This window comes from Streptomyces sp. NPDC002886, assembly GCF_042888445.1.
In the GTDB taxonomy this organism is placed as follows: Bacteria; Actinomycetota; Actinomycetes; order Streptomycetales; family Streptomycetaceae; genus Streptomyces.
The window spans coordinates 1,083,950-1,139,229 of sequence record NZ_JBIAPV010000004.1 but is presented as its reverse complement, the minus strand read 5'-3'; the positions used below and the strand labels follow the sequence as shown (position 1 = coordinate 1,139,229).

Annotated in this window: 56 protein-coding genes (2 of these 56 running past the window's edge); 32 read left to right on the top strand and 24 right to left on the bottom strand. The window is 72.3% G+C overall.

The genetic code is table 11. The features are described 5' to 3' along the window. Positions 1-1,578 carry the 3' portion of an aminomethyl-transferring glycine dehydrogenase gene (gene gcvP / locus ACFYYB_RS23425; protein WP_389437193.1) on the top strand. The gene continues 1,308 nt to the left of window position 1, outside the view, so the window shows 1,578 of its 2,886 coding nt (coding positions 1,309-2,886); the start codon falls outside the window, past its left edge; it ends in the stop codon at positions 1,576-1,578. Positions 1,579-1,661: 83 nt separating this feature from the next. Here gcvP and ACFYYB_RS23420 read toward each other — a convergent pair whose 3' ends face one another. Both ACFYYB_RS23420 and ACFYYB_RS23415 read right to left on the bottom strand, forming a co-directional pair. Further along, on the bottom strand, positions 1,662-1,868 hold the full coding sequence (locus ACFYYB_RS23420) for a DUF5999 family protein (protein WP_327307846.1): 207 nt from the start codon (positions 1,866-1,868) through the stop codon (positions 1,662-1,664). Positions 1,869-2,140: 272 nt separating this feature from the next. Further along, entirely contained in the window at positions 2,141-2,761 is a 621-nt protein-coding gene (locus ACFYYB_RS23415) for a hypothetical protein (protein WP_389437192.1), read from the bottom strand. A 512-nt stretch (positions 2,762-3,273) separates the two neighbouring features. On the opposite strand from ACFYYB_RS23415, the gene ACFYYB_RS23410 reads away from it, so the two are divergent. Together ACFYYB_RS23410 and ACFYYB_RS23405 are read left to right on the top strand one after the other, a co-directional pair. Then, entirely contained in the window at positions 3,274-4,788 is a 1,515-nt protein-coding gene (locus tag ACFYYB_RS23410; protein WP_389437191.1) for a glutamate-cysteine ligase family protein, read from the top strand. Between the two features lie 245 nt (positions 4,789-5,033). Next, positions 5,034-5,777, top strand: coding sequence for a CPBP family intramembrane glutamic endopeptidase (locus tag ACFYYB_RS23405; RefSeq protein WP_389437248.1), 744 nt, complete (start codon positions 5,034-5,036; stop codon positions 5,775-5,777). Positions 5,778-5,840: 63 nt separating this feature from the next. Here ACFYYB_RS23405 and ACFYYB_RS23400 read toward each other — a convergent pair whose 3' ends face one another. After that, the gene (locus ACFYYB_RS23400) at positions 5,841-6,665 is read right to left on the bottom strand and encodes a PhzF family phenazine biosynthesis protein (RefSeq protein ID WP_389437190.1); all 825 of its coding nucleotides are present in this window, start codon (positions 6,663-6,665) and stop codon (positions 5,841-5,843) included. A gap of 63 nt (positions 6,666-6,728) precedes the next feature. Next, positions 6,729-6,974 carry a hypothetical protein gene (locus ACFYYB_RS23395; protein WP_389437189.1) on the bottom strand — a complete coding sequence of 82 codons (246 nt, stop codon included), beginning with the start codon at positions 6,972-6,974 and terminating at the stop codon, positions 6,729-6,731. Positions 6,975-7,142: 168 nt separating this feature from the next. On the opposite strand from ACFYYB_RS23395, the gene ACFYYB_RS23390 reads away from it, so the two are divergent. After that, positions 7,143-7,763: a PadR family transcriptional regulator gene (locus ACFYYB_RS23390; RefSeq protein ID WP_389437188.1), complete on the top strand. Its 621-nt coding sequence runs from the start codon at positions 7,143-7,145 to the stop codon at positions 7,761-7,763. A 127-nt stretch (positions 7,764-7,890) separates the two neighbouring features. Here ACFYYB_RS23390 and ACFYYB_RS23385 read toward each other — a convergent pair whose 3' ends face one another. Beyond that, positions 7,891-8,319 (bottom strand): SRPBCC family protein, encoded by a 429-nt coding sequence (locus tag ACFYYB_RS23385; RefSeq protein ID WP_327307851.1) that lies wholly within the window; start codon positions 8,317-8,319, stop codon positions 7,891-7,893. 192 nt (positions 8,320-8,511) lie between these two features. On the opposite strand from ACFYYB_RS23385, the gene ACFYYB_RS23380 reads away from it, so the two are divergent. Further along, complete coding sequence (locus ACFYYB_RS23380) at positions 8,512-9,477, top strand: DMT family transporter (RefSeq protein ID WP_389437187.1); 966 nt, start codon at positions 8,512-8,514, stop codon at positions 9,475-9,477. 165 nt (positions 9,478-9,642) lie between these two features. Next, entirely contained in the window at positions 9,643-10,653 is a 1,011-nt protein-coding gene (locus ACFYYB_RS23375; protein WP_389437186.1) for a DMT family transporter, read from the top strand. Here ACFYYB_RS23375 and ACFYYB_RS23370 read toward each other — a convergent pair. Next, positions 10,640-11,368 (bottom strand): pyridoxamine 5'-phosphate oxidase family protein, encoded by a 729-nt coding sequence (locus tag ACFYYB_RS23370; RefSeq protein ID WP_389437185.1) that lies wholly within the window; start codon positions 11,366-11,368, stop codon positions 10,640-10,642. The two genes, ACFYYB_RS23375 and ACFYYB_RS23370, sit on opposite strands and share 14 nt — an antisense overlap. 37 nt (positions 11,369-11,405) lie before the next feature. Here ACFYYB_RS23370 and ACFYYB_RS23365 point away from each other — a divergent pair, with 37 nt between their 5' ends. Beyond that, the gene (locus ACFYYB_RS23365) at positions 11,406-12,737 is read left to right on the top strand and encodes an aminotransferase class I/II-fold pyridoxal phosphate-dependent enzyme (protein WP_389437184.1); all 1,332 of its coding nucleotides are present in this window, start codon (positions 11,406-11,408) and stop codon (positions 12,735-12,737) included. A gap of 79 nt (positions 12,738-12,816) precedes the next feature. Here the strand turns inward: ACFYYB_RS23365 and ACFYYB_RS23360 are convergent, their stop codons facing one another. Beyond that, positions 12,817-13,812 (bottom strand): DMT family transporter, encoded by a 996-nt coding sequence (locus tag ACFYYB_RS23360; protein WP_389437183.1) that lies wholly within the window; start codon positions 13,810-13,812, stop codon positions 12,817-12,819. Between the two features lie 75 nt (positions 13,813-13,887). Here ACFYYB_RS23360 and ACFYYB_RS23355 point away from each other — a divergent pair, with 75 nt between their 5' ends. Beyond that, positions 13,888-14,829: a LysR substrate-binding domain-containing protein gene (locus ACFYYB_RS23355; protein WP_389437182.1), complete on the top strand. Its 942-nt coding sequence runs from the start codon at positions 13,888-13,890 to the stop codon at positions 14,827-14,829. Positions 14,830-14,853: 24 nt separating this feature from the next. Here the strand turns inward: ACFYYB_RS23355 and ACFYYB_RS23350 are convergent, their stop codons facing one another. Continuing rightward, positions 14,854-15,357 carry a pyridoxamine 5'-phosphate oxidase family protein gene (locus ACFYYB_RS23350; RefSeq protein WP_389437181.1) on the bottom strand — a complete coding sequence of 168 codons (504 nt, stop codon included), beginning with the start codon at positions 15,355-15,357 and terminating at the stop codon, positions 14,854-14,856. A gap of 76 nt (positions 15,358-15,433) precedes the next feature. Between ACFYYB_RS23350 and ACFYYB_RS23345 the strand changes: the two genes are divergently transcribed. Further along, positions 15,434-16,048, top strand: coding sequence for a cysteine hydrolase (locus tag ACFYYB_RS23345; protein ID WP_389437180.1), 615 nt, complete (start codon positions 15,434-15,436; stop codon positions 16,046-16,048). A gap of 67 nt (positions 16,049-16,115) precedes the next feature. After that, positions 16,116-16,367 (top strand): hypothetical protein, encoded by a 252-nt coding sequence (locus ACFYYB_RS23340; RefSeq protein WP_389437179.1) that lies wholly within the window; start codon positions 16,116-16,118, stop codon positions 16,365-16,367. Positions 16,368-16,400: 33 nt separating this feature from the next. Here the strand turns inward: ACFYYB_RS23340 and ACFYYB_RS23335 are convergent, their stop codons facing one another. Then, positions 16,401-16,877, bottom strand: coding sequence for a hypothetical protein (locus tag ACFYYB_RS23335; protein WP_389437178.1), 477 nt, complete (start codon positions 16,875-16,877; stop codon positions 16,401-16,403). After that, complete coding sequence (locus tag ACFYYB_RS23330; RefSeq protein WP_389437177.1) at positions 16,874-18,016, bottom strand: molybdopterin-dependent oxidoreductase; 1,143 nt, start codon at positions 18,014-18,016, stop codon at positions 16,874-16,876. The genes ACFYYB_RS23335 and ACFYYB_RS23330 overlap by 4 nt, the downstream gene beginning before the upstream one ends. Positions 18,017-18,213: 197 nt before the next feature. Between ACFYYB_RS23330 and ACFYYB_RS23325 the strand changes: the two genes are divergently transcribed. Further along, positions 18,214-18,603, top strand: coding sequence for a hypothetical protein (locus ACFYYB_RS23325; RefSeq protein WP_389437176.1), 390 nt, complete (start codon positions 18,214-18,216; stop codon positions 18,601-18,603). 192 nt (positions 18,604-18,795) lie between these two features. Here the strand turns inward: ACFYYB_RS23325 and ACFYYB_RS23320 are convergent, their stop codons facing one another. Both ACFYYB_RS23320 and ACFYYB_RS23315 read right to left on the bottom strand, forming a co-directional pair. Then, entirely contained in the window at positions 18,796-20,415 is a 1,620-nt protein-coding gene (locus tag ACFYYB_RS23320; protein WP_389437175.1) for a discoidin domain-containing protein, read from the bottom strand. Positions 20,416-20,609: 194 nt separating this feature from the next. Continuing rightward, complete coding sequence (locus tag ACFYYB_RS23315; protein WP_389437174.1) at positions 20,610-22,700, bottom strand: glycosyl hydrolase family 8; 2,091 nt, start codon at positions 22,698-22,700, stop codon at positions 20,610-20,612. 500 nt (positions 22,701-23,200) lie between these two features. Between ACFYYB_RS23315 and ACFYYB_RS23310 the strand changes: the two genes are divergently transcribed. The 8 genes from ACFYYB_RS23310 to ACFYYB_RS23275 all read left to right on the top strand — a co-directional run bounded on the left by ACFYYB_RS23310 (position 23,201) and on the right by ACFYYB_RS23275 (position 30,826). Beyond that, the gene (locus ACFYYB_RS23310; protein ID WP_389437173.1) at positions 23,201-24,676 is read left to right on the top strand and encodes a CehA/McbA family metallohydrolase; all 1,476 of its coding nucleotides are present in this window, start codon (positions 23,201-23,203) and stop codon (positions 24,674-24,676) included. Positions 24,677-24,759: 83 nt separating this feature from the next. Beyond that, positions 24,760-25,599: a HipA family kinase gene (locus ACFYYB_RS23305; protein WP_389437172.1), complete on the top strand. Its 840-nt coding sequence runs from the start codon at positions 24,760-24,762 to the stop codon at positions 25,597-25,599. Beyond that, a complete protein-coding gene (locus tag ACFYYB_RS23300) occupies positions 25,596-25,979 on the top strand; it encodes a DUF3037 domain-containing protein (RefSeq protein ID WP_389437171.1) in 384 nt (127 codons plus the stop codon). Before ACFYYB_RS23305 ends, ACFYYB_RS23300 begins: the two co-directional genes overlap by 4 nt. 143 nt (positions 25,980-26,122) lie before the next feature. Then, positions 26,123-26,884 (top strand): 3-oxoacyl-ACP reductase FabG, encoded by a 762-nt coding sequence (gene fabG, locus ACFYYB_RS23295; RefSeq protein ID WP_389437170.1) that lies wholly within the window; start codon positions 26,123-26,125, stop codon positions 26,882-26,884. Positions 26,885-26,904: 20 nt separating this feature from the next. Next, positions 26,905-27,666, top strand: coding sequence for an SDR family oxidoreductase (locus ACFYYB_RS23290; protein WP_389437169.1), 762 nt, complete (start codon positions 26,905-26,907; stop codon positions 27,664-27,666). A 152-nt stretch (positions 27,667-27,818) separates the two neighbouring features. Further along, positions 27,819-29,402 (top strand): ABC transporter substrate-binding protein, encoded by a 1,584-nt coding sequence (locus tag ACFYYB_RS23285; RefSeq protein ID WP_389437168.1) that lies wholly within the window; start codon positions 27,819-27,821, stop codon positions 29,400-29,402. Between the two features lie 149 nt (positions 29,403-29,551). Continuing rightward, positions 29,552-30,220: a uracil-DNA glycosylase gene (locus ACFYYB_RS23280; RefSeq protein WP_389437247.1), complete on the top strand. Its 669-nt coding sequence runs from the start codon at positions 29,552-29,554 to the stop codon at positions 30,218-30,220. A 96-nt stretch (positions 30,221-30,316) separates the two neighbouring features. After that, positions 30,317-30,826 (top strand): hypothetical protein, encoded by a 510-nt coding sequence (locus tag ACFYYB_RS23275; RefSeq protein ID WP_327307869.1) that lies wholly within the window; start codon positions 30,317-30,319, stop codon positions 30,824-30,826. A 27-nt stretch (positions 30,827-30,853) separates the two neighbouring features. On the opposite strand, the gene ACFYYB_RS23270 is transcribed toward ACFYYB_RS23275, so the two are convergent. Both ACFYYB_RS23270 and ACFYYB_RS23265 read right to left on the bottom strand, forming a co-directional pair. After that, positions 30,854-31,447 carry a hypothetical protein gene (locus tag ACFYYB_RS23270; RefSeq protein ID WP_389437167.1) on the bottom strand — a complete coding sequence of 198 codons (594 nt, stop codon included), beginning with the start codon at positions 31,445-31,447 and terminating at the stop codon, positions 30,854-30,856. Positions 31,448-31,519: 72 nt separating this feature from the next. Further along, the gene (locus ACFYYB_RS23265; RefSeq protein WP_389437166.1) at positions 31,520-32,044 is read right to left on the bottom strand and encodes a DinB family protein; all 525 of its coding nucleotides are present in this window, start codon (positions 32,042-32,044) and stop codon (positions 31,520-31,522) included. 83 nt (positions 32,045-32,127) lie between these two features. Here ACFYYB_RS23265 and ACFYYB_RS23260 point away from each other — a divergent pair, with 83 nt between their 5' ends. Beyond that, entirely contained in the window at positions 32,128-33,033 is a 906-nt protein-coding gene (locus ACFYYB_RS23260) for a Gfo/Idh/MocA family oxidoreductase (RefSeq protein ID WP_327307872.1), read from the top strand. On the opposite strand, the gene lnt is transcribed toward ACFYYB_RS23260, so the two are convergent. The 5 genes from lnt to ACFYYB_RS23235 all read right to left on the bottom strand — a co-directional run bounded on the left by lnt (position 32,957) and on the right by ACFYYB_RS23235 (position 37,132). Further along, positions 32,957-34,561: an apolipoprotein N-acyltransferase gene (gene lnt, locus ACFYYB_RS23255; protein WP_389437165.1), complete on the bottom strand. Its 1,605-nt coding sequence runs from the start codon at positions 34,559-34,561 to the stop codon at positions 32,957-32,959. The genes ACFYYB_RS23260 and lnt overlap by 77 nt on opposite strands. Positions 34,562-34,629: 68 nt before the next feature. Next, on the bottom strand, positions 34,630-35,109 hold the full coding sequence (locus ACFYYB_RS23250) for a nuclear transport factor 2 family protein (protein WP_389437164.1): 480 nt from the start codon (positions 35,107-35,109) through the stop codon (positions 34,630-34,632). A gap of 69 nt (positions 35,110-35,178) precedes the next feature. Further along, positions 35,179-35,355, bottom strand: a complete 177-nt coding sequence (locus ACFYYB_RS23245) for a hypothetical protein (protein ID WP_266876352.1) — start codon at positions 35,353-35,355, stop codon at positions 35,179-35,181. Between the two features lie 112 nt (positions 35,356-35,467). Then, a complete protein-coding gene (locus tag ACFYYB_RS23240) occupies positions 35,468-36,346 on the bottom strand; it encodes an undecaprenyl-diphosphate phosphatase (protein ID WP_389437163.1) in 879 nt (292 codons plus the stop codon). 48 nt (positions 36,347-36,394) lie between these two features. Further along, positions 36,395-37,132, bottom strand: coding sequence for a TVP38/TMEM64 family protein (locus ACFYYB_RS23235; protein WP_389437162.1), 738 nt, complete (start codon positions 37,130-37,132; stop codon positions 36,395-36,397). A gap of 49 nt (positions 37,133-37,181) precedes the next feature. On the opposite strand from ACFYYB_RS23235, the gene ACFYYB_RS23230 reads away from it, so the two are divergent. The 4 genes from ACFYYB_RS23230 (at position 37,182) to ACFYYB_RS23215 (ending at position 41,182) form a co-directional block, all read left to right on the top strand. Next, on the top strand, positions 37,182-37,904 hold the full coding sequence (locus ACFYYB_RS23230) for a DNA alkylation repair protein (RefSeq protein WP_389437161.1): 723 nt from the start codon (positions 37,182-37,184) through the stop codon (positions 37,902-37,904). A 256-nt stretch (positions 37,905-38,160) separates the two neighbouring features. Next, positions 38,161-39,342: an elongation factor Tu gene (gene tuf / locus ACFYYB_RS23225; protein ID WP_389437160.1), complete on the top strand. Its 1,182-nt coding sequence runs from the start codon at positions 38,161-38,163 to the stop codon at positions 39,340-39,342. An 84-nt stretch (positions 39,343-39,426) separates the two neighbouring features. Further along, positions 39,427-40,323 (top strand): patatin-like phospholipase family protein, encoded by an 897-nt coding sequence (locus tag ACFYYB_RS23220; protein WP_389437159.1) that lies wholly within the window; start codon positions 39,427-39,429, stop codon positions 40,321-40,323. Between the two features lie 67 nt (positions 40,324-40,390). Then, the gene (locus tag ACFYYB_RS23215) at positions 40,391-41,182 is read left to right on the top strand and encodes a spermidine synthase (protein WP_389437246.1); all 792 of its coding nucleotides are present in this window, start codon (positions 40,391-40,393) and stop codon (positions 41,180-41,182) included. Between the two features lie 16 nt (positions 41,183-41,198). Here the strand turns inward: ACFYYB_RS23215 and ACFYYB_RS23210 are convergent, their stop codons facing one another. Both ACFYYB_RS23210 and ACFYYB_RS23205 read right to left on the bottom strand, forming a co-directional pair. After that, positions 41,199-42,512: an MFS transporter gene (locus tag ACFYYB_RS23210; RefSeq protein WP_389437158.1), complete on the bottom strand. Its 1,314-nt coding sequence runs from the start codon at positions 42,510-42,512 to the stop codon at positions 41,199-41,201. An 88-nt stretch (positions 42,513-42,600) separates the two neighbouring features. Beyond that, positions 42,601-43,671 (bottom strand): hypothetical protein, encoded by a 1,071-nt coding sequence (locus tag ACFYYB_RS23205; RefSeq protein WP_389437157.1) that lies wholly within the window; start codon positions 43,669-43,671, stop codon positions 42,601-42,603. Between the two features lie 95 nt (positions 43,672-43,766). On the opposite strand from ACFYYB_RS23205, the gene ACFYYB_RS23200 reads away from it, so the two are divergent. The 4 genes from ACFYYB_RS23200 (at position 43,767) to ACFYYB_RS23185 (ending at position 47,932) form a co-directional block, all read left to right on the top strand. Further along, a complete protein-coding gene (locus ACFYYB_RS23200; protein ID WP_389437156.1) occupies positions 43,767-44,219 on the top strand; it encodes a DUF4442 domain-containing protein in 453 nt (150 codons plus the stop codon). Positions 44,220-44,319: 100 nt separating this feature from the next. Further along, positions 44,320-44,472 carry a DUF2191 domain-containing protein gene (locus ACFYYB_RS23195; protein ID WP_389437245.1) on the top strand — a complete coding sequence of 51 codons (153 nt, stop codon included), beginning with the start codon at positions 44,320-44,322 and terminating at the stop codon, positions 44,470-44,472. 166 nt (positions 44,473-44,638) lie between these two features. Next, a complete protein-coding gene (locus ACFYYB_RS23190) occupies positions 44,639-47,164 on the top strand; it encodes a beta-glucosidase (RefSeq protein WP_389437155.1) in 2,526 nt (841 codons plus the stop codon). 60 nt (positions 47,165-47,224) lie between these two features. After that, positions 47,225-47,932, top strand: coding sequence for a DedA family protein (locus ACFYYB_RS23185; protein ID WP_389437154.1), 708 nt, complete (start codon positions 47,225-47,227; stop codon positions 47,930-47,932). A 55-nt stretch (positions 47,933-47,987) separates the two neighbouring features. Here ACFYYB_RS23185 and ACFYYB_RS23180 read toward each other — a convergent pair whose 3' ends face one another. Continuing rightward, positions 47,988-48,533, bottom strand: coding sequence for a gamma carbonic anhydrase family protein (locus ACFYYB_RS23180; RefSeq protein ID WP_389437153.1), 546 nt, complete (start codon positions 48,531-48,533; stop codon positions 47,988-47,990). 127 nt (positions 48,534-48,660) lie between these two features. On the opposite strand from ACFYYB_RS23180, the gene ACFYYB_RS23175 reads away from it, so the two are divergent. Continuing rightward, positions 48,661-49,437, top strand: coding sequence for an acyltransferase (locus ACFYYB_RS23175; RefSeq protein ID WP_389437152.1), 777 nt, complete (start codon positions 48,661-48,663; stop codon positions 49,435-49,437). A 34-nt stretch (positions 49,438-49,471) separates the two neighbouring features. On the opposite strand, the gene ACFYYB_RS23170 is transcribed toward ACFYYB_RS23175, so the two are convergent. After that, the gene (locus ACFYYB_RS23170) at positions 49,472-50,341 is read right to left on the bottom strand and encodes an EamA family transporter (protein ID WP_389437151.1); all 870 of its coding nucleotides are present in this window, start codon (positions 50,339-50,341) and stop codon (positions 49,472-49,474) included. A gap of 115 nt (positions 50,342-50,456) precedes the next feature. Here ACFYYB_RS23170 and ACFYYB_RS23165 point away from each other — a divergent pair, with 115 nt between their 5' ends. Then, positions 50,457-51,038, top strand: coding sequence for a helix-turn-helix domain-containing protein (locus ACFYYB_RS23165; RefSeq protein ID WP_389437150.1), 582 nt, complete (start codon positions 50,457-50,459; stop codon positions 51,036-51,038). 78 nt (positions 51,039-51,116) lie between these two features. Here the strand turns inward: ACFYYB_RS23165 and ACFYYB_RS23160 are convergent, their stop codons facing one another. Further along, entirely contained in the window at positions 51,117-51,521 is a 405-nt protein-coding gene (locus tag ACFYYB_RS23160; protein WP_389437244.1) for a CoA-binding protein, read from the bottom strand. Between the two features lie 141 nt (positions 51,522-51,662). Here ACFYYB_RS23160 and ACFYYB_RS23155 point away from each other — a divergent pair, with 141 nt between their 5' ends. Then, the gene (locus ACFYYB_RS23155; RefSeq protein WP_389437149.1) at positions 51,663-52,289 is read left to right on the top strand and encodes a YigZ family protein; all 627 of its coding nucleotides are present in this window, start codon (positions 51,663-51,665) and stop codon (positions 52,287-52,289) included. Positions 52,290-53,243: 954 nt separating this feature from the next. Continuing rightward, positions 53,244-55,280, top strand: the 5' portion of a protein-coding gene (locus tag ACFYYB_RS23150; protein WP_389437148.1) for a LamG-like jellyroll fold domain-containing protein. Its footprint extends 1,455 nt past the window's final position; the window shows 2,037 of its 3,492 coding nt (coding positions 1-2,037); its start codon is at positions 53,244-53,246; the stop codon falls past the right edge of the window.

The following is a 55,280-nucleotide window of genomic DNA, read 5'->3' as shown; positions in this document are numbered from 1 at the left end:
CGCGCCGACATCGAGGCCGTCTGGGCCGCTTTCGGCGTCACCGCCGACATCGAGGCGCTGGACGCGAGCACCGCCGAGGCGCTGCCCGAGGGCCTGCTGCGCTCGGACGAGTACCTGACGCACCCGGTCTTCCACCAGCACCGCTCCGAGACCGCGATGCTGCGCTACCTGCGCAAGCTCTCGGACAAGGACTACGCGCTGGACCGCGGCATGATCCCGCTGGGCTCCTGCACCATGAAGCTCAACGCGACCACCGAAATGGAGTCGGTCACCTGGCCCGAATTCGGCCAGATGCACCCGTTCGCCCCGGTCGAGCAGGCCGAGGGGTACCTCACGCTCATCACCGAGCTGGAGGAACGTCTCTGCGAGGTCACCGGCTACGACAAGGTCTCCATTCAGCCGAACGCCGGCTCCCAGGGTGAGCTCGCCGGCCTGCTGGCCGTCCGCGCCTACCACCGGGCGAACGGCGACGAGCAGCGCACCGTCTGTCTCATCCCGTCCTCCGCGCACGGCACCAACGCCGCGAGCGCCGTGATGGCCGGCATGAAGGTGGTCGTCGTCAAGACCGCCGACGACGGCGAGGTGGACGCGGACGACCTGCGCGCCAAGATCGAGCAGTACCGCGACGAGCTCGCCGTACTGATGATCACGTACCCCTCCACGCACGGTGTGTTCGAGGAGCACGTCGCCGACATCTGCGCCCAGGTGCACGACGCCGGCGGCCAGGTCTACGTGGACGGCGCCAACCTCAACGCCCTGGTGGGCCTGGCCAAGCCGGGTCACTTCGGCGGCGACGTCTCGCACCTGAACCTGCACAAGACCTTCTGCATCCCGCACGGCGGCGGTGGCCCGGGCGTGGGTCCGGTCGGTGTCCGGGCGCACCTGGCCCCGTACCTGCCCAACCACCCGCTCCAGCCGACCGCCGGTCCGGAGACGGGCGTCGGCCCGATCTCGGCCGCTCCGTGGGGCTCGGCGGGCATCCTGCCGATCTCCTGGTCGTACGTGCGCCTGATGGGCGGCGAGGGCCTCAAGCGCGCCACCCAGGTTGCGGTGCTCGGCGCCAACTACATCGCCAAGCGCCTCGAGCCGCACTACCCGGTGCTCTACACCGGCCCGGGCAACCTGGTCGCGCACGAGTGCATCATCGACATGCGCCCGCTGTCGAAGGCGACCGGCGTGAGCATCGACGACATCGCCAAGCGCCTGATCGACTTCGGGTTCCACGCGCCGACCATGTCCTTCCCGGTCGCCGGGACGCTCATGATCGAGCCGACGGAGTCCGAGGACCTGGCCGAGATCGACCGCTTCTGCGACGCGATGATCGCCATCCGCGCCGAGGTCGAGCGGGTCGCGGGCGGCGAGTGGCCGGTGGACGACAACCCGCTGGCCAACTCCCCGCACACGGCCGCGGCGCTGGGCGGCGAGTGGAACCACCCGTACACCCGCGACGAGGCCGTCTTCCCGGGCGGGGTGTCGGCCGCGGAGAAGTACTGGCCGCCGGTGCGCCGCATCGACGGTGCCTTCGGCGACCGGAACCTGGTGTGCTCCTGCCCGCCGCTGGACGAGTACGACAACTGATGCCTCAACTGGCGCGGTGACACGACGAAGGGGCCGGTCCGGGAGTTTCCTCCTGGGCCGGCCCCTTTCGTTTCCGTCGTCGGCTAGGCCGCCTTCATCACCTGCGTCGCCGCGAGCGGGCGGTTCGGGGCGATGATCTGGCCGTCCGGCAGCAGCTCACCGGTGTCCTCGAACAGCAGGACGCCGTTGCACAGCAGGCTCCAGCCCTGTTCCGGGTGAACGGCCACGGGGTGCGCGGCCTCCCTGTCGGCGGAGTCGGCGGTCGGGCATGCTGGCTTGTGCTGGCACATGGATGCGTTCTTTCGCTGCGGTGTGGTCTGTGTGCTGCGGCTCGATGCGTTGTTCATGGCCGCCCCCCGTATCAACGACGACTTGGCTCGGTCAGAGTGCCCAGTGTTCCCCCACGACACGGTGTCCGGAGGGATTTCCCGGCAGCTGTCCTCATAGATTGATGACGCATCACCCGTGCGGGCGGTTCAGGTCAACTCCCCTGTCATTTCGGATGGTTCACGGGGGGCCCGAGTGGGCTAGGCCGAATGGGCAGAACCGGCCAGGAGCCGGGTCAGGCGGCCGGCGCGGCCATGGACGGCGGTACCGGAGGGGCCGTCGGCGTGAGCCTGTGGGTCAGTACGGGCAGCAGTTCGGACACGGGGTGCGGGCGGTAGGCGGCGATGCCGGGTGGGGCCGGTGCCAGCGGGACCAGGAGGTCGGCGGCGGCCGGCAGGCCGGCGGAGGCGTCGGCGCCCACCGATCCGTGCAGCCACAGGGTCAGCATGTACAGCTCCGGTACGGACAGCAGGCGGGGCTGGTAGTTCTTGCCGAGCGATTCGGCCTGGCGCAGCGCGCGTTCGGTGGCGGCGACGTAGGGGCCCTCGAAGAAGTGGGAGAAGGCCCACCCGTCCGGTGTCAGCCGGGTGTCGGCCGCGGCGACGTAGCGGTCCCCGCTGCGGATCAGGAACCGCCAGCCCGTCAGGCGGGTGCGCGGCGGCCTGCCGCCTGCGGTCAGTCCGGAGATGTGCAGCCGGTCCAGGACGTGGACGGGCAAAGGCAGTTCGGCGGTCGTCGGGCCCTGCAGGGCGCGCAGGGCCGGGGTGTGCGCCTCGTGGACGGCGGTGGGGGAACCGAGGGCCGCGAGGACGCTGCGCAGGGCGGGCGCGGGAGCCGGAGGGACGTGCAGCGGCATGGTGGGTCGCCTCTCGCTAGGGAGACCTGTGGAACGGGGCGGGTGCGGGGTGCGGACGGCGCTGTCGCATTCTGGGGTCAGAGGGGGGCTGAGGGGCAATGGCCGCGCGCCAACTCTCTGCCTCGCTTGCGGAGTTTATCTGACATGTGTTCACTCAGTGTTTCGGCTAGCTGTCCCGCCTATTGCCGACAAGGCGCTTACCGGTCCCGCTGACGTGGCATTCATGCCGGGTGCGCGCAAAAATTCCGCGCTGACCTCGGAGGCTACCGGATGAGGGCTCGGCTGAAAAGCGTCGGTTATCGATAACCGGCAAGTTCTACGCTGTATTTGCGTACGGATGCTTGCCAGGTGAATGTGCCAAAGCGCCTGTCGGCCAAACCGGCGCGCGCTCCCCGCCAGTCACGCCCCCTCCGCGTTATCGATCATGCCGCCGGGGCATCATCGACCGTAACGCGCGCCCGGGTGGCGGATCATTCGACGCCGGCCGGGCCCAGTCGAGGAGGGACGCTCCGATGGGGGAGAAGGTCGTGGCGGGCGGATTCGACCTGTCCGATCGGCAACGGTACCGGAGGAAGCTTCACGAGTGCCTGGAGGTGCTGGAGCGACTTCTGGAGGAGAAGAGGTTCGATCGCCCCAAGAACATGATGGGGCTGGAGATCGAGTTGAATCTGGCGGGTGCCGACGGGTTGCCGAGAATGGTGAATGCCCAGGTCCTTGAGCGTATTGCGAGCAACGATTTCCAGACCGAACTGGGAATGTTCAACCTGGAGGTGAACGTCCTTCCCCACCGGCTCGGAGGCCGGGTATTCGACCAGCTCGCCGAAGAACTGAGCGCGGGTCTCGGCTATGCCCACCGGCAGGCTCAGGAGGTCGGCGCCGGGGTGGTCATGATCGGAATTCTGCCGACGATCTCCCGCACCGACCTGGTCACCGCCAACCTCTCGGCGGTGGACCGCTACTCCCTGCTCAACGAGCAGATCCTGATGATGCGGGGCGAGGACTTCGTGCTCGACATCGACGGGGTCGAGCGGCTGACGTGGACCTCCGGGTCGATCGTGCCGGAGGCCGCCTGCACCTCCGTACAACTGCACCTGCAGGTGACTCCGGCGCGGTTCTCGGACGTGTGGAACGCGGCCCAGGCGGTGGCGGCCGTACAGATAGCCGTGGGCGCCAACTCGCCCTTCCTGTTCGGGCGGGAGCTGTGGAGGGAGTCGCGGCCGCCGCTCTTCCAGCAGGCCACCGACACCCGGCCGCCCGAGCTCCAGGCGCAGGGGGTGCGGCCGCGCACCTGGTTCGGCGAGCGCTGGGTGGACTCGGCGTACGAGCTCTTCGCCGAGAACGTCCGCTACTTCCCGGCCCTGCTGCCGATCTGCGACGAGGAGGAGCCGCTGCGGGTGCTCGCCGAGGGCGGGGTGCCGAGCCTGCAGGAGCTGGTGCTGCACAACGGCACCGTCTACCGCTGGAACCGCCCCGTCTACGGGGTCGCCGACGGGGTGCCGCACCTGCGCGTGGAGAACCGCGTGCTGCCCGCCGGTCCGACGGTGGCCGACGTCGTCGCCAACGCGGCCTTCTACTACGGGCTGGTACGGACCCTCGCGGACGAGCAGCGCCCGGTGTGGAGCCGGTTGCCCTTCGCGGAGGCGGAGGCCAATTTCGACGCGGCCTGCCGCTACGGCATCGACGCCCGGCTGCGCTGGCCGCGCCGGGGCCGGGGCGGGGGGCTGGCGAGCGTGCCCGCGGTCCGGCTGGTGCTGGAGGAGCTGCTGCCGATGGCGGCCGCCGGACTGGACGCGTGGGGGATCGAGCCCGCCGACCGGGACCACTACCTCGGCATCATCGAGGAGCGGTGCCGGCGCCGGGTGAACGGCGCCACCTGGCAGGTGGACACGTACCACCGGGCGCTGGCGGGCGGGCTGGAGCGGGACGCGGCGCTCGCGGCGACCACGCGCCGGTACAGCGAGCTGAGTCACCGGGGCGATCCCGTGCACACCTGGCCGGCGGGTCTGGGGGGTGGGCCCACGGCCTGACCGGCATCCCACCGCCGGTCCTGACCGGCGGCGGGACCGGCGTCCTGACCGGCGTCCGCGGACCGATCGCGGGGGCCGTCCGGTCCCGCCCGATGATCCGATCGCCCCCTGGAGGAGGCAGTATGGGGTCATCGGGGCGGGACGCCCCGCGAGACGTCGCAGCGGGTGCGGGACGGGAGACGGGCGTGCGGACGGTGCCGGAACCGGTGGTCGGGGAGCTCGAAGAGGGCCCTGGCGGGCGCGGGATGCTGCGCTCCGAGACGCTGCTCGTGCTCGCGCTGTCCCTGGGCGCGAGCGGCGTCTCGGCGCTGATCAGCTTCATCGGCTCGCTGACCAAGCCCGGCGGGCTCAAGGACCAGGCCGCCACGCTCAACGGCTCGTACGCCCCCGGCCGGCCCTGGCTGGACCTGGCCTGGCAGCTGTTCGACATCGCGAGCGCACTCGTCCCCGTCCTGCTCGTCGCGCACCTGCTGACCCGTGAGGGCGCGCCCGGACTGAAGGTGCTGGGCTTCGACCGGACCCGGCCCTGGTGGGACCTGGGCCGCGGCGCGCTCGTCGCCGCCTGCATCGGCAGCGCCGGGCTGGCCTTCTACCTGGGGTCCCGGGCGGCCGGCTTCAACCTCACGGTGGTGCCGGAGGCGCTGCCCGATGTCTGGTGGAAGTTCCCCGTGCTGATCCTCTCCGCGGTGCAGAACTCCGTGGTGGAGGAGGTCATCGTGCTGGCCTACCTGCTGCGCAGGCTCGGGCAGCTCGGCTGGTCGCCGATGGCCGCGCTGATGGCGAGCTCCGTGCTGCGCGGCTCGTACCACCTCTACCAGGGCATCGGCGGGTTCATCGGGAACATGGTGATGGGCGTCGTCTTCGTCCTTGCCTACCGGCGCTGGGGCCGAGTGGGTCCGCTGGTCGTCGCGCACGCGCTGCTCGACATCGTGGCCTTCGGCGGGTACGCCCTGCTGGCGGGCAAGGTGGGCTGGCTGCCCACCCCGTAGGGCCCATCACGTAGGCCCCACCCCGTAGGCCTCGTTCCGTAGGCCGGGGAAGGGCCCGCCCGCTCAGGGTGCGGTGAGCAGCTCGCCGTCGATGACCGTGACCGCGCGCCCGATCAGCAGCGTACGGTCGCCCAGCAGCCGGACCCGGACGAGGCCGGTGCGGGCTCCGCCCTGGAGGCCGACGAGCTCCGTGCGGCCGAGGCGCCGCGCCCAGAACGGGGCCAGTGCGGTGTGGGTGCTGCCGGTGACCGGGTCCTCGTCGATGCCGAGCGCGGGGAAGAAGCCGCGCGAGACGAAGTCGTAGCCGCGGGAGGGGTCCTCGGCCGGCGCGGTCACGATGATGCCGCGCCGGGAGTAGCCGCGCAGGGCGGCGTGGTCCGGCGTGAGCTCGCGTACGGTCCGCTCGTCGGCCAGCTCCACCACGAGGTCCCCGATGTGCTCGGACGTGTCGTGGACCGACTTGGACGGGGCGCCCAGCGCGCGCTCCACTGCGGCGTCCGGCTCGACCTCGGTCAGGGAGGAGGTCGGGAAGTCCATGGTCAGGGTCCCGTCCCCGGCGGCCGTGACCGTCAGGATCCCGCAGCGCGCCGAGAAGCGGACCGTCCCGGTCGCGAGGCCGTTCGTGGCCAGGACGTGGGCGGTGGCCAGCGTGGCGTGGCCGCACATGTCGACCTCGGCGGCCGGGGTGAACCAGCGCAGCGCCCAGTCCGCCTCGCCGCCCGGCGGGAGCGGATGGGCGAAGGCGGTCTCGGAGAGGTTGACCTCGGAGGCGACCTGCTGGAGCCAGGTGTCCGGGGGGAACCCGTCCGCGCCTTCGAGGAGCAGGACCCCGGCGGGGTTGCCGCCGAAGGGGCGGTCGGAGAAGGCGTCGACGATTCGGATGCGCATGTCACCGACCGTAGGGACGCGGCGGAGCCGCCCGCAAAGGCCAATCCGGGATGACTGGACTGGTTACCGGCCCATGTTCGCGGCCACCTCGCCCTGCGCGGCGCCGATCTCGTCCTCGGTGGCCTCCATCAGGTCGCCCGTCTCCTCCAGGCGGGCCAGCAGGTCCGCGAGCGCCTGCTTCTGGGCCGGGTGCGTGATGGGCACGGTGTTCAGGTCGGTGGTCGTCAGCCAGTCGAACAGCACGATGGCGTCGGAACGCCAGATGCGGACGTTGACGGTTGGTACGGCGTCAAAGAATCCGATGTCCATGTGGGCATTCTGCCAGGTCAGCAGCCTATGGGTGGCGTGGGCCTGGGCGTGGAAGGCTGTTCACTGAGGAAGTTTCCGATATATCGTTGACGCATCGCGATGGGTCAGCGATAGTAGAGACATCGCACTAGCGACAACGAATCACCGAATGAGGAAAGGAGCGCAGTCATGCGTTCACACGGACAGCACGGACACGACCACGGACATGAGCACGGAAGGGGTCACGGCCACTGCGGGCCGGACCGCCGGGAGGAGTTCCAGGGGCGGCGTGCCGCCTTCGGGCCGTTCGGGCCGCCCTTCGGCGGCGGGCCCTTCGGCGGGCGGGGCGGGCGCGGCGGACCGCGCGGCCGGGCCCGGCGGGGGGATGTGCGCGCCTCCATCCTGGCGCTGCTCACCGACCGGCCGATGCACGGCTACGAGATGATCCAGGAGATCGGCGAGCGCAGCGGCGGGGCGTGGAAGCCCAGCCCGGGGTCGGTCTACCCGACCCTGCAGCTCCTGGAGGACGAGGGCCTCATCACCAGCGAGAGCGAGGGCGGCAAGAAGCTGTTCACGCTCACCGACGCCGGCCGCACCGAGGCCGAGTCCGGCCCGGACGCCCCCTGGGCGGAGGCCGGCCGGGGCTTCGACTTCGAGGCGATGAACGAGGTCCGGACGGCCGGATTCGGCCTGATGGAGGCCTTCGGCCAGGTCTTCAAGACCGGCACCCCCGCACAGAGGGAGAAGGCCCTTGCCGTCATCAACGACACCCGCAAGAAGCTCTACCTGATCCTGGCCGACGAGCACTGAGTGCGAGTGGGCCGGACGGATCCTCCGGTATGACGGCGCGCCCCGCGAGAGACCTCTCGCGGGGCGCGCCGTCGTATCCGTGTGTGTACGGACCTGCTCGTTCGGGTGGGGGTGGGGTGGGGCGTGGTCAGGCGACCAGGCCGGAGAGCTTGCGGAGCGACTCGTTGAGGGCGGCGGTGGCCGAGTCCTTGAGCTTGCCCGCCATCAGGGAGACCGCGGCGCCGGTGAACTCGCCGTCGATGCGGACGGTGGTGGCCCCGCCGTCCGGGACCAGGGTGTAGCGGGTCAGGATGGCCACGCCCATGGGGCCCTTGCCGGTCAGCGCGAAGACGTGTCCGTCCTCCAGCTCCGAGATCGTCCAGAGGACCTCGGCGGGGAAGCCCATCATCTTCATGTTCTCGGAGAAGGTGGACCCGATCGCGAGGGTCTCGGGGCCGCCCTTCGGGAAGTTGGTGTGGGTCATGCTCCACTGGCCGTAAGCGTCCCAGTCGGTCAGCTGGGACCAGAGCTTCGCGGCGGACGCCTCGATGCGTGATTCCGCGGTGACTTCAGCCATGCGACCACCCCTTCTCGTCAGGTACGTGCGGCGGAAGGTAGTCCCGGGGGGCGCAACATTCAAGACTGACGACCTGTCAGATATTGGGTGGCGGGGCGAGTGCGGACCCCACCGGTATCGGGCCGGTCTCGGGAGCGTCTCAACAGGTGTCACGGCCTCGTCGGTCCTGACCGGGCCTGCCATGATGTCCGAATGCAAGCGTCAGGGAGACACGCCGGACTGGGCCTCGCCCTCATTTCGGCGATCGCGTTCGGTGGTTCGGGAGTGGCGGCGAAGCCGCTGATCGAGGCGGGTCTGGACCCGCTCCACATGGTCTGGCTCAGGGTGGCCGGGGCGGCCCTCGTGCTGTCCCCGCTGGCCTGGCGCCATCGCGATCTCGTACGCCGCAAACCCCTGCTGCTCGCGGGCTTCGGGATCGTCGCCGTGGCCGGGGTCCAGGCCTTCTACTTCGCCTCGCTGTCCCGGATCCCGGTCGGTGTGGCGCTGCTGCTGGAGTACCTCGGCCCCGCGCTGCTGCTCGGCTACATCCGCTTCGTGCAGCGCAGGCCCGTGACCCGGGCCGCCGCGGCCGGCGCCGCCGTGGCCGTCGTGGGTCTCGCCTGCGTGGTGCAGATCTGGGCCGGGCTGAGCCTGGACCTGCTCGGCGTGCTGCTCGGCCTCGCGGCCGCCTGCTGCCAGGCCTTCTACTTCGTCTTCGCCGACCAGGGCAGCGACGGCGACGACGTGCCCGACCCGATGGGCATGATCGCGTACGGCATGATCGTCGGCACCCTCGTGATGACCGTGATCGCCCGCCCCTGGCGGATCGACTGGCAGGTGCTGGGCGGCGACGCGGCGCTGGGGGACCTGATGGTGCCCGCTGGCGTCCTGCTCGGCTGGGTGGTGCTGATCGCGACCGTGTTCGCGTACCTGACCGGCGTGGTCTCCGTGCGCAAGCTGTCCCCGCAGGTCGCCGGCGTCGTGGCCTGCCTGGAAGCGGTCGTGGCGACCGTACTGGCCTGGGTGCTCCTCGGCGAGCACCTCTCGACCTGGCAGATCATCGGCGGCGGGCTGGTGCTGGGCGGGGCCTTCATCGCGCAGACCTCCCGGCAGAGCGCGCCCGCGCCCGGGGTCGCGGAGCCGGTGGCCGCTCTGGACCGCGATCCGAGCAAGGTCTAGGCTCGCGATCATGCCGACGACCGTGCTTCCGCCTCCCGCCGCCTAGCGCGGGCGGCTGCCACCACGCAGGAGAACCCGGCCCGGGCCGTGTCCCGGGCCGATTCGCGCTGCCCGCGAAGCGATGACCCGTTCCTTTCATCCTTCACGCACGCGCGGAGACCTCTCGTGTCGATCCAGTCGGACCAAACGCCCGCCACCGGGCGCAGCCTGCTCTACCTCGTCATCGCCGGAACCGCCTGGGGCACGGCGGGGGCGGCGGCCTCGCTGCTCTACCTCGCCAGTGACCTCGGCCCGCTCGCCCTGTCGTTCTGGCGGTGCGCGGGCGGGCTGGCGGTGCTGCTCGCGGTACTCGCCGTACGCCGACGCCCGCGCGGCGGCGCCGTCGGGGCGGGCACCGTCCGGGCCAGGGCCTCGGTGGGGTCGCTCATCGGGACCGGGCTCATGTTCACCCTCTTCCAGTCCGCGTACTTCGCCGCCGTGCGCGAGACCGGCCTCGCCGTGGCCACCGTGGTCACCCTCGGATCCGGGCCCGTGCTCATCGCGCTCGGGGCCCGGTACTGGATGGGGGAGCGGCTCGGCCGGGGCGGGACCGTCGCGGTCGGCGGGGCCCTGGCCGGGCTCGCCGTGCTCGTCCTGGGCGGCGGGGGCGGCGAGGTGCGGCCGCTCGGCGTCGGCTGGGCGCTGCTGTCGGCCGCCGGCTACGGGGCCATGACCCTGCGGGCCAGGCTGCTCGGACGGCGCGGGACCGGCGGGGACCCGCTGGTCACCACCGTCTGGTCCGTCGGGGTGGGCACGGTGTGCCTGCTGCCGTTCGCCCTGGTGGAAGGGCTGATGCCGCATACCGCGGAGCCCGTCCGGGTGCTCTGGCTGCTCGCCTACATGGCCACGGTGCCGACCGCGCTGGCCTACGCGCTCTACTTCAGCGGGGCCGCCGCCGTGCGGGCCGCGACGGTGTCCGTGATCATGCTGATCGAGCCCGTCGGAGCGGCGGCGATCGCCGTCCTGGTGCTCGGGGAGCGGCTGACCGGCGCGGTGGCGCTGGGCACCGTACTCCTGCTGACCGCGGTGGGGGCGCTGATCGCCGCCGAGTCCCGGCGTCCCGCGGACGCGGATGAGGGCGGGCCGGACGAGGTCCGGCCCGCCCTCGCCGCCGAGGCGGTCGTCAGAGCGCGGTGACGTAGGCCGGGACGGGGATGCCCGCGGCGAGGTCGGCGGCGGGGATCGGGGTCCCGTACGCCGGCGCGACCGGGACCACGCCCGACCAGAACGGCAGGTCGAGGTCCTCGGCGTCGTCGCCCGGGCCGCCGCTGCGGACCTTGGCGGACACCTCGTTCAGGTCCAGGCGGATCACGGCGGTGGCCGCGAGCTCCTTGGCGTTCGCCGGCCGGGAGTCGGCCGAGCGGCCCGGGACGACCTGGTCGACGAGGGCGTCGAGGGCGATCCGGCGCTCCTCGGGGTCGGTCACCTGGTGGGCCGTTCCGTGGACGACCACCGAGCGGTAGTTGAGCGAGTGGTTGAAGGCGGAGCGGGCCAGGACCAGGCCGTCGAGGTGCGTCACGGTGAGGCAGACCGGCAGCCCCGGGTCGGCCGTGCCGGCCGCGAGGAGCGGGCGCGAGCCCGTGGAACCGTGTACGTAGAGGGTCTGGCCGACCCGGCCGAAGAGGGTCGGCAGGACCACCGGCGCGCCGTCGCGGACGAAGCCGAGGTGGCAGAGGTAGGCCGCGTCCAGTATCGAGTGCACCGTCTCGTGGTCGTAGTGCGCGCGGTCGCGGTACCGGCTCGGGACGGTCCGGCCGCTGGGCTCGTAGGTGCCGGCCGCTTCGGTCGGCGCTGCCGCAGCCGGAGCAGTGGGCTGTTCTGCCGTGGTCTCGGGGGCGGGCGTGACGCTCATGATGCGGACTCCGTTGTATTAGTGCATACTGTGCTTTGTGCTAGGAGAGTATCTGATCATCGGGCGGCGCGCATCGGAAATCGCCGCGAGTGTGGAAGCGGGCGTCGCCTCGGGCGCGCTCGCGCCGGGAGCGCTGTTGCCGCCGATGCGGGAGCTCGCCGGTGTGCTGGGGGTGAACCCCAACACCGTGGCCGCCGCGTACCGGACGCTGCGCGAACGCGGGGTCATCGAGACGGACGGGCGCCGCGGCAGCCGGGTGCGGTCCCGCCCGGCGACCGCGCCGCGCGACCAGCTGCGGATGGACGTCCCGGAGGGGGTGCGCGACATCGCCTCCGGCAACCCGGACGTGCGGCTGCTGCCCGCGCTGGGGGACGCGCTGGCGGGCGCGGCACGCCGGTACGCCGCCGAGCCGACGCTCTACGGCCAGGATCCGGTCGCTCCGGAGCTGGCCCGGCTCGCCAGGGCCGCCTTCGACGCGGACGGGGTGCCGGCCGGGGAACTGGCGGTGGTCTCGGGCGCGCTGGACGGCATCGAGCGGGTGCTGGCCGCGCACCTGCGCCCCGGGGACGCGGTGGCGGTCGAGGACCCGGGGTGGGGGAGCGTGCTCGACCTCGTGCCGGCGCTGGGGCTGCGGGTGGTGCCGGTGGCCGTGGACGACGACGGGCCGCTGCCCGACGCGGTGGAGCGGGCGCTGGCCCAGGGCGTCCGGGCGCTGCTCGTGACGGCCCGGGCGCAGAACCCGACCGGGGCGGTGGTGAGCGCGGAGCGGGCCGCGGCGCTGCGGGCGGTGCTGGCCGGGCATCCGGAGGTGCTGGTCATCGACGACGACCACGGACACGGCATCGTGGACCTGCCGCTGAACGTGCTGGGCGGGGTGACCCGTCACTGGGTGCTGATCCGCTCCACCGCCAAGGCGTACGCGCCGGACCTGCGGATCGCGGTGCTGACCGGGGACGGGGTCACGCTCGACCGGGTCCGGGGGCGGCAGCGGCTGGGCCCCGGGTGGGTGAGCAGGCTGCTGCAGTACACGGCGGTGGAGCTGTGGCAGGCCGGAGCGGTCGATCACGCGGCGGTCGCACGGTCCTACGGGGAGCGCCGCGACGGACTGGTCGCGGCGCTGGCCCGGCGCGGGGTGAGCGCGCGGGGGCGGAGCGGGATGAACGTGTGGGTGCCCGTCGCCGAGGAGACCGCGGTGGTGACGCGCCTGCTGGGCGCGGGCTGGGCGGTCGCGCCGGGGGCCCGGTTCCGGATGGAATCGGGGCCGGCGGTGCGGATGACGATGTCGACGCTGTCCCTGGCGGACGTACCGGTGCTGGCGGAGGCGGTCGCCTCGGCCGTCCGGCCGGCGGCCGGGGGGCGGCTCGACTAGGCCGTCGCTTTCGGATCTTGCCTGGCCCGTGTCGTCCGGGACGACGCGGGCCCGACCGGCAAGATCCGAAAGAGGCGACCTAGCGGCGTCGGGTCTGGGTGAGGGCCGCGCCGGCCAGGACGACGGCCGCGCCCACCGGGGTGTTCCAGTGGAGCTGTTCGTCCAGGAGCAGGACGCCCGCCGTCGTCGCGATGACCGGGATGAAGTACGTGACCATCTGCGCGGTGGTCGGGCCGATCTCCGTGACCAGGCCGTACTGCATCTGCAGGGCCATGCCCGTGCCGAGGGCGCCCAGCGCGATCACCGACAGGGTCGGCCAGAGCGGCAACGAGGTCGGGGCCGAGGTGAACAGGGCGCTGACCACACCGAGTTGGAGCGTGGAGACCAGGAGCTGGGCGCCGGTCAGGGCCACCGGGGAGCCCGGCGTGGAGGCCAGGGTGCGGCGTACGTAGATCCAGCCGATCGGGTAGCAGAGCGCGGCCAGCAGGGCGAGCGCGGTGCCCTTGGCGTCGAGGCCCGAGAAGCCCTGCCAGGCGCCGAGGACGGTCAGAACGCCGAGGAAGCCCAGGCCCAGGCCCGCGAAGCGGCGGCGCGTCGGGCGGTCCTCGGAGAGGGCGACCAGGGAGAGCGCCATCCCCCACAGCGGCGAGGTGGCGTTGCAGATGCCCGCCAGGCTGGAGGGGATGCTCAGTTCCGCGTACGCGAAGAGGGAGAACGGGGCGGTGTTGAGCAGCAGCGCCGCCACCGTCAGGTGGGCCCAGGTGCGCCGGCCCCGGGGGAGCGGCTCGCGGCGGATCAGGAGCACGGTGAGCAGGGCGAGCGCGCCGAAGAAGACCCGGCCGAGGGCCACCTGGAACGGGGCGTAGGCCTCCGTGCCCACCTTGATCAGCAGGAAGCTGAAGCCCCAGATCACCGAGAGGACCGCGAAGCGCAGGCGCCAGTCCAGGCGGCCGCCGGCGGGAGCCTTCGCGGTGGGGGCGGGGGGCGTGGTGGCCGAGGCCGAGGCTGGGGCGGCGTCGGCAGGCAGGTGTGGGGCGGGGGTGGCGGCTGGGACCGGGATGCTGGGGGCGCTCATGACAGCCACCTTCGCCCCTGGGGACCTCGTAGGACAAGCGAAAGTTGTTGGGGGCGACGTCGTAGGATCGCTTACATGTTGAACCTGGAGCGACTGCGCACCCTCGACGCCCTCGCCCGCCACGGCTCCGTCAGCGGCGCCGCCGACGGGCTCCACGTCACCACCTCCGCCGTCTCCCAGCAGATGGCCAAGCTGGAACGGGAGGTCGGGCAGCCGCTGCTGGCCAAGAACGGGCGCGGGGTCCGGCTCACCGACGCGGGCCGGCTCCTCGCCGAGCACGCGGCCCGGATCATCTCGCAGGTCGAGCTCGCCCAGGCCGATGTCGAGGCCCGGCGCGGGTGCGCGGTCGGCGAGCTGCGGATCGGCGCCTTCCCCACAGCCATGCGGGGGCTGCTGCCGCAGGTCCTGGCGCGGTTGCGGGCCGAGCACCCCGAACTGCGGCCCCGGGTACGGGAGCAGGAGCCGGAGGAGAGCATGGCCGCCGTGGTACGGGGCGATCTCGACATGGCCCTCGCCATCGACTGGCACAACAAGCGGATGCCCGTACCGGCTGAGCTCACGCGGGCCCATCTCCTGGACGACTCCATGGACATCGCGGTGCCGGCGGGGCATCCGCTGGCCGGCCGCGCCGGGATCTCGCTGGCCGAGTTCGGTGAGGACGACTGGATCTCCTGGACCGAGGGGCAGTTCTGTCACGAGTGGCTCGTCTTCACCCTGCGCGGCACCGGGATCGAGCCCCGGATCGCGCACATCGCGGAGGAGCACCACACGCAACTGGCCTTCGTCGAGGCCGGCCTCGGTGTGTGCGTGGCCCCCCGGCTGGGGCGCGGGCCCGTGCCGCCGGGGGTCCGGCTGCTGCCGGTGTCCGACAGCACGCGGCGCCACGTGTACGTGGTCTGGCGGGCGGACGCCGACCGCCGGCCGTCGATCCGGGCCGCCGTCGAGGCCCTGCGGAGGGCGGCCGCCGCCGGGACCGGGGAGGTCCGGGCGGTCGGCGAGGAGGGAGGCCGGGCCTGATCGGCGGGATCCGAAAGGGGCGGCCTAGATCTTGCGGAAGTCCCAGGACACGATCGAGTCCGGTGTGAGCCGGATCCAGGCGTGCCGTCCGTCGTGCGGCATCTCCGTGATGCCGAAGTTCTTGACGGGGAAGAGGCGCTCCGGCTCGGCCAGTTCCTCGCAGGGTTCGCCCGTACGCGGGGCTTCGCCCACGAAGACGGCCGTGCCGGACAGTTCGACCCCGCGCAGCTCGTCGTAGGCCTCGCCGGAGTCCACGACCACCGAGATCCGCGGGTCCTTGCGGAGGTCGGACCAGCGGCGGCTGCGGGTGATGGAGTACAGCCACAGGGAGGTGCCGTCCCAGACGAACCAGAGCGCGCCCACGTGGGGGCGCCCGTCGGGGGAGACCGTGGCCACCCGGCAGGTGCGCTGCTCGCGCAGGAAGGTGTCCGTCTCCTCGTCGGTCATCATGATGCGGCGGCCCCGCCGTTGTGTCCTGTCCGCGGGTGTGCTGTCGACGAGCGTGCCGTCCACGGGTGTGCTGTCCATGTGGTCCGTGCCCCTTCACATCTGACTGTGTGTCAGGAATCATGCGTGCTCTTCCGTCGCCACGCCAGGGGGAGCCATGCCCGATCTCGATCCCGCCACCACCGCACTGCTCACCGTCGAGTGCCAGAACGGTGTCGTCGGCGAGGAGAGCGCACTCCCCGAATTGGCCAAGGAGGCGCGGGACTCCGGCATGCTGGACCGGGTCGCCGCGCTGGTCGAGGCCGCGCGCGGGGCCGGGGTGCAGGTGCTGCACGCGGTCGCCGAGCGGCGGCCGGACGGGCTGGGGGCCAATACCAACGCGCGGCTGTTCCGGGCCGCGGGGAAGCTGCCGGTGCGGCAGCTGACCGGCAGCCGGGCCGTGGAGCTCGCCGCACCCATCGCCGTCGCGGAGCAGGACCTCGTGGTGCGCCGACTGCACGGGCTCTCCCCGATGGCCGGTACCGACCTGGACGCCCTGCTGCGCAATCTCGGTGTCCGGACCCTCGTCGTCACCGGGGTCTCCTCCAACATCGCGATCCCGAACACCGTCTTCGACGCGGTGAACCTCGGCTACCAGGTCGTGGTTCCCTCCGACGCCATCGCCGGGGTGCCCGCGTCCTGCACCGCCGAGGTGATCCGCAACTCCCTCTCCCTCGTCGCGGCCATCACCACGGCCGAAGCGCTCATCGCCCAGTGGGCCCCGGAGCGCTGACGTCCGTACGGACGCGGGGTCCTGACGGGCCGAAAGCGCCCGGTTCGCGTCCTGCCCCGAGTACCTGGTGGCCCTCATCGGCCTGGGCGTCGCCATCGACCACGCCCTCCTCGTCGTCACCCGCTGGCGGGAGAAGCGGCAGAAGCCCGGAGCCGACGGCCCCGGTAGCGCGGCCCGCCGCGAGGCGGTCGTGCGCTCCGTGGCCAGTGCCGGACGCGTGGCCCCGGCGGACTGGGAGCGCGGCGGACAGCGCGTCGTCGACGTGTGGACGGAGTCCTGGCCTTCACCGCGCCGGCCGCCATCCCCGTCACCGATGTGAAGGTGTTCGCCACCGCCCTGGCCGCGGGCGTCATCATCGACGCCACCGTCGTCCGGGTCTCCTCACCCCGGCGCTGGTGACCCTCCTCGGGTGTTCCGCCTGGTGGTTCCCGAAGGTCTTGGATCGGCCGAGGCGGCCCCGCACCCACCGGGAGAGGTGAAGCAGGGCGGCCGTGGCGGCCACCGCCGCGAGGGCGATCAGCCAGTTGCGCGGATAGTCCAGCGGGAGGGCGGACGGGTTGTTCGGCGTACCGGGGCGCAGGAGTACGGGCAGTGCCACCACGGTCAGGGAGCCGGCCACGGTCAGCGCGCCGCGTACGGTCGTGCTCGCGCGCAGGCCCGTCAGGAGCAGGCCGAGGGCCAGGACCAGGGGGGCGACGAGTCCGTCGTGCACGGCGACGGCGCCGGCCAGCCAGATCGCCACGTCGACGTACTGGCCGCCCCGGAGCAGCAGCGCCGCTCCGTAGCCGAGGAGAGCGACGCCGAGGGCGCCGCAAGCCGCGCGGATCACAGCACCTCCAGCCGGTGGACCCACTTGGTCTGCAGGACGCCGGGCCGGTTCGGCGCGATGATCCGGGCCGGGAAGCCGTGGTCCGGTGACAGTGCCCGGCCGTTCAACCGCAGCGCGAGCAGGGTGAGTTCGTCACGGGCGTAGGTGTGGGCCAGCTCCGTGACGGAGTACGCGCCGCCCCGCTCCATGGAGACCACCCGCACCCGGGCTCCGCGGGGAGCCCCCGCCCGGTCGAGCAGATCCCGGATGCGTACGCCGCTCCAGTCGGCGGACTTGCTCCAGCCCTCCACGCACGCGATCGGCAGCGTCGCCTCGTACTGCCTCATCGCCCGGAGCCCGTCGAGCGTCAGCTCGTACGGACGGGGCCCGGCCACCGTGAGCCGCCAGTCCTCGACGGACACCGCCGCGACACCGGCGGCGACGGCCGTACGGTTCACCGGCAGGCCCTGCGGCCCGTGGTCGGGGTGCCGGGGGGCCAGCAGGTCGAACCGCCCCAGCGGGGTGAAGGACTGGCCGGCCGTCGTGAGGGTGACGGCGCCGACCGCGGCGAAGACTCCGGTGAGCAGCGCACGCCGGTTCGGGCCGTCCTCGGCCGGCAGCGCGAGCGTGCCGGCCGACCCGCGGCTCCAATGTGCCTTGATATCCGGTGCTTTGAGGGCGATGTGCAGCACCAGCGCGCCGGTGAACGTCCAGCCCAGGGCGTAGTGCACCTGGACGAAATCGAACGGCCAGGGGTACCACTGCGCGGTGTTGAGCAGTCCGGTGAACAGTTCCAGGACGGCCGACGCGACGAGCAGCGCCGCCGACAGCCGTTCCAGTCCGTGGCGGACCGACCGCACGGCGGGCCACTCGAACAGCCGCGGATAGACGGTCCACATCTTCGCCAACAGCAGCGGAACGGCGGCGATGCCGCTCGCGACGTGGAGTCCCTGGGTCAGCCGGTAGCCCCCCGAGGGGCGGCTGGGCAGGTCGTCGGCGAGCCAGGCGGGCGGATGCTGGAGGCAGTGGCTGACGAGCCCGGTGACGAAGCACAATACGACCGCCACGGCCAGCCAACGGCCGATCGCCGTCGCCGTCCGGGCGTCGTGGAGCCGCCCGGAGAACCCCGGCGGACGGAGTGGAGGGACGCGCAGTTTCATGAGCCCATGACACCTGCCGAGGGGCCTGAACGGGGGCCTGAGCGCCTTACGAAACCCTGACGGCGATCCATCAAGCGCGGCTGTCTTCCGAGTTGAGTCCCGTGACCGATCATCGACCCCGACAACCCGCCCCACCGGGCCCCTGCGGTCCCTTGCCCGCCCGGCGGGCATCACCGGCGAAGAGGAGCGGCATCTTCATGGAAGACGAGGCGGGCGACGTGGTGGCCGCCGCCACGGCGATCGTGCGTGCGGCGGCGGACAGGCGGGCGCGGCAGGACCGGGTCGTGCGGGCGGGGGCGTGGCTGTCGAGCGCGGCGTTCCTCGCCGGGTGCCCGTCCGGTCTGTGGTGGCAGGGGGACCGGGCGAACATCCCGCTCGTCGGACGGGTGCTCGCGAGCTGGGGACCGGGTCGGGCGATGCCCTGCCCCACCGGCCTGGTCGGGCTGCTGCTGCTGGTGTTCGCGGCCCTCTTCGTGGCCGCCGGGGTCGGCGCCCTGTGGTGCGGCGCCGCCGACGTCGCCCGGCGCGAGAGCCCGTTCGCCCGCTACGACCGCGACGGCCACCGGTCCGCCCAGCGGCGTAGGTGAGCCCGGCCGGCCGGGCCGCGCGCCACCGGGGCGGCCGGCGGTCCGGTTCGGACGGGGGAGGCAGCCGCCGAAGAAGCGCGCGTCCACGTGGTCCCCGCGACGCTCCGGCGCCACGGCATCAGGTGACGCCGGCGGGCCCCGACCGGCCCGGCCCAAGGGGCCGGGCCGGTCGGGGCGTTCAGGGCGGTCCGGTCAGGGAGTGACGGGAACGTTCGTCAGCCCCGTGACCGCGCGGGTGACGGTATTGCCGGCACGGACGACGTTCGGGTCGGCGATGCACTTGGAGACCGAGGTGATCTTGATGGCGTAGGCGCCGACACCCCCGAGGTCCGAGGTGTTGCCGCGCCAGACGTTGCCACAGCCGTTGGCGAACGAAGGGGTCGTCGACGGGTTGTGGGTCTCGTAGCCGTTGGCGAAGGTGCCGGGAGCGGCGAAGGTGCCCGTATTGTTCTCGATGAGGTACCCGATGCCCTTGGCGTCGACCCAGGAGTCCGCGGAGTTCTCCCCCGAGATCCCGGTCCCGTCGAAGGTGTTGCCGCGGATCACCCCGCCCGTGGTGCCCTCCTTGATGTCGATGTGCTCGGCGGCCACGTTCGGCCCGATCCGGTTGTTCAGCACCTGGACCCGGTCCGAGCGGTCCACCCCGCCCTGGTTGCCGTGGCAGCCCCAGTTGGAGCCGGCCGAGCCGATGTAGACGGCCTCGCCGTAGCCGGGCTGGACCAGGCCGGTGTGCGTGAGGGTGGAGTTGCGGATCACGCCGTCGGCGGACGAGCGCCGGAAGTGCACCGCCTCGTCCTCCACGTGGTGGACCGACAGCCCGTCGAGGGTGACGTGGTGGGAGTTGTCGAGGACGACCCCCTTCTTGGAGTCCCTGACGGTGAACCCGGTCAGGTTCCAGTACGGGGCGTCGTACAGCCACAGCCCGTACCCCGGGTCCCAGCCGCCGCCGGGCGCCGGACAGGACGGGGCGGTGCCGGAGGGGCCGTCGTTCACCAGCACCGCGCCCGCCGGCCCGCTGAGCGTGATGGGCGCCGCTGCCGTACCCGCCCGCTGGGTCACGAAGGCGCCCCGGTACTCCCCGGCCGCCAGCCGGATCGTCTGCCCGGGCTGCGCCGCCGCCAGCGCGCTCTGCAACTGGGCGGCGGTGGACACGTCCACGACCGGGCCGCCCTGGCCCGCCTGGGTGGTGGCGCTCACCGCGCCGCTCGCGGCGGAGGCGTTCCCGGCCGCGTCGTGCGCCTTGACCGTGTAGCCATACGTGGTGGAGGCGGTCAGCCCGGAGTCGGTGTACGAGGTCCCGCTCACCGAGCCGACGAACGTGCCGCCCCGGAAGACGTCGTAGCCGGTGACGCCGACGTTGTCGGTGGCCGCGTTCCAGGCCAGCGAGACGCTGCCCGAGGTGGTCCCCGTGGTCCGCAGACCGCCCGGGACGCTCGGCGGGGTGGTGTCGGAGCCGCCGGAGACGGGGGAGCCGTACACCTCGAACTCCCAGAGGGAGTAGCCGTACGCGGTGCCTCGCGCGGTCCCGTACATCCGGACGTGGCGGCCGGTCCCGCTGACCGTGAGGTCGTCGGTCGCGCCGTCGCCGGTGCTGGTGGAGTGGATGTCGGTCCAGTTCGTGCCGTCGTCGGAGGTCTGGATCTTGTACGTCTTCGCGTACGCGGCCTCCCAGGTGAGCTTCACCCGGCTGATGGTGTGGGCCGCTCCGAGGTCGACGCGGATCCACTGCGGGTCCACGCCCTCCGCGCTGGCCCAGCGGGTGCCGGCGACGCCGTCCACCGCGAGGGAGGCCGGGAAGGCGCTCGTCTCCACGGACGAGGCCGTCGTGGGCCTGCCCGCCGAGACCGGGCCGTCGGCGGCCTGCGCCTGCGGAAGGGGGATGAGGGAGGCGGACAGGAGGCCGGCCAGCAGCAGGACTGTTCCCCTTGCTCTTCCGCTTCCTCTTCCTCGGGTTCTTCGAGGTCTTCCCGTTCTTGGCCTGCTGCGCATGACGACTCCTTCTCGGGTTACGGGACCCAGTGGTTGCCGGAGGCCGTGATCATGACCTGGAGCTGGATGCTCGCCGAGAAGTAGCTGCTGGTGTCGATGGGCGTGGTCAGCATCTTGTTCCACAGCGCGTCCAGCCAGGCCTGGCTGCCCGTGTCCGTCATGGCCGCCAGCGCGAACGGAGCGAAGTACGCCGCCTCGCTGCCCGCCGAGATCTGCGTGCCGTCGAGCTTGTAGCCGATGGCGATCTTGTTCGGGTCGCCGCCCGTCTTGGCCTTGATCCAGCTGTTGATCTTCCGCGCCGAGGCGAGGGACTTGGGGTCTCCGCTGGTCACCGCGTCGTCCGCGATCCGCCACGGGGTCCGGCAGGCGTTCCACCAGTAGGCGCCGTCGTTCGGGTCCTCCAGGACCTGGCCCGGGGCGGGCTTGGGGGTGGTGTTGGTGGTGACGACGAAGTCGGGCAGGAGCCCGGTGTTCGGCGCGTAGGACGCCTGCAGGTTGGTGATCTGGTTCTGGTGCGCGGTGCGGACGGTGTCCCAGGCCGCGTCGCCGGTCGCCGCCCGGAAGGCCCGGAAGTGGTCCACCATCCAGTCCGAGGTGCGGGAGATGTAGTAGTACTGGTCGCCCGAGCTGCTCCAGTCGCCGAGCTTCAGCAGGTTGGTGGTGGGGTTGAGCTCGTCCTTCTTGATCGCGTTGATGTGCTTGATCGCGAGGGCCTTGTAGTTGTACGTGCCCGCGCTGCCCCACTGCTTGTCGGCGAGCAGCAGCCCGTAGGCCACGTCCATGTCGCCGTCCGTCGCGCCGTCACCGCCGTTGACGCTCCGGCAGGCGGTGTCCTGCTCGGCGGCCAGCAGGTTCGCGTTGACCGACGAGGGGTGGTCGATCATCCACTTGGTCAGACCGTCGAAGATCTTCTTCGCGTCCGGGTCGGCGCCGGCCATCGTCGCGGCGATCGCCATGCCGTACCCCTGGGCCTCGGCGACGTACGGGTGGTCCGCGTCGGGGGAGATGACCTGGTACCAGCCGTTGCCGCAGTTCTGCCGGACGAACGCGGACTTCCAGGCGTTGTAGTAGTCGACGGTCTTCTGGTCGAGGGTGCCCTGGGCGCCGGACGGCTTCAGGGTCCCGGCCGCGTAGGGCCGGGTGTGGCTGCCGAACGGGACCCCGGGACCCGAGCCGCTCGCGGGGAGGGTGGTGACGCCGAGGGTGTTGCTCGCCGCGGAGGAGTTGCCGGCGGCGTCCCGTGCCTTGACGGTGTACGCGTAGGCGGTGGAGGCCGTCAGGCCGGTGTCCGTGTACGAGGTTCCGGTGGCGCTTCCGACGAGCGTGCCGCCCCGGTAGACCTCGTAGCCGGTGACGCCGACGTTGTCGGTGGCCGCGTTCCAGGCGAGCGAGACGCTGTTCGCGGTGGTGGCCGTCGAGCGCAGGCTGCCGGGGACGCTCGGCGGGGTGGTGTCGGAGCCGCCGGAGACGGGGTTGCCGTAGACCTCGAACTCGAAGAGGGAGTAGCCGTAGGCGGTGCCCCGGGCCGTGCCGTGGACGCGGACGTAGCGGCCGGTCCCGGTGAGGGTCAGGTCGTCGGTCGCTCCGTTGCCGGTGCTGGTGGAGTGGATGTCGGTCCAGTTCGTGCCGTCGTCGGAGGTCTGGATCTTGTAGGTCTTCGCGTACGCGGCCTCCCAGGTGAGCTTCACCCGGCTGATGGTGTGGGCCGTTCCGAGGTCGACGCGGATCCACTGCGGGTCCACGCCCTCCACACTGGCCCAGCGTGAGGTGGCGTTGCCGTCCACGGCCTTGCCCGCCTCGAAGCCGCTCCCCTCCACCGAGGACGCCGTCGCCGGCTTGCCCTGCGAGACCAGGACGGGTGCGGCGGCGCGGCTGCCGGTGTTGCTCGCCGCGAAGGCGTTGCCGGCGGCGTCCCGTGCCTTGACGGTGTGCGCGTAGGCGCTGGAGGGCGTGCTTGCGGCGGCCGTCGCGGCCGTCGAGGTCGGGGCGCTGAGGGCGGTGAGCCCCGCCACGGCGGAGGCGAGGGCGGCCAGGCCCGCGAGCGGGCGGTGCCAGCGGGGAGGGCGGCTGTCTCTCCGCGCGGAAGGTTGCTGATGTGCGTGTGACATCGGGCGTCCTCGGGTGAGTGCTGCGCGAGTGGGGGGAGCGGCCGATTCGCAACCGGCCAATGGTTAGGAAAAGTTCCTAACCATTGGCCGGGAGAGTAGAAACGGAACGGGGGGTCGCGCAAGACCCTGGGCGAGATCCATCCATGGGATTGGCGTCCGCATGTGCGGCTGAAGATCGTTGTGGGGGAGTCGAGTTGGTGGGTCCGGGTAGGTGACCAGCCACGAGCGGTGCTCGAAGCTCCGGCGCCCGCGGCTCCGGCGGACTCGTGGGGGAGGCCCGTCCGGCCGCGCGCGGAGGCGATCCGGCCGGCCTCGCGGACCGGGCCGGACCGTTCCGGTGCCGACGGGCCGATCCGGGCCGAACGCGGCGGCGCCCGCCCCCTGCCGGGAGGTACTCGGGGGAGGTCCGGCCCGTCCGGCGCGCACGGACGTGCGGATGCCTGGACGCCAACGGGCCGGTGTTCACGCCGGATTCACCTTCTCCGGCGACGCTCGGCCCCATGGCCCTCAGTAGACGAGCACTGCTGGCACAGGCAACCGCGGCGGCCACCGTCGCCGCCACCCCCTCCGTCGCGGCCGCGGCCGCGGAAACGGAGCCGACCACCACCACGATCCTGCGCGGCACGATCGGGCCGGGCGCCCCGGACTTCGTGTACGTTCCCCTGGATGTCCCCCCGGGCATGCGCGAGTTGCGCGTCTCCTACCGCTACGACAAGCCGCCCACCCCGCCCGGCACCCCGGGCAACGCCCTCGACATGGGCTTGTTCGACCAGCGCGGCACCGCGCTCGGCGGCCGTGGTTTCCGCGGCTGGTCCGGCGGCGCGCGCAGCGAGTTCTTCCTCCGCGCCGACGAGGCCACCCCCGGCTACCTGCCCGGCCCGCTGGAGCCCGGCCGCTGGCACATCGCGCTCGGCCCCTACACCGTGGCCCCCCAGGGCCTGTCGTACGAGATCACCGCCGTGCTGACGTACGGCGAACCGGCGGCCCCCGCTCCCGCGGCCTACCCGCCCGAGCGGATCCCCGGCCGAGGCCGAGCCTGGTACCGCGGGGACTGCCACGTGCACTCCGTGCACTCCGACGGGCGGCGGACCCCGGCGGAGATGGCCGGCCTCGCGCGTGCCGCGGGCCTGGACTTCGTCAACACCTCCGAACACAACACGCACAGCTCCCACACCGCCTGGACGGGCGCCGCCGAGCAGGGCCTGCTCGTCCTCACCGGGGAGGAGGTCACCACCCGCACGGGCCATGTCCTCGCCATAGGCACCGCCCCGGGCACCTTCGTCGACTGGCGCTACCGTTCCCGGGACGGCCGCTTCGAGCGCTTCGCCCGCGCCGTCCGGCGGGCGGGCGGACTCGTCGTACCCGCCCACCCCCACGCCACCTGCATCGGCTGCGCCTGGAAGTTCGGCTTCGGCGAGGCCGACGCCGTGGAAGTGTGGAACGGCGCCTGGACCCCCGACGACGAGGTCTCCCTGGCCTCCTGGGACGCCACCCTACGCGGAGCCCACGGCGACCGCTGGCTCCCGGCCCTGGCGCACAGCGACTACCACCGCGATCCGGACCGCATCGGCGGGCCCCAGACCGTGGTCCTGGCCGACGACCTGTCCCGCACGGCGATCCTGGCGGGCCTGCGCGCCGGCCGCGCCTACGCCGCGGAATCCTCCGCCGTCTCCCTCGACTTCAGCGCCGTCAGCCCCCGCGGGGCCCATGCGGGCATCGGGGAGCGGCTGCGGGCCGGCGACCCGGCCGCGGAGGTCCTCGTACGGCTGTCGGTGACCGGTGCGGAGGGCTGCGACCTGCGGTTGGTCACGGACCAGGGGCTGGTCCTCACGGCGCCGGGGGCGAGCTCCCTGGAGTGGCGCACGACGCCGGCGCGGGCCGCTTACGTCCGCGCGGAGGTCCGGCACCCGGCGCAGGCGCCACCCCTGCCCGGCGCACCCGCCGCCTTCACCAACCCCATCTGGCTGGACGGCTGACCAGGACGCGGAAGGCGGCTCCGCCCCGAGCCGCCGGAGGAGCGGCCGGACCCCGCGCCGTGATCGCCGGTTAGCCTGGGGAAATGCTCACAGAAGTGATCGCGACCCGTTACGTCACGCCCTTGCGGGAGGGCGGCTCGCTCCCCGGAATCGTCGAAGCCGACGACCTCGGTACGTACGTCATGAAGTTCACCGGAGCCGGCCAGGGCCGCAAGACCCTGGTGGCCGAGGTCATCTGCGGCCGGCTGGCCCAGCGGCTGGGACTGCGCGTTCCCCGGCTGGTGCAGATGCAGCTCGACCCGGTCATCGGGCTCGGCGAACCCGACCAAGAGGTCCAGGAGCTGCTGAAGGCCAGCGGCGGGCTGAACCTGGGGATGGACTACCTCCCCGGCTCGATCGGCTTCGACCCGCTCGCGTACCAGGTGGACCCCGTGGAGGCGGGGCGCGTGGTCTGGTTCGACGCGCTGATCAACAACGTCGACCGGTCCTGGCGCAATCCGAACATGCTGGTCTGGCACGGGGACCTCTGGCTCATCGACCACGGCGCCACCATGATCTGGCACCACAACTGGCCCACCGCCGGGAGCGCCGCCGCCAAGCCGTACAACGCCTCCGACCACGTGCTGGCCCCGGCCGGCCCGGACATCGCCGCGGCGGCGGCCGCGCTCGCTCCGCTGGTCACCGAGGAACTGCTGACCGAGGTCGCGGCCGACGTGCCCGACGAATGGCTGGTCGACGAGCCGGGCTTCGACTCCACCGACGCGCTGCGCCGCGCCTATGTGGAGGCCCTGCTGCCGCGTGCGGCCACGATCCACGAGAGGATCACGATGGAGGCCGAGGCGAAGGTCCGGTCGGGTCCGCCCGGCTGGCTCGCCGACCGCCTCGACCCCCGTCCCCGGAAGATGAAGAGCGACAGCGAGTGATCAAGCGGGACGTGTTCGAGTACGCGCTGGTGCGCGTGGTGCCCCGGATGGAGCGCGGCGAGTGTTTCAACGCCGGCGTGATCGTCTACTGCCGGGCGCATTCCTACGTCCGTGCCCGCACCCACCTCGACGAGGCCAAGCTCCTCGCACTGGACCCGGGGGCCGACGTGGCCGGAGTGCGGGCCGCCCTGCGCGGCGTCGAGGGCGTGTGCGCCGGCGGTGAGTCCGCGGGGCAGGCCGCGGGTGACGACGCGGGGCGGCGCTTCCGGTGGCTGATCGCGCCGCGCAGCACGGTGGTGCAGCCGGGTCCGGTGCATACGGGCCTGACGGCCGACCCCGCCGCGGAGGTGGAGCGGCTGCTGGACCTCCTGGTCCGGTGAGGCACTGACGGCCATCGCGTCGGGAGCCCTGGAACGCGGTGGCGTTGACACCGGGTGCCAGGGCTCCTAGCGTCTCCTCAGCTGAAGCTACTAAGCGGTTGCTCACCTCTGAGGGCCGCTTTCCCAGTGCGAGGAGATCCAGCATGTCCACCACCGAGCAGCGCGTCGCGATCGTGACCGGGGCGGCCCGGGGCATCGGCGCGGCCACCGCCGTACGCCTGGCCGCCGAAGGCCGGGCGGTCGCCGTACTCGACCTGGACGAGGCGGCCTGCAAGGACACCGTGGAGACCATCACGGCGGCCGGCGGCACGGCCGTCGCGATCGGCTGCGACGTGTCCGACAGCGCGCAGGTGGAGGCCGCCGTCGAACGGGTGGCGAGCCTGCTCGGTGCCCCGACCATCCTGGTCAACAATGCGGGTGTGCTGCGGGACAACCTGCTGTTCAAGATGAGCGACACCGACTGGGACACCGTCATGAACGTTCACCTGCGCGGTGCGTTCCTGATGTCGAAGGCCTGTCAGAAGCACATGGTGGCAGCCAAGTTCGGCCGGATCGTGAGCCTCTCCAGCAGCTCCGCCCTCGGCAACCGCGGCCAGGCCAACTACTCGGCGGCCAAGGCCGGTCTGCAGGGCTTCACCAAGACCCTGGCCATCGAGCTCGGCAAGTTCGGCATCACCGCGAACGCCGTCGCTCCCGGGTTCATCGTCACCGAGATGACCGCCCACACGGCCGCCCGTGTCGGCATGGACTTCGAGGACTTCCAGACCGCGGCGGCCACCCAGATCCCGGTGCAGCGCGTCGGGCGCCCGGACGACGTGGCGAACGCCATCGCCTTCTTCACCGGCGAGGCCGCCGGCTTCGTCTCCGGCCAGGTCATGTACGTGGCCGGCGGCCCGCTCAGCTGACGAAAGGCAGGGTGCACGTCATGACGTACGACGGAACGGACAGCGGCAAGGTCGCGCTGATCACCGGGGCGAGCCGGGGCATCGGCTACGGCATCGCCGAGGCCCTGGTGGCGCGCGGCGACCGGCTCTGCATCACCGGCCGCAACGAGGAGGCCCTCAAGGAGGCCGTCGAGCGGCTCGGTGCGGACCGGGTGATCGCGGTCGCGGGCAAGGCGCACGACGAGGCCCATCAGGCCGTCGCGGTGGAACGCACGATGGAGGCCTTCGGCCGCGTCGACTTCCTGATCAACAACGCGGGCACCAACCCCGTCTTCGGGCCGATCGCGGACCTGGACCTCGGGGTCGCCCGCAAGGTCTTCGAGACCAACGTGATCTCGGCGCTCGGCTTCGCCCAGCGGACCTGGCACGCCTGGCAGAAGGAGAACGGCGGTGCGATCGTCAACATCGCCTCCATCGCCGGGGTCTCCGCCTCGCCCTTCATCGGGGCGTACGGGATGAGCAAGGCGGCCATGGTCAACCTGACCCTTCAGCTCGCCCACGAGATGGCGCCGGGGGTCCGGGTCAACGCCATCGCGCCGGCGGTGGTGAAGACCAGGTTCGCGCAGGCCCTCTACGAGGGGCGCGAGCAGGAGGCGGCGGCGGCCTATCCGCTCGGCCGGCTCGGGGTCCCGGAGGACATCGGAGGGGCCGCGGCCTTTCTTACATCTGCACAAGCGGAATGGATCACAGGACAAACTCTCGTCGTCGACGGGGGAATGTTCCTCAATGCCGGGGTGCATTGACCGATAATCGGACGCATTTGCCTCCGAAGGGGAGGCAAATGCGTACCGAATAGGCATGTAATCGGTCAAGTGCCTCACGAAACCTACCCATTGGTTTCGTGATGCTCTGCGGTAGGGTCTGCCGCACCCCTGGCTGATCGAGGAGCGTGCACGTGTTCAACCGGACCAGATGCCTGCAGATCACTGCGGCCCTTGCGTCCATATCCCTGCTCTCCGGATGCGGCCTGTTCTCGGACGACGGCGGCAATGGAGACCAGCGGATTGTCGTCGGAACGACGAGCGCACCCACGACCCTCGATCCGGCGGCGGCCTGGGACGGCTCATGGGAGCTCTACCGGAACGTCTACCAGACGCTGCTGGCGTTCCCCACGGGTGCCACCAAGCCCCAGCCGGACGCCGCCTCGAGCTGCGAGTTCACCGACGCCGGGAACGAGTCGTACCGCTGCACGGTGCGCAAGGGCCTGAAGTTCTCCGACGGCGAGCCGCTCGACGCCAAGGCCGTCAAGCACTCGCTGGACCGGATCAAGACCATCGACGCCCCGTCCGGCCCCAAGGCCCTCTTCGGCAGCCTCGACAAGATCGAGACCCCGGACGCGCAGACGGTGGTCTTCCACCTGAACACCCCGGACGCCACCTTCCCCTTCGTGCTCGGCTCCCCGGCCGCCTCGCTCGTCTCGCCGAAGCAGTACCCGGCCGACAAGCTGCGCCAGGGCGACAAGGTCACGGGCTCCGGCCCTTACACCCTGGAGTCGTACAAGGAGGCCGGCGAGGCGGTCCTGAACCGCAACGAGACCTACAACGGCTTCGCCAACCGCCGCAACGGCGGGGTCACCATCCGCTACTTCGCGGACTCCAAGAAGATGATCGCCGCCCTCAAGGGCAAGGAGATCGACGCGACCTACCGCGGCCTCTCCGCCGACGAGGTCAAGGACCTCCAGTCCCCGGCGTCGCACGACGCGGGCGTCCAGGTCGTCGAGAACGTCGGCTCGGAGATCCGCTACCTGGTCTTCAACCCCTCGGACCCGCAGGTCGCGAAGGCCGAGGTGCGCCGGGCCATCGCGCAGATCGTCGACCGCGGGGCGCTCGTCTCGAAGGTCTACCAGGGCACCGCCGAGCCGCTCTACTCGATGGTCCCCAAGGGCGTCGTCGGCCACCGGACGCCGTTCTACGACTCCTACGGCCAGCCGGACGTGGCCAAGGCCAAGAAGGCCCTCAAAGAGGCCGGGATCCCGACGCCGGTGCCCCTGACCTTCTGGTACACCACCGACCGCTACGGCGCCTCCACGGCGGACGAGTTCACCGAGCTCAAGCGCCAGCTCGACGAGAGCGGGCTCTTCAAGATCACCCTGCGCGGGCAGCCCTGGAAGACCTTCCAGGAGGGCTACAAGAAGGGCGAGTACCCGATCTTCGGCCGCGGCTGGTTCCCCGACTTCCCGGACCCCGACAACTTCATCGCGCCGTTCGTCGGCAAGGAGAACGCGGTCGGCACCCCGTACGAGTCGAAGGAGATCGTGGACGTCCTCCTGCCCAAGTCCCGCCGCGAGAGCGACCGGTCGGCCGGCGTCCACGAATTCGAGAAGGCCCAGCAGATCTTCGCCGACGACGTCCGGCTGCTGCCCCTGTGGCAGGGCAAGCTGTACGTCGCCGCCCGCGAGGACATCGCCGGCGCCGAGCGGGCGCTCGACCCGCAGACCGTCATGCAGGTGTGGGAGCTGTACCGCAAGACCAGCTGGTAGCAGGCCCGTACGCCGCCCCGCCCGTCCGCACCGCCCACCCGGGCGGGGCGGGCGGGCGTCGCGCTGTCAGTGGCCACCGGTAAGTTCTGGAGCAGTCGCGCGAAGCAGTTGCGCGAGCGCTCATACCGGAGGTTGTCGCCGTGCCCCAGATGCTGCCCGAATCCTGGCTCCCCGTTCTCGGCGGGGAGCTGGAGCAGCCCTACTTCAAAGAGCTCACCGAGTTCGTCGAGAAGGAGCGGGCGAACGGGCCGGTCTACCCGCCCCGCGAGCAGGTCTTCGCGGCCCTGGAGGCGACCGCGTTCGACCAGGTGAAGGTGCTGGTCCTCGGCCAGGACCCCTACCACGGAGCGGGCCAGGGCCACGGGCTGTGCTTCTCCGTGCAGCCCGGCGTGAAGACCCCGCCCTCGCTGCGCAACATCTACAAGGAGATGCAGGCCGAGCTGGGCACCCCCATTCCGGACAACGGCTACCTGATGCCGTGGGCCGAACAGGGCGTCCTGCTGCTCAACGCGGTGCTCACCGTCCGCGAGGCCGAGCCCAACTCGCACAAGGGCAAGGGCTGGGAGAAGTTCACCGACGCGGTGATCCGCGCGGTGGCCGAGCGCCCCGACCCGGCCGTCTTCGTGCTCTGGGGGGCGTACGCGCAGAAGAAGCTCCCGCTGATCGACGAGGAGCGGCACATCGTCGTCAAGGGCGCCCACCCCTCCCCGCTGTCGGCCAAGAAGTTCTTCGGCTCCCGGCCCTTCACCCAGATCAACGAGGCCGTCGCCGCCCAGGGCCATGCGCCGATCGACTGGCGGATCCCGGACCTGGGCTGATGGCCGACCGCGCCTAGGCGGCATTGCAGGTGCCTCCGGCTAGCGTCTTGATGATCGGACCGGAGCAGGTCTGACGGGAACAAGCCGGAGGCCGCGTTGACGGAGCAGCAGGAGGCGTCCGAGGACGCCGTCATGACCAGGATCGGCCAAGCGGTCATCCTGCTGCACGCAGGCGACCGCGAGGAGGCCCGCAACCGGCTCGGCGAGATCTGGTCCGAGATCGGCACGGAGGGCGACTCCCTGCACCGCTGCACGCTCGCGCACTACCTGGCCGACGCGCAGGACGACCCCGCCGAGGAGCTGGCCTGGGACCTGCGCGCCCTGACCGCCGCGCACACCGAGGCCGACGGCCCCGGCCCGCCGGCGGCCGTACGGGTCTTCTACCCCTCGCTGCACCTGAGCCTGGCCGCCGACTACGTGAAGCTACGGCGTCCCGAGGCGGCCCGGATCCACCTGGCGCGGGCCCGCGCGGCCACCGGAGCCCTGGCCGACGACGGGTACGGGAACGGCGTACGGGCCGCCATCGCCCGGCTGGAGCGCCGCCTCGCGGCGGAGCCGACGGAGCCGGCGGAGCGGCGCCGGCCCTTCCCGGAGCAGAACCAGTAGCGGGCGGGGTCTGCCGGTTCCGGGCGGTCAGCCGCCCTGGACGCCCGCGCAGATACGGGCCTCCGGGCTGTCCGGATGCCACCGCCCGTGCCGGCGGCCCAGCGCGCACACATCGGCCGGCCGCACCGGCAGCTCCCTGACCAGCTCGCGCGGCACCTCGCCGCCCTCGCCCTGCGCCCGCCCGGGGTGGCGGCCGTCGGGGCGCCCGTCGGCGTGCTCCCGGTTCCCGCCGGGCCGCCGGGGCTCCGGGATGTCCGGGACCGGAGCGGCGGCCGCCGGGGCTCCGCGGACTGCCCGCCGACCGGTCCCGGCGGCCTCCGCGGCCGGAACCGCGGCCCGTGGGACGGCCGCCCGGCCGGACGTGGAAGGGGCGGGCCCGGCCGGTCGTCCCGGCGCGGCCTCCACGGCCTCCAGCGCCTCCAGGGCGGGTGCCCGGACGACCACCGGCGCGGCCTCCTGGCCGCCGAGGGGCGCGTGCCGGGGCGGGGCCCCCGGGGTGCCGGGGCCGGCGACCGCCCCCGGCGCCCCGGGCGCCGGGGTCACGTTCACGCAGCCGGAGACGGCCGAGACCGCACAGGCGACGCCGAGCAGCAGCTTTGTCGTGGTTCGGGTTGGATGCACTCACCCAACTCTGCTGTGCGAGCACCCCGTCGGGAAAACCCGGAGCCGATATTCACCCCGCACGGGTGACGGCTACTCGCCCGTGGCGCCGTCGATGTGCTCGCGCAGCAGGTCGGCGTGGCCGTTGTGGCGCGCGTACTCCTCGATCATGTGGGTGTAGACCCAGCGCAGGCTGAACACCTCGCCCCGGCGGTGGCTCTCGGGCTTGGAGGCCAGCTCCAGGGAGCGGCCGGCCGCGGCCTGCCGGGCCAGCTCGATCTCGGTCTGCCACACCTTCTCGGCCGCGGCCCAGGTGTCCTCGTCGGTGAAGTGGAAGTCCCCGTCCGGATTCTCGCGGGTGCTGTACAGCTCGGGCAGGTCCTCGTCCAGCATGATCTCCCGGAACCAGTACCGCTCCACCTCCGCCATGTGGCGCACCAGCCCGAGCAGGCTCAGTCCGGACGGCAGCAGCGGGGTGGTGCGCAGCTGGGCGTCGGACAGGCCCTCGCATTTCCAGGCCAGGGTGGAGCGGTGGTAGTCGAGCCAGCCGTCGAGCATCTCGCGCTCGTCGGCCGTGGTGGAGGGTTCGGAACGGTGGGATCCGTCACTGATCGTCATGGGCCCCCATCCTGGTCGAACACGTCCGTGGTCACCACCGATTAGGCTGCGTACTCCCACAAGGAACGAACCTGGAGGTCCCGGTGAAGGTCGGCTGTATCGGACTCGGCGACATCGCGCAGAAGGCGTACCTGCCCGTCCTGACCACCCGCCCGGGGCTCGAACTGCACCTGCAGACCCGGACCCCGGCCACCCTCGAACGGGTCGGCGCCCAGCACCGCGTCCCGGCCGAACGCCTGCACACCGACCTCGACGCGCTGCTCGCGCAGAAGCTCGACGCGGCCTTCGTGCACGCCCCGACCGCCGTCCACCCCGAGATCGTGGAACGGCTGCTCGAAGCGGGCGTGCCCACGTACGTCGACAAGCCGATCGCCTACGAGCTCGCCGAATCCCGCCGCCTGGTCGAACTGGCCGAGGAGCGCGGGGTGTCGCTCGCCGTCGGCTTCAACCGGCGCCACGCGCCCGGCTACGCGCAGTGCGCCGACCACGCGCGCGACCTGATCGTCATGCAGAAGAACCGGGTCGGCCTGCCCGAGGACGTACGGACCTTCGTCCTGGACGACTTCATCCACGTCGTCGACACGCTGCGCTTCCTGCTGCCCGGCGAGGCCGACCAGGTCGACGTACGGGCCGTGGTGCGGGACGGACTGATGAGCCAGGTCGTGCTCCAGCTGTCCGGTACGGGCTTCACCGCGCTCGGCATCATGAACCGCCTCTCCGGGTCCACGGAGGAGGTGCTGGAGGTCTCCGGCCAGGACACCAAGCGTCAGGTCGTCAACCTCGCGGAGGTCATCGACCACAAGGGCCAGCCCACGGTCCGGCGGCGCGGGGACTGGGTGTCGGTGGCCCGCCAGCGCGGCATCGAGCAGGTCGTCGACTCCTTCCTGGAGGCCGTCGCCACGGGCACGACCCTCAGCGCGCGCGACGCGCTGCTGACCCACGAACTGTGCGAGCGGGTGGTGCGCTCGGCGCTGGAACAGGCGTCCTGAGCGAGTCCCGTACGGTGCGGGCGCCCGCGACCGCGCAGTACGCGGCCAGGGCGGCCAGCGCCGCGCCCACCGCCCAGTCCCCGAAGCGGACGTAGAGGGTCGTGCCCCGGGCGAGCGGAACCTCGTACACCCGCGCCGTCCGCGCCGAGGTCGACAGCGCGGACCCGATCCGCTCGCCGGACGGGCCGTGCACCGCGCTGATCCCGGTCAGGGTGGCGTGCACCTCGGGCCGGCCCGTCTCGGCCGCCCGAAGTGCGGACAGCGAGGCGTGCTGGGCCGGGGCCCAGCCGTCCTGGAAGCTGGACGTGGCCGACTGGTCGATCAGCACGGAGGCTCCGTCGCGGACCAGGCGCCGGCTCATGTCGGGGAACGCCGACTCGAAGCAGACCAGCGGGCCGAGGCGGACGTCCGCCCGGCCGGGCAGGGCCATCAGGACCTGAGCGTCGCCCGGGACGCGGTTCTCGTCCGCCGCCTTGCCGACCGAGGTGGCCCAGCCCAGCAGTTCGCGGGCCGGCACGTACTCGCCGAAGGGGACCAGGCGCATCTTGTCGTACCGGTCGCCGGTCGGGCCCGCGGGGCCGACGAGCACCGCCGATTTGCGGATCCCCGGCCGGTCGGTGGCCCGCGCGTCCACGTTGACCAGCAGCGGAGCCCCCACCCGCGCCGACAGCGCGGCGAGCCGCCGGGCCAGGTCCGGGCGGGCCGTCAGGTCCTCGCCGACGCTGCTCTCCCCCCACACCACGAGGTCGGGGCGGAGCCCCGCCAGGATCCCGGTCAGCCGTTCCCCGGCGGCGAAGCGCCGCTCCGCGGCGTCCGGGCCGTCCTCGACCGTGCCCGGCTGTACGACGGCCACGCGCAGCACGCCCGAGACCTCCGGGCGGGGAGCCCACAGCCACACCGCCCCCGTCAGCACCGCGCAGCCCGCCACCCCGGCCAGCGCCGCCGCCCGCGCAGCCCCCGGGGCCGTGACGATCAGCGCGAGCGCGCAGTTCACCGCCACGACCAGCAGGCCGACCAGCCAGACCCCGCCCACCGAAGCCAGCCGCAGCGCGGGCGCCACCTGCCACTGACTGGCACCGAGCAGCCCCCACGGCCCGCCCAGCCCGTTCCACGACCGGGCCAGCTCCGACAGCAGCCAGCCCGCCGGTACGAGGACCAGCGCGGTGCCCGCCCTGATTCCGCCGGGCCGCCCGCCCAGGAACTCGCGTACCAGCAGGGCCCAGGGGATCCAGAGCAGGCCCAGCAGCGCCGCCAGGGCGAACAGGAACACGTGCAGGCTGGGGAGCAGCCAGTGGTGCACGGCGAAGACGAAGCCGGCGCCGCCGAGCCAGCCCTCCAGGGCCGCGCGTCGGCCGGTGGGGGCCGACCTCAGCAGCAGGATCCAGGGCACGAGGGCGACGTAGGCGAACCACCACAGCGCGGGGGCGGGGAAGGCGAGGCAGGGCAGGGCCCCCGAGGCGACGGCCGCCACCGCACGCCACCACGGGACCCGCTTCGGGGCCGTCGAGACCGTAAAGACCGTCAGCATTGCGCAGGCCTCCGCTTCCAGTGTGGAACAGCCCCGCCCGTCGGCCCGCCGGCCGGCTCGTCGATCCGTCAGAACGACATGTGCCGCCACTTCTCGTGGACGGTGACCCGCGAGAGCCGCCAGCCGGACCGGGCGGTACGGGCCACGGCGAAGGTGTAGCGGCCCGCCGCGACGAAGTTCGGCGCGGTCACGGGGGCCGCACCGTCGTCGGGCTCTTCTCCGGCCAGCCGCATGGGATTGAGGAAGTCGGCCCTGACCTCCGCCGTGTCACCGGGGGAGCCGGCCAGGTCCGGGATCCGGATCAGCCGGTTCACGATGAGGTGCTGGCGCACCGGGAACAGCTTCATCGTCTCCGCGAGCCAGTCCGCGACCTCCCCGGCCGGGCCCTCGATCCCGCCGGCCGAGGCGTAGTCGGCCCGCCCGCCCGGGGCGAACAGGGCCCGGTACGCGTCCCAGTCGCCGTCGTCCACGGCGATGGCGTACCCCGTGACCAGCTCGTCGATCGCCAGTCGGTCCATCACGCCCGCAAGGTCCACACGCTGCGTCATCGGGTCAGTGTGCGGGCGCGGGGCGCGGAGGCCAAGGGGCGTGCGCGGCCCGGATCTTCCGGCGGCGGATCAGTGACCGGAACGCGCCTCCCGGGGGCGGACCACCACGAGGTAGGCGTCGCTGGCCAGATCCATCACCACCTCCGCGGGCACGCCCTCGCGCGTCCGCTGCGCCGCGTACTCCTCCGCCGGCCAACTCCCCCTCGGACTTCCGGCCGGAAACCGCTCCAACACCACTCGACCCATGGGACACCCCCTGCTGTTCGTCTTCAGGTCTCTCCCTCCACAACGACGCGGAGGCCGCCCGGGAACGTTCCCGGGCGGCCTCCGATTCACGCGAAGCGGTGAAGGTCCCTTACTAGCCGGCCGACTCGCCGGCGTGGGGGCTGAGGACACCCATGCCGATCAGGACGAACAGCAGGATGCCGAGCAGGACCCGGTAGATCACGAACGGCATGAAGCTCTTGCTGGAGATGAACTTCATGAACCACGCGATGACCACGTAGCCGACGACGAAGGCGACGACCGTGGCGAAGATGGTCTGGGGCCATTCGATGTGCCCCGGGTCCTCCATCACGTCCTTGATCTCGAACAGGCCGGAGGCCAGCACGGCCGGAATGGCGAGGAGGAAGGAGTAGCGGGCCGCGGCCTCGCGGGTGAAGCCCAGCAGCAGACCGCCGGAGAGCGTGGCACCGGACCGGGACACACCCGGGATCAGGGCCATCGCCTGGCAGAGACCGAAGACGAGGCCGTCCTTGACTCCCAGTTCCTTCAGGGTCTTGCGCTCGCGGATGGCGCGGTGCCGGCCGCCCTCCTCGTCGCGCGCGGCCAGCCGGTCGGCCACGCCGAGCACGATGCCCATCACGATGAGGGTGGTGGCGATCAGTCGCAGATCGCGGAACGGGCCCTCGATCTGGTCCTTGAAGGCGAGGCCGAGGACGCCGATCGGAATCGAGCCGACGATCACCAGCCAGCCCATCTTGGCTTCCTGCTCGGAGCGCAGCGCCTTGGTGTACAGCGAGCGGAACCACGTGGAGATGATCTTCGCGATGTCCTTGCGGAAGTAGATCAGTACGGCGGCTTCGGTGCCGATCTGCGTGATGGCGGTGAAGGCAGCTCCCGGGTCGTGCCAGCCGGCGAACGCCGCGGTCAGCCGGAGATGGGCGCTGGAGGAGATCGGGAGGAACTCCGTAAGTCCTTGGACGAGACCGAGGATGAGGGATTCGATCCAGTTCATGTCGGGGTGCGCTCGTCCTTGTGATCGTCGGGCAGTTCGGGTCCGATGCTAGGGCCCGTGGGGTGCGGCCGTGACCACAGGGGGGTGTACAGCCGTCAGTTCCCGTGCGGACACGGGCCGCTCGGCCCCGCGTACGGGCGCCAGCCGGTGCCGCTTGCGCCAGGCGACGACCGCCGCCCCGACCGCGGAGAGGGCGATGAAGCCGAACGAGGCGAGGAACGCGGGAGAGGTGGGGGAGGAGGCGCTGGCCCCCGCGATCACGTACGCGGCGGTGTTCGGGACCACGCCGATCGCGGTGGCGAGGAGGAAGGGGAGCCAGCCGCAGCGGGACAGCGCGGCGGCGTAGTTGGCCATCGCGAAGGGCAGACCGGGGAAGATCCGGATCGCGAGCATCGAGCGGAAGCCGTGCCGGGCCAGCTGGTCGTCGGCCGCCTGCAGCCAGCGGCCGCGGATCAGCGGACGCAGGGCGTCGCGGCCCATCATCCGGCCGAGGCCGAAGGAGATCCCCGCGCCGATCACCGAGCCGCCGACCGCGGCGAGCAGGCCGAACGGGGAGCCGAAGAGGGCCCCGGCGGCCAGGTTCAGCAAGGGGCGCGGCACCAGGGCGGCCGTGCACACCCCGTACGCCGCGGCGAAGAGCAGGACGGCGGTGCCCACCGGGAGCCCCGGGGGCCAGCCCTCCGAGAGCAGGCGCTGGGGCTCGTACAGCACGACGCAGACGCCGGCCGCGAGGAGCAGCACGACGAGCAGCGAGAGCCGCGTCCACGGCGCGAGGAGGAGGGACATTCCGGGAGACTAACCGACCCCCCTGTCCGGGCGCCGTAATCTGGGCCTCATGCAGTCGAACGACCGGCGGCCGTCGCGGGTTCCGCGGAGCGACCTGGCCGAGCTCGTGGTGGCCCGGCTCAAGGAGTCCTACGGCGCCGCGGCCGACGGTGAGCGGGCCGGGCCCATGACCGCGTACATGAAGGACGTCTCGCCCTTCCTCGGGATCCCCACCCCGCTGCGCCGCGAGCTGTCCCGGGCCGTGACCAAGGACACGCCGAAACCGTCCGAAACGGACTGCGCGGCCCTCGCGCTGCACTGCTGGGAGCTTCCGGAGCGCGAATACCGGTACTTCGCCGTCGACTACCTGCGCCGGCACGTCTCGCGCTGCTCCTCCGGCTTCCTGCCCGTGGTCCGGCACCTGATCGTGACCGACTCCTGGTGGGACACCGTCGACCTGCTCGCCGCGCACACGGTCGGCCCGCTCGTGGCGGCGGACCCGGCCCTCGCCGCCGTCATGGACGAGTGGATCGGTGACGAGAACCTGTGGGTGGCCCGCACCGCCCTGCTCCACCAGCTCGCCTACAAGTCCGCGACCGACGCCGACCGGCTCTTCGCGTACTGCCGCCGCCAGGCCGGCCACCCCGACTTCTTCATCCGCAAGGCCATCGGCTGGTGCCTGCGCGAGTACGCCAAGACGGACCCCGGCGCCGTACGCGCCTTCGTCAGCGCCGAGCGGGAGTCGCTGTCCCCGCTCTCGGCGCGCGAGGCGCTGAAGAACACCGGCGGGTAATTCGCTGGCCCCGCCCCGCCCGTTCCGGCAGGATCTGGCACATGTCCAGGCAGACCTTCCCCGCAGCGCCGTCCGCAGTCGCGGACGCGCCGAAGGCTGCCGTCCCCGCACCGCTCCCCGCGGGCGCGACCGCATTCGGCGGCGCACGAAGCTGACCCTTCCCGGATCGTCCGGCGGACCCCACAGGGGGAGGGTCGGTTCGCTCAGGGGGTCCCGTCATTCGAGCTTCAGCTTCGGAACCACACGGGAAGACATCATGGCCAAGACGGCCTTCGTGCGCACCAAGCCGCACCTCAACATCGGCACCATGGGTCACGTCGACCACGGCAAGACGACGCTGACCGCCGCCATCACCAAGGTCCTCGCCGAGCGCGGCGGCGCCTCCTTCGTGCCCTTCGACCGGATCGACCGGGCTCCCGAGGAGGCCCGGCGCGGCATCACCATCAACCTCACGCACGTCGAGTACGAGACCGACACCCGGCACTACGCCCACGTGGACATGCCGGGCCACGCCGACTACATCAAGAACATGGTCACGGGCGCGGCCCAGCTCGACGGGGCGATCCTCGTCGTCTCCGCTCTCGACGGGGTCATGCCGCAGACCGCCGAGCACGTGCTCCTCGCCCGGCAGGTCGGCGTCGACCACATCGTCGTCGCGCTGAACAAGGCCGACGCCGGGGACCCCGAGCTCACCGACCTGGTCGAGCTGGAGGTCCGCGAGCTGCTCACCGCGAACGGGTACGGCGGGGACGCCGCCCCCGTCGTACGGGTCTCCGGGCTCGGGGCGCTGGACGGCGACCCGCGCTGGACCTCCTCGATCGAGGCCCTGCTCGACGCCGTTGACACGTACGTGCCCACGCCCGTGCGGTACACCGACGCGCCGTTCCTGATGCCGGTGGAGAACGTGCTGACCATCACCGGTCGCGGCACCGTCGTCACCGGCGCCGTGGAGCGGGGCACCGTGGCCATGGGGGACCGCGTCGCGCTGCTCGGCGCCGGCGAGGGCGCGGCCGTGGAGTCCGTGGTCACCGGGCTGGAGACCTTCGGGAAGCCGATGGACTCCGCCGAGGCCGGGGACAACGTCGCCCTGCTGCTGCGCGGGGTGCCCCGCGACGCGGTGCGCCGCGGGGACGTGGTGGCCGCGCCCGGCAGCGTCGTACCGGGTCGCCGCTTCACGGCGCGGGTGTACCTGCTGTCCACCCGCGAGGGCGGCCGTACCACGCCGGTGGCGACCGGCTACCGGCCCCAGTTCTACCTCCGCACCGCCGACGTGGTGGGGAACGTGGACCTGGGCGAGGCCGGCGCGGCCCGGCCGGGGGACACGGTCACCATGACCGTCGAGCTCGGGCGGGACGTCCCGCTGGAGAGCGGCCTCGGCTTCGCGATCCGCGAGGGCGGGCGCACCGTCGGGGCCGGGACGGTGACCGAGGTGGGCTAGCGGCCCGGCGGTACCCGCTGTGGTGGCGGTGGTCGGCTTGCGCCAGACTGCCGTCACCACAGGCATGCGGGGAGGGAGCGGCACATGGGCAGCGGCGGCGATGGCGGCAGCGGGGAAGGCGACCGGGAAGGCGGGGGCACGGCTCTGGTGCTCGGCGGCGGCGGGCTGACCGGCGTCGGCTGGGAGGCCGGGATGCTCTACGGGCTGGCCCGCGCGGGCGTCGACCTGACCGGCGCCGACCTGGTCGTCGGGACCTCGGCCGGCTCGGTCGTCGGCGCGCAGCTCACCTCCGGACTGCTCACCCCGCAGGAGCTGTACGAGCGCCAGCTCGGCGACCCCGGCGGGGAGCTGCCCGCGAAGCTGGGGGCCTCCCTGATCGGGCGGTACGCCGTCGCGATGGTGCGCTCCCGCGACGCGCGGTCCTACCGGCGCCGGATCGGCGCCTTCGCGCTCGCCGCCGACACCGAGCCGGAGGGCGTGCGCCGCAAGGTGCTGGAAGCCCGGCTGGTGTCGCACGACTGGCCCGAGCGGCGCCTCGTCGTCACGGCGGTGGACGCGCTGACCGGCGAACTCGCCGCCTTCGAGCGCGGGAGCGAGGCCGGGCTGCTCGACGCCGTCTCGGCGAGCTGCGCCGTCCCCGGGGTGTGGCCGCCCGTGACCGTCGCGGGCCGGCGGTTCATCGACGGCGGGATCCGCTCCGCGACCAACGCCGACCTCGCCTCCGGCTACGGGCGCGTGGTGATCCTCGCGCCGATGGCCACGGGCGCCGGACTGATCCCCTCGCCCGCGTCGCAGGCCGCCCGGCTGAGGGAGGCCGGGGCGAAGGTGCTGCTGATCACCCCGTCGCCGCAGGCCCGCAAGGTCTTCGGGCGCAACGTACTGGACCCCGCGCGCCGCGATCCCGCCGCCCGGGCGGGGCTGGAGCAGGCCGCGGTCCACGTGGAGCAGGCGCGCGAGGTGTGGGCCGCTCCGGGGGCCTGACAATGGTGCGGTGAGTGACGAACAGATCCCGGTGATCCGGGACGTGGCCCAGGGCACCGCCAAACTGATGCCGGACATCGACCGGGAGCGGGCCTGGCTGCTCACCGTGGACGGGGCGCCGCAGTCCTACGTGGACCTCGACGACCCGGAGCACCTGGAGTTCGAGTACGTACGCCGCCTCGCGCACGTCCTGGACTGCGTGGGCGAGCCGGGGGCCGCGCTGGACCTGCTGCACCTGGGCGGCGGGGCGCTGACCCTGCCGCGGTACGCGGCGGCGGGCCGCCCGGGTTCGCGGCAGGACGTGGTCGAGTTCGACGCCGGGCTCGTCGCGCTGGTCGGGGAGTTCCTGCCGGTGGCCGCCGGGAGCGGGATCACGGTGCACGTCGCCGACGCGCGGGCCTGGCTGGCCGCGGCGCCGGACGCGAGCGCGGACGTGGTGGTCGGCGATGTCTTCGGGGGATCCCGGGTGCCCGCTTCGCTGGCCTCGGTGGAGTACGCGCGGGAGGTCGCGCGGGTGCTGCGGCCCGGCGGGGTGTACGTGGCCAACCTCGCCGACGGGGCGCCGTTCGGCTTCCTGAAGGGGCAGCTCGCAAACTTCGGGGCGGCCTTCGGGGAGTTGGCCCTGATCGCGGAGCCCGGGGTGCTGCGGGGACGGCGGTTCGGGAACGCGGTGCTGCTGGCTTCGCGGCGGGAGCTGCCGGTGGCGGAGCTGACGCGGGCGTGCGCGGGGGACGCGTTTCCCGCGCGGGTGGAGGCGGGGGCGGCTCTCGCGCGGCTGATGCGGGGGGCCCTGCCGGTGTCCGACGCCGATGCGGTGGCTTCGCCCGAACCGCCGGAGGGGGCGTTCAGCCTCGGCTGAGGGGGTTCCCCGCGCCTCAGACGCCGGCGGGGCTGGACTGGGCGGGGCTCGGCTTGGTGAGGTCGAGGGCGCCGGGGCCGATGGGGGCGGGCGGTTTGCGGGTCATGCGGCGGACGTCCGGGACCAGGAGGACGGCGGCCGTCGCGATGATCACCAGGGCCGCGCAGCCCCAGAGGGCCGAGGTGCGGCCGATCGCCGATTCGACCGGGCCGGCCACCGCCATGGCCAGCGGGAGCAGCGACAGCGAGCCGAACCAGTCGTAGGCGGAGACGCGGGAGAACATCTCCTCCGGGATCTCCTGGTGCATCGTCGTCATCCAGTTCACGGCGAACATCTCGATGGTCACGCCGCTCACGAACATCGCCAAGCACAGCCCCCACACCGGGAGCGGCACGGCGAGTCCCGCCGCGGGGAGCGCGCTCGGGAACATGCACAGGGTGGCGACCAGCAGCAGCCGGCGCGGCCTCCAGAACATCATGAGGACGGCCCCGCCGATGGTGCCGAGACCGAAGAAGGCCAGGGCCACGCCCCAGGGAGCCGCCCCGCCCAGTCGCTCCACGGCGACCAGGGGACCGTAGACCGCTTCGGCGGCGCCGATGACGGCCACGACGACCGAGAACTGGAGCACGATGCTCCACAGCCAGGGGCGGCTCCTGAACTCCGCCCAGCCCTCGCGCAGATCGGCCAGCAACCCGCCGCCGGGGGCGCGCTCGGGGATGTGGCCGACGTCGAGGAAGGCCCGTAGGGCTCCCGCGGCGGCGAACGCGGCCGCGTCCACGGCGAGGACCCAACCGGGGCCCATGAAGGCGACCATGGCTCCGCCGAGGGCGGCGCCGCCGACACCGGCGCCGTTCATCGCCATCCGGAAGACGGCGAAGGCGCGGGTGGCCTGCGGGCCGGAGACGGTGGCCATGAGCATGCCCTCGGCGGCCGGGTTGAAGAAGGCCGTTCCGGTGCCGCACAGCGCCGTGAGCAGCATCATCTGCCACAGCTTCGGATCGCCGGTCAGGACGAGTACGGCGAAGACGCCCTGCGAGAGGAAGTTGAGGGCGTTGGCCGCGACCATGACGTGGTGGCGGGGGATCCGGTCGGCGACGGCTCCGCCGATGAGGAGGAAGAGGACGAGCGGCAGCGTGCGGGCGGCGGCCACCAGGCCGACGTCACCGGCGGAGCCGCCCGACTGCACGACCGCCCAGGTGGTCGCGATGAGCGCTCCGTGGCTCCCGAGGTTCGTGATGACCGCGGCACCCGTCAGCAGGGTGTAGTTGCGGCCGGCCCACTCGGGCTTGCGGCCGGGGGCGGTGGCGACGGGGGAGGGTAGAGAGCTCACCTCCGGACTATCCACGCCCCGGGCCGGGAATCCAAACGGATTTCCGGCCCGGGGGCGGAGACGCCGGAGGTCAGCCCGCGTCGAGAGGTCAGCCCGCGTTGAGGCGGACGCTGCTCAGGATCTTCTCGTAGGTCTCCTTGCTCACTTCGCCCGGGACGCCCGCGGCGCCGTAGAGGACCCAGGTGGAGAGGTCACCGTTGGCGGTCGTGAAGCTGAAGGCGACGGACTTGCCGTCCGAGGAGCACTTGTTCTCCTTGGGCAGGCCGCTGACGGTCGCGGTCGCCATGTGCCCCTTGAGCCCGGAGGAGGTCGTGTACTCCTTCGCCTGGACGACCTTGGTGGTGCCCTTCGGCGCCTTCTGCGCGTACGCGGCGAAGGCCCAGTTGCCGGCCTCGTTGTACGCGGCCTCGGCGGTGCTCTTCGCGCCCATGCCGCCCTTGGTGCCGACGGCGGCCAGGGAGGTCGAATCCTCCTTGCCGTCCTTGTCGGCGTCGACCAGGCACCACTCCTCCTTGAGGATGGCGGGCGCGCTCATCATGACGAGGGCCGAGCCGTCGGTCTTGGACTCGTCCCCGAAGCCGATGGACAGGCCCGAGGACTGGACGTCCCAGTCCGGCGGGACGTCGAAGGCGGTGCCGCGCTTCGGGTTGAGGACGACCTTCCAGCCGGGGATCACCGGCTTGACCTCACCGCCGCCGCGCGGGTTGGCGCTGGAGCCCGCGGGCGCGGGCGCCGACGCGGAGGAGGAGGCCGGGGCGGAGGGGGAGGAGCTCGGCTTGCCGTCCGCCCGGTCGGAGCCCTTGTCGTCCCGGGTCAGGACGAACGCCCCGGTGGCGGCGGCCGCCACGACGACGGCCGAGGCCGCGACGATGGCCACGGTCTTGGTCGCGAACGGGCTTCCGCCGCGCGGCGGCGGGGGCGGCGGGGTGCCGCCCCACTGGGGTACGGGAACGGTCGGGGGCTGCTGGCCCCACCCCTGGGGAGCGGGGGGCTGCTGCGGGTACCCGTAGCCGGGCTGCGGCTGCTCCCCGTACGCCGCCGTCGGCTGCTGCTGCTGCTGGTACGGGTTCGGCGTTCCCGGCTGCTGCTGGTACGGGTTCTGATGCGCGTCCTGGGGGTTGGGTTCTCCCCCGGGCGGCTGCTGCTGTCCTGGCCACATGGCCGGTAACGATAGTGGGAGTGCGGTCGGGGATCCACGGCCGCCCCCGGACGGGTATGGCCAAGGCCTACTACTCGTGGGTAACATCGCGTGCCATGAGCGCTGAACAGATGAACGTGGGCGAACTGCTCGCCGCGACCGTGCCGATGGCCAAGACCCTGAACCTCCAGTTCCTGGAGACCACCCCCGAGCGTGCCGTCGTCCGGCTTCCGGACCAGCCCGACTTCCACAACCACCTCGGCGGCCCGCACGCCGGCGCCATGTTCACCCTCGCCGAGTCCGCGAGCGGCGCGATCGTCCTGGCCGCCTTCGGCGACCAGCTCTCGCGCGCGGTGCCCCTCGCGGTGAGCGCGCAGATCGGCTACAAGAAGCTCGCCAAGGGCGTCGTGACGGCCACCGCCACCCTCGGCCGCCCGGCCGCCGAGGTCGTCGCCGAACTCGACGCGGGCGGCCGCCCGGAGTTCCCCGTCACCATCGCCATCCAGCGGGAGGACGAGGCCGTGACCGGCGAGATGACCGTGGTCTGGACCCTGCGCCCCAACGCCTGAGCCCGCTAGAGTCCCTCCTCCGACGACGGATGGAGGGGGTCCCGTGCCGGGCCGAGCCAAGATCAGCATCAGCCTCGACGCCGAGCTCGTGGTGGAGGTGATGGTCCTCGCCGGGATCGGTTCGCCCCAGGACGCGGTCGAGGCCGTCGTACGGGACTACATCGAGCGCGGCCACCGCACCGAGGCACGGGTCCAGCTCCAGGACGAGCCCCGCCGCGAGGCCGACTTCGGGGACCGGCCGCCGCAGGGCTGAGCTTCGGCGCCCTCCGGTCGCAGCCGCCGCAGGGCTGAACATCGGGCGCGCGGTGGCGCGCCTGAAGCGGGCCCGCGCGGGGGGCGGCGCACAGTGGGGGCGGGAGCGGTCCGGCGCGGGCCGCTCCCGCCACCTGACGCCGATGCCCACGCCGCAGGGAGCGCCCATGAGCGAGGCCGTGTCCAGACGCCGTGCGATGCGACTCCTCGGGGCGATGGGCGTGGCCCTCGGCGCGGCCGGCTGCGTGCCGGCGCCGCCGCCCGGCACGCAGCCCCGTAAGGCCTCCGACCCCGGGGGATCCCCCGCCGCCGCGCCCGCGGCCGGGGCCGCCGCCCGGATCGACGCCCTGCTGGACCGGCTCACCCTGGAGGAGAAGACCGTCCTGCTGCACGGCGGCCCGGACCCCGAACCGCTGGGCCAGGCCGGCTACGTGCCGGGCATCCCGCGCCTGGGCATCCCGGCGCTGCGCCTCGCCGACGGCCCGGCGGGAGTCCGCGTGGCCAGGCCCGCCACCGCGCTGCCCGCGCCGGTCCTGCTCGCCTCCGCCTTCGACCCGGCGCTCGCCCGCGCGTACGGGCGGGTCATCGGGCGTGAGGGCCGCGCGCTCGGCATCGACGTGCTCCTCTCGCCGATGGCCAACCTCATCCGCACCCCGTACGCCGGACGGAACTTCGAGACGTTCTCGGAGGACCCGAAGCTGACGGGGGACCTGGTCGCCGAGGTCGTCCGCGGCATCCAGGACGAGGGCCTCATCGCCACCGTCAAGCACTTCGCGCTCAACAACCAGGAGAAGGGCCGCGACACCGTCGACGTGATCGCCGCCGAACGGACCCTCCACGAGACGGAGCTACGGGGCTTCGAAGCCGCCGTGGCCGCCGGGGCCGGCGCCGTGATGGGCGCCTACAACAAGGTCAATGGGGTCTACGCCTGCGAGAACAAGCCCCTCCTCGACGAACTGCTTCGCGGGCGATGGGGGTTCGACGGCTGGGTGATGTCGGACTGGGACGCCACCCACAGCACCGTCGCCTCGATCGGCGCCGGCCTCGACATGGAGATGCCCGCGGGCACCCACTACGGCGCCCCGCTGCGCGAGGCGGTGCGCGGGGGCTCCGTCCACGAGGACACCGTGGACCTCGCCGTACGCCGGATCCTGACCGTCATGGACCGCTTCGGACTGCTCGCCGGGCACCCCGCCGCGCGGCCCGCCCGGGACGCCGCCGCCGGTGCCCGTACGGCGCGGCAGATCGCCACCGCCGGAGCGGTCCTGCTGCGCAACGAGCGGGCGACCCTGCCGCTGACCGGCCCCGCCGCCCGCTCCGTCGCGGTGATCGGCCCCACCGGGCGGACCCCCTTCGTCGGCGGCGGCGGCAGCGCCCATGTCGTGCCGGACGCGGCCGCCGCCCCCCTCGACGAGATCCGGCGGCGGGCCGGGAGCGGCTCCACGGTGACCTACGCGCTCGGCGAGGACCTGTACGGGCGCCCGCTGCCGGCGAACCTGCTGACGCCCGGCGCGGGCCTCGAGGACCGGGCGGTGGCCCCCGGGCGCACCTGGGGCTACGAGGGCACCTTCCGGCTCGCCGCCGACGACGAGTGGACCCTGCTCGTCCACTACACCGGGAAACGGCCGGCCGTCCGGCTCGACGGGGAGGAACTGTTCCCCGTACGGCAGGGCGCGGCCGAGCAGTTCGCCGGAGGACTGCTCGGCGCCGCGCCCGACGGCCGCAGCGTGCGCCGCCGCACCCTCGCGCTCAAGGCGGGCGAACACCGCCTCGCCGTCTTCGCCGAGGGAGGACCGAAGGGGCAGCGGCTGCGGCTGCGGCACACCACGAAGGCGACGCGGGCCGCCGACCTCGCCGAGGCCGTCAAGGCGGCCAAGGCGGCCAGCAGCGTGGTGCTGTTCGCCTACGAGGACGCCACCGAGGGCAGCGACCGCACCTCGCTGGCGCTCCCCGGCGGCCAGGCGGCGCTGATCGAGGCGGTCGCCGCCGCCAACCCGCGCACCACGGTGGTGCTCAACACCTCCTCCGGTACGGCCATGCCGTGGCTGCCGCGCACCGGAGCGGTCCTTCAGATGTACTACCCGGGCCAGGAGGGCGCGGCCGCCACCGCCGCCGTGCTCTTCGGTGACGCGGACCCCGGCGGCCGCCTCACCCAGACCTTCCCGGCCGACGAGCGGGCGAGCCCGGTCGGCGCGGACCCGGTCCGCTATCCGGGGGTCGGCGGGCGGCAGGAGTACACCGAGGGCGTGCACGTCGGCCACCGCTGGTACGACCAGCAACGGGTGGCTCCGCTGTTCGCCTTCGGGCACGGGCTCTCGTACACGACCTGGGCGTACGAGAAGCTGGCGGTCCGGCGGGGCGGCGCGCACGGGAAGCACGGCGGGCTCCGCGTGGAGTTCACCGTCCGCAACACCGGACACCGCGTCGGCACCGAGGTGGCCCAGGTCTACGTAGGCCCGTCCCCGGACCTGAAACTGGATCAGCCGGTCCGGGCGCTGGCGGGGTACCGGCGGCTCACCCTCAAGCCCGGCGAGGCGCGGCGGATCGTCCTGGACATCGACGCGCGCACCCTGTCCTCCTGGGATCCGGAGCGGGACGCGTGGGTGGTGGGGACGGGCCGACGTGAAGTGTTCGCGGGGCGTTCCTCGCGCGAACTGCCGCTGCGGGCAAAGGCTGTGGTGGCGACCGGATAGGCTGCCCGTTCGGTCCGCCACAGGGGGCGGGCCGGCGGAGGATCTCGGGAGGACGTACCGGTGCACATCCAGGAATGGCTGGAGACGATTCCGGCGGTCAGCATCTACCTCCTGGTGGGGCTCGTCATCGGACTGGAAAGCCTCGGCATCCCGCTGCCGGGGGAGATCGTCCTGGTCAGCTCGGCGCTGCTGGCCTCGCAGCAGGGGCACATCGACCCCGTGGTGCTGGGCATCTGCGCGACGACCGGGGCGATTGTGGGCGACTCGATCGGCTACGCGATCGGGCGCAAGGGCGGGAAGCCGATGCTGGAGCGGCTGGGCCGGCGCTTCCCCAAGCACTTCGGGCCGGACCAGGTGGCCATGGCCGAGCGGTCCTTCGAGAAGTGGGGCATGTGGGCCGTCTTCTTCGGGCGGTTCGTGGCGCTGCTGCGGATCTTCGCGGGGCCGCTGGCGGGCGTCCTGCACATGCCCTACTGGCGGTTCCTCATCGCGAACGTCCTCGGCGGGATCCTGTGGGCGGGCGGGACGACGGCCGTCATCTACTCGATCGGGATCGTCGCCGAGCCGTGGCTGAAGGGGTTCTCGTGGGTGGCCCTCGCCCTGGCCCTCGTCTGCGGGCTCGCCATGACCCTGGTGGTGCGCGGACGGATGAAGAAGGCGGCAGCGGCGGGGCGGGCCGAGGCCGGCGCGGACGGGGCCGGGGACGCGACCGCGCCTGCTCCGGTGCCGGAGCAGGCCACCGCCGCCCCGACCGTACGCACCGACTGAGGGGCACGCTCCCGGCCCGGCCCCCGGGTGGGGAGCGAAGGCCGGGCAGCGCCCGTTACGCGCCCGCGGCCACCGAGGCGCCGTGCTGCTTGGCCAGTTCGGTGTACATGAGCGCGTTGACCTTGATGCCCTCGCGCTCCTCCGCGGTCAGCTCGCGCCGCACCTTCGCCGGTACGCCCGCGACCAGCGAACCCGGCGGGACGATCATGCCCTGCGGGACCAGCGCCTGGGCGGCCACCAGCGACCCGGCCCCGATCACCGCGCCGTTGAGCACCGTCGCGCCCATCCCGATCAGGCAGTCGTCCTCGACCGTGCAGCCGTGCACGACGGCATTGTGACCGATGGAGACGCGCTCGCCGATGGAGACCGGGAAACCGGGGTCCACGTGCACGGTGCAGTTGTCCTGCACGTTGCTGTCGGCGCCGAGGGTGATGGGACCGCAGTCCGCGCGGAGCACCGCCGAGTACCAGATGCTCGCGCCCGCGCCGAGGGTCACGTCCCCGACCACGACGGAGGTGGGAGCGGTGAACGCCGTCGGGTCGATCTCGGGGCTCTTCCCGCCGACACCCATCACGAGTGCCTGGGCCGCCTGCTGCGTCATGTGATCTCTTCCTCTTCCGGTACGTCGCGTCGCGCTACCGGAAACCGTAGGCCACGCCCTCCGGGCCCCCGGGGATGGGGTGAAGATCACGGCGCGGCCCGGGCTCATGGCGCGCTACGGTGACCCGGTGGCGAAGAACCAGAACACGTTCTCTTCTCTCTCTTCTCTGACGGCGCTCTCCTCCCTCGCGGGCCTGCGCCGCCGGCTCGCCGGGCGCGCCGTCCACGCGGGCTGGCGCTGGATGCAGCGGGCCGGCGCGGTCACCGCCCAGACCCCCGGAGGGCTGCGCTTCGGCGCGATCGGGCACGGCACCCGGCTCGCGTTCCCGCAGGGCACGGTCTTCGGCGAGCCCTGGATCAGGCTCGGGGACCACTGCATCATCGGGGAACAGGTCACGCTCACCGCCGGGATGATGCCGGACCTCGACCTCGGCGCGGAGCCGATGCTGGTCCTGGGCAACGGCGTGGTCATCGGCCGGGACAGCCACGTCATCGCCGACACCCGGATCACGATCGGCAACGACACCTTCTGCGGTCCCGGGGTGTACATCACCTCCACCAACCACAGCTACGACGACCCGCACGAGCCCGTCGGCAAGCAGTGGCCGCGCAGCGCCCCGGTGGAGATAGGCCCGGGCTGCTGGCTGGGGACCGGCGCGGTGATCCTGCCCGGCGCGCGGCTGGGCCGCAACGTCGTGGTGGCGGCGGGGGCCGTCGTACGGGGCGAGGTCCCGGACCACGCCGTGGTGGCGGGGGCCCCCGCGCGGATCGTCCGCCGCTGGGAACCCGAGACGGGCTGGCAGCCGCCGCTGCGCACCCCGGCCCCGGTCCCGATCCCCGACGGCGTGACCCCGGAGCAACTGCGCGCCCTGGGCGCCTTGGCGGACGTGTCGGAACCGGAGTGAAGTCCCTGCCCGCCGCCCTGGCGGGAGAGACGGTCTAGCCCGCCGCGAGGAGGACCGTGCCTGCCAGGGCCAGGCCCGCGCCGGCTGCCTGGACGGTGCGCAGGCGTTCCTTGAGGACGGCGAAGGCGGCCAAGGCGGTGATCACCGGGTAGAGGGAGGACAGTACGGCTGCGGTGGTGACCGGGCCGTGCTGGGCGGCGATCGAGTAGGTGCCGTTCGCCGCGACGTCGGCCAGTCCGACGAAGGCGAGCGCCGGCAGCAGGCTCCACAGGAGCCGCCGGCCGCCCGTACCCGCGGGGAGGGCCGGGACGCCGCGCCGGGTCCGCACCCACAGGGCCGTGCCGCCGACGGCGACGTTGGTGACGCGCTGGACGAACAGCGCGAGGAACAGACCGGGCACGGTGGAGGAGGCGGGGGCGATCAGGGCCATCACCGCGCCGAAGCCGAAGGCCGCGACGAGGGTGAGCACGACGGCCTGCCGCTGGACGGGAGCGCCGCGCAGTTCGGGTCCGCCGGCCAGGACGATGCCCACCACGGCCACCGCGATCCCCGCGAGCTGGGCGGCTCCGGGCCGCTCGCCCAGCAGCAGCCCGGCGCCCATCGGCACCACCACGCCGAGGGATCCGAGCGGGGAGACCACGCCCATCGGGCCGAGGGCCAGCGCCTTGTAGAAGCTGAGCATCGCGACCGGGCCCACCAGTCCCGCCCCCACCGCGAACCAGAGCTGCGGTCCCGCCTCCCGCCAGGCACCGGTGCCCAGGACCACCGCGCCGAGGACGAGGACGGCGAGGATCTGGGAGGCCACGACCACCGTGAGGGCCGGTATCCGCCGGGTCAGCAGCCCACCGCCGAAGTCGGCGAGGCCCCACAGGACGGCGGTGGCCAGGGCGAACAGGGCGGTCATGGCGGGCCTCGCAGTACAGTGCGTTGAACGGTGGAGTACACCGTGGAGTACAGCGCACGATAGTTCAGTTTAGTGAACTCTGTCATCCAAAATATTGTACGGAGTGGAGGGAACGGTGTCGGACCTCGAACAGCTCACCCAGGCACTGGGCCGCAACCTCAAGCGCTGGCGCGGGGAGCGCGGGTTCACCCTGGAGGCGCTCGCCGCCCGCGCGGGGGTGAGCCGCGGCATGATCATCCAGATCGAGCAGGCCCGTACGAACCCCAGTGTCGGCACGACGGTCAAACTGGCCGACGCGCTCGGCGTCAGCATCACCACCCTGCTCGACCACGACCGCGGTCCGCGGGTGCAGGTGGTCCTGCCGGGGCAGGGGGTGCGGATGTGGTCCACCGAGGGCGGCAGCGGCGCGAGCATGCTGCTGGGCGACGACCGGCGCGGGCCGGTGGAGATGTGGACGTACCGGCTGGAGCCCGGCGAGGGCACCGCCTCGGACCCGCACCCGCCGGGCACCTTCGAGATGCTGCACGTCACCGCGGGGGAGCTGACGCTGCTGGTCGCCGACGAGACCTACGCGGTACCGGCCGGCGGTGCCGTCTCCTTCGAGGCGGACGCCCCGCACGCCTACCGCAACGAGGGGTCCGGTCCGATGGAGATGACGATGGCGGTCTCCATCCCTCCGGTGACCGCCCACGCGTAGCCGGAGGGCCGGCCGAGACCCGGAGCGCGGTCGGCGCGGGCGTGGCCTCGGCCGGGGTCCCGTTGGAGCCCCCGGGCTTCAGAGGGCGGGGATCTCGATCGCCGGGCAGCGGTCCATGATCATGTCCAGGCCGGCCGCGCGGGTACGGGCGAAGGCGGCCTCGTCGATCACGTCCAGCTGGAACCAGACGGCCTCCGCCCCCTTCGCGACGGCCTCGTCGGCGACCGCGCCCGCCAGCGAGCTGTTCACGAAGACGTCCACCACGTCCACCTCGAACGGGATCGCCTCCAGCGAGGGATAGCCCTGCTCCCCGTGGACCGTCTCGGCCTTGGGGTGCACGGGGATCACGCGCTTGCCGTACCGCTGGAGGACCTCGGCCACGCGGTACGCGGCCCGGTTCCGGTTGTTGGACAGGCCCACCACGGCCCAGGTGTCGCCGAGCTCGGTGAGGACCTTGCGGATGGTTGCCGGATCGCCGTACACGTGTGCCGCCTCTTGGTGCTGGTGCTGGTGCTGGTGCTGGTGCTGGTGCTGGTGCTGGTGCTGGTGCTGTGTCTGGCCGCTGGTCGCCGCCCACCCGATCAACGGAAAAGACGCATGTCCGATTCCCCGTAGGGTGGACGGGTGAAGGCAGACCAGTACGTGACGGTGGCCCGTGAGGGTGTGCACGAGTCCGAGATCAACCGCTCCCGGTTCCTGTGCGCGCTCGCGCCCGCGGCGACCGAGCGGGAGGCGCAGGAGTTCGTCGCCCGGATCCGCAAGGAGCACCCCACCGCCTCGCACAACTGCTACGCCTACGTCATCGGCGCCGACGCCTCCGTGCAGAAGGCCAGCGACGACGGCGAACCCGGCGGCACCGCCGGGGTGCCCATGCTGCAGATGCTCACGCGCCGGGACATCCGCTACGCCGTCGCCGTCGTCACCCGCTACTACGGCGGCGTGAAGCTCGGTGCCGGCGGGCTCATCCGCGCCTACGGCGGGGTGGTCGGGGAGGCGCTCGACGAGCTCGGGACCGTCACCCGGCACCGGTACCGGCTGGTCACCGTCACCGTCGACCACCAGCGGGCCGGCAAGACCGAGAACGACCTGCGCTCCACCGGCAGGACCGTGATCGACGTGCGCTACGGGGCCGCCGTGGAGATCGAGATCGCCCTGCCCGAGGCCGACCTGCCCGCCTTCGAGGCCTGGCTCGCCGACAGCACCGCGGGCAGCGCCACCCTGACCGCGGGCGGCGAAACGTACGCCCCCTGAACGGCCGGGGTGGTCGGGTGGTGGCGGAGGTGCGAGCGGGGATCAACTCGCTGCCAGCGAGGCTTACATGAGTCGCGCGGTAGAGAGGAATCGCCGGATCTGATAGCGCCCGAGTTCACCTCGACGGTGCACCCCTCAATCCGTATGGCCCGTTGGTCCCGCCCCTCTTGATGGCTGAGCATGGCGTCGCCGAGCGCCGTGTGGCCCGCGAGGCGTCTTCCAGGGCCTGCGCTCACAACTCGGCGTCCCATGGGCGCCGGCATGGATCGTGGTCCCGGTCCCCAGGGACCCGCGTGTGGGTAAGCGGGCACTGCGGCGACCCCGGAGGGATTTAAACCGGTCGGCTGGATTCACGCGTCGAGGGGGCGGGCTCCATCGCGCCGCGGAAATGTGCTGAGGTCGGAAATTTCGAAGCGGGCTGTGAATCCAATTGCCCCTATGTCATGCTCATGGCATTCATTCCATAATCGGGCGAATCGGAACCCCGCCTTTGCCTGACGGGGTTTCGGCGAGGTCGGGGTTCGGTCGGTCGACCGAAACTTTCGCTCGAAAAAGAGAGGAGAGATTCACCGGTGTGTCCATATTCGGCACAATTCTTTTGGTGGTGATGGAGTGTCAGTTGTGGGTGTAAATTCGGCCAAACGTGATCAACGGCCCTGTCAAGTATGTGTTGATCGATTCTCATCAAATGTTTAGCCTCTGGTGTGCGGTGCGCTGTGCGTATCGCCGCCATGGGGGCCGGGGAGGCCCTCATCCTTCTTCTGGGGTGGGTAAGTGTCAGTAAGAGAACAGAGACGGCTTCGCCGTGCTCTGAGTGTTGCGATTGGTGTGGCTCTGCTTGTCGGAGTTTCACCCGCATATGGCCTTGAGGCAAAGGCAGTTGCTGCGGAAGCTCCGCTTCCGGAGGGGCAGCAAGCGCTGAAGAAGGCTGCGAAGAGCGGCCAGCGTGTCGAGGTGGTGGGTGAGCGTTCGGAGTTCACCACGACCTTCGCGAATCCGGACGGGAAGTCGTTCCGTCTGGTCCAGTCGGTCGTGCCGGTGCGCGTGAAGGGCGCCGGTGGTGCCTGGGTGGAGCCCGACGCGACGTTGGTGACCCGCCCGGACGGAACGGTGGGGCCGAAGGCCGCCCTCGTGGGTCTGAGCTTCTCGGGTGGCGGTAGCAAGTCGGACCTGGTGAAGATCGAGCGGGGCGGTCGCACCCTCGGCCTGGGCTGGGGCAAGGCCCTGCCGAAGCCGAAGCTCGAGGGGGCCAGTGCCACCTATGCGGAGGTTCTGCCGGGCGTCGACCTTCGTATGACGGCCACGGTGGAGGGTTTCCGCGAGGTCCTCGTCGTGAAGACGCCGCAGGCCGCGGCGAGTCCGGCGCTGAAGGAAGTCAAGTTCGCGCTGAACTCCAAGGGTCTGGACGTCTCCGGTTCCAAGGAGAACGGGCTGACGGCCCGCAACAGCGACGGCCAGGCGGTCTTCGAGGCGCCGCCGGCCCGGATGTGGGACTCGGCCGGCCCTGAGACGGCGCCTGCTCCCGCAGCGGCGAAGTCGCCCTCGGTCCTGCTGAACAGCCGCGCCGCGGCGCCGGCGGAAACGACCGGCCCCGTGGCCGGGGCGGGCACGGACCAGAAGTCGCCGTTCGATGGTCCCGGTCTCGGTGACCAGACGGCGACCATGCCCCTGGCGGTGGACGCCAAGAGCCTGACCGTGGTCCCCGACGCCAAGCTGATGGCGCAGAAGGATCCTGCGGCCTTCCCGCTGTACATCGACCCGTCGGTGAACGCGGACGAGAGCGTCGAGCGCCTCCTGCTGCGCAATGACGGGTATGAGGACTACGCCTGGGAGAACGGCGAGGACAAGCTCGGCAAGGGTGTCGGCGAGTGCGGTTCGTGGGGCGGCTACTACTGCGGTCCTGGATACGTACAGCGGCTCTACTTCCAGTTCACGCCGGACAACCTGCGCGGCAAGAGGGTCCTGGACGCGACGTTCACGGTCACCGAGCCGTGGTCCTTCCAGTGCGACCCGCGCAACGTGTGGCTCGTGCGTACGGCGGGCAGGTTCACCAAGTCGACGACTTGGGGGAGCAAGCCGGCCTACGCGGACCTGATGGGCGACCGTCTGGTCTCCGCGGGACGGGGATCATCGTGTGACCCGAACTCCCCGGCCGCGCCGATCGAGTTCAACGACAACCCCGATGAAATCGATGAGAACCTGACGTCCACGGTGGCCGCCTGGGCGACCGGCAGTGCTCCGCTGACGCTGGAACTGCGGGCCGAGAACGAGGGCGACACGAGCGCCTGGAAGCGCTTCCGCAACGATGCCGCGCTTTCGGTGGACTACATCAGCGACCCGGCCGTTCCGACCGCTCAGAGCATCGACGACACCCCGTGCGAGAAGTCGATCGGTGACGCGACGACCATCGCGGACTCCACGCCCGAGCTGCGGGCCACGACGGAGGTCCAGCGGGGCGGTGAGGCCGAGGCGCGGCTGCGTGTGGCCTTCCTGATCGAGCGGCAGGACGGGTCGAACTGGGTCAAGGTCAACAGCGGCCCGTTCATCGACAGTCCCAGCAACAGCTATTACGGGGCCAACGCCTCGGTGCGTGCTGAGCCGGAGCTGTTGCCGACCCTGCAGGACGGCAAGACATACCGCATGCTGACGTGGACCAGGTCCTTCGCCGCCTCGGCGGCGACCGCGGGAAGTCCCCCGGTGACCTGCTACTTCAAGCTGGACTCCTCCGCTCCGAAGAAGCCGCGGATCTCGACCGGCGGTCTCTACGACGAGTGCACCTCGAGCACCTGCACGGCGGGCGGCAAGCCGGGCCTGTCGGGCAAGTTCACCTTCCGTTCGGCCGTGGGTGAGGACTCCAAGGTCGTCAAGTACAAGTACAAGCTGGACGACGAGAGCGAGTGGACCTACGTGACGGCCGCGGCCGCCGCGTCCCTCGACATCACCCCGCACCACGCGGGGCTGAACACGCTGTACGTCAAGGGCCTGGACGAC

Coding starts and splice junctions, on each gene's coding strand:
- ACFYYB_RS23420 (WP_327307846.1), bottom strand. CDS start 1,868: ATGTGCCAGCACAAGCCAGCATGCCCGACCGCCGACTCCGCCGACAGG.
- ACFYYB_RS23415 (WP_389437192.1), bottom strand. CDS start 2,761: ATGCCGCTGCACGTCCCTCCGGCTCCCGCGCCCGCCCTGCGCAGCGTC.
- ACFYYB_RS23410 (WP_389437191.1), top strand. CDS start 3,274: ATGGGGGAGAAGGTCGTGGCGGGCGGATTCGACCTGTCCGATCGGCAA.
- ACFYYB_RS23405 (WP_389437248.1), top strand. CDS start 5,034: ATGCTGCGCTCCGAGACGCTGCTCGTGCTCGCGCTGTCCCTGGGCGCG.
- ACFYYB_RS23400 (WP_389437190.1), bottom strand. CDS start 6,665: ATGCGCATCCGAATCGTCGACGCCTTCTCCGACCGCCCCTTCGGCGGC.
- ACFYYB_RS23395 (WP_389437189.1), bottom strand. CDS start 6,974: ATGGACATCGGATTCTTTGACGCCGTACCAACCGTCAACGTCCGCATC.
- ACFYYB_RS23390 (WP_389437188.1), top strand. CDS start 7,143: ATGCGTTCACACGGACAGCACGGACACGACCACGGACATGAGCACGGA.
- ACFYYB_RS23385 (WP_327307851.1), bottom strand. CDS start 8,319: ATGGCTGAAGTCACCGCGGAATCACGCATCGAGGCGTCCGCCGCGAAG.
- ACFYYB_RS23380 (WP_389437187.1), top strand. CDS start 8,512: ATGCAAGCGTCAGGGAGACACGCCGGACTGGGCCTCGCCCTCATTTCG.
- ACFYYB_RS23370 (WP_389437185.1), bottom strand. CDS start 11,368: ATGAGCGTCACGCCCGCCCCCGAGACCACGGCAGAACAGCCCACTGCT.
- ACFYYB_RS23360 (WP_389437183.1), bottom strand. CDS start 13,812: ATGAGCGCCCCCAGCATCCCGGTCCCAGCCGCCACCCCCGCCCCACAC.
- ACFYYB_RS23355 (WP_389437182.1), top strand. CDS start 13,888: ATGTTGAACCTGGAGCGACTGCGCACCCTCGACGCCCTCGCCCGCCAC.
- ACFYYB_RS23350 (WP_389437181.1), bottom strand. CDS start 15,357: ATGGACAGCACACCCGTGGACGGCACGCTCGTCGACAGCACACCCGCG.
- ACFYYB_RS23345 (WP_389437180.1), top strand. CDS start 15,434: ATGCCCGATCTCGATCCCGCCACCACCGCACTGCTCACCGTCGAGTGC.
- ACFYYB_RS23330 (WP_389437177.1), bottom strand. CDS start 18,016: ATGAAACTGCGCGTCCCTCCACTCCGTCCGCCGGGGTTCTCCGGGCGG.
- ACFYYB_RS23325 (WP_389437176.1), top strand. CDS start 18,214: ATGGAAGACGAGGCGGGCGACGTGGTGGCCGCCGCCACGGCGATCGTG.
- ACFYYB_RS23315 (WP_389437174.1), bottom strand. CDS start 22,700: ATGTCACACGCACATCAGCAACCTTCCGCGCGGAGAGACAGCCGCCCT.
- ACFYYB_RS23310 (WP_389437173.1), top strand. CDS start 23,201: ATGGCCCTCAGTAGACGAGCACTGCTGGCACAGGCAACCGCGGCGGCC.
- ACFYYB_RS23305 (WP_389437172.1), top strand. CDS start 24,760: ATGCTCACAGAAGTGATCGCGACCCGTTACGTCACGCCCTTGCGGGAG.
- fabG (WP_389437170.1), top strand. CDS start 26,123: ATGTCCACCACCGAGCAGCGCGTCGCGATCGTGACCGGGGCGGCCCGG.
- ACFYYB_RS23290 (WP_389437169.1), top strand. CDS start 26,905: ATGACGTACGACGGAACGGACAGCGGCAAGGTCGCGCTGATCACCGGG.
- ACFYYB_RS23280 (WP_389437247.1), top strand. CDS start 29,552: ATGCTGCCCGAATCCTGGCTCCCCGTTCTCGGCGGGGAGCTGGAGCAG.
- ACFYYB_RS23265 (WP_389437166.1), bottom strand. CDS start 32,044: ATGACGATCAGTGACGGATCCCACCGTTCCGAACCCTCCACCACGGCC.
- lnt (WP_389437165.1), bottom strand. CDS start 34,561: ATGCTGACGGTCTTTACGGTCTCGACGGCCCCGAAGCGGGTCCCGTGG.
- ACFYYB_RS23250 (WP_389437164.1), bottom strand. CDS start 35,109: ATGACGCAGCGTGTGGACCTTGCGGGCGTGATGGACCGACTGGCGATC.
- ACFYYB_RS23245 (WP_266876352.1), bottom strand. CDS start 35,355: ATGGGTCGAGTGGTGTTGGAGCGGTTTCCGGCCGGAAGTCCGAGGGGG.
- ACFYYB_RS23240 (WP_389437163.1), bottom strand. CDS start 36,346: ATGAACTGGATCGAATCCCTCATCCTCGGTCTCGTCCAAGGACTTACG.
- ACFYYB_RS23235 (WP_389437162.1), bottom strand. CDS start 37,132: ATGTCCCTCCTCCTCGCGCCGTGGACGCGGCTCTCGCTGCTCGTCGTG.
- ACFYYB_RS23230 (WP_389437161.1), top strand. CDS start 37,182: ATGCAGTCGAACGACCGGCGGCCGTCGCGGGTTCCGCGGAGCGACCTG.
- tuf (WP_389437160.1), top strand. CDS start 38,161: ATGGCCAAGACGGCCTTCGTGCGCACCAAGCCGCACCTCAACATCGGC.
- ACFYYB_RS23220 (WP_389437159.1), top strand. CDS start 39,427: ATGGGCAGCGGCGGCGATGGCGGCAGCGGGGAAGGCGACCGGGAAGGC.
- ACFYYB_RS23215 (WP_389437246.1), top strand. CDS start 40,391: ATGCCGGACATCGACCGGGAGCGGGCCTGGCTGCTCACCGTGGACGGG.
- ACFYYB_RS23205 (WP_389437157.1), bottom strand. CDS start 43,671: ATGTGGCCAGGACAGCAGCAGCCGCCCGGGGGAGAACCCAACCCCCAG.
- ACFYYB_RS23200 (WP_389437156.1), top strand. CDS start 43,767: ATGAGCGCTGAACAGATGAACGTGGGCGAACTGCTCGCCGCGACCGTG.
- ACFYYB_RS23195 (WP_389437245.1), top strand. CDS start 44,320: ATGGTCCTCGCCGGGATCGGTTCGCCCCAGGACGCGGTCGAGGCCGTC.
- ACFYYB_RS23190 (WP_389437155.1), top strand. CDS start 44,639: ATGAGCGAGGCCGTGTCCAGACGCCGTGCGATGCGACTCCTCGGGGCG.
- ACFYYB_RS23180 (WP_389437153.1), bottom strand. CDS start 48,533: ATGACGCAGCAGGCGGCCCAGGCACTCGTGATGGGTGTCGGCGGGAAG.
- ACFYYB_RS23170 (WP_389437151.1), bottom strand. CDS start 50,341: ATGACCGCCCTGTTCGCCCTGGCCACCGCCGTCCTGTGGGGCCTCGCC.